This window comes from Vibrio sp. Evd11 (assembly GCF_900382755.1).
GTDB classification, from domain to species: Bacteria; Pseudomonadota; Gammaproteobacteria; order Enterobacterales; family Vibrionaceae; genus Vibrio; species Vibrio lentus.
Window position 1 is genome coordinate 57,672 of record NZ_OSDX01000013.1, and the last position, 44,474, is coordinate 102,145.

Annotated in this window: 38 protein-coding genes and 1 pseudogene (1 of these 39 only partly in view); 19 read left to right on the forward strand and 20 right to left on the reverse strand. The window is 43.2% G+C overall.

Translation table 11 applies throughout. The features are described from left to right. Positions 1-187: the 5' portion of a cytochrome c oxidase subunit II gene (gene coxB / locus ED652_RS08110; protein ID WP_122054254.1), read on the reverse strand. The gene continues 1,016 nt to the left of window position 1, outside the view; only the first 187 of its 1,203 coding nucleotides appear in the window; it begins with the start codon at positions 185-187; its stop codon lies beyond the left edge, outside the window. Between the two features lie 462 nt (positions 188-649). Between coxB and ED652_RS08115 the strand changes: the two genes are divergently transcribed. Continuing rightward, a complete protein-coding gene (locus ED652_RS08115) occupies positions 650-2,374 on the forward strand; it encodes a phospho-sugar mutase (RefSeq protein WP_122054256.1) in 1,725 nt (574 codons plus the stop codon). Between the two features lie 130 nt (positions 2,375-2,504). Here ED652_RS08115 and ED652_RS08120 read toward each other — a convergent pair whose 3' ends face one another. The 4 genes from ED652_RS08120 to yegD form a co-directional block, all read right to left on the reverse strand. Next, a complete protein-coding gene (locus ED652_RS08120) occupies positions 2,505-3,134 on the reverse strand; it encodes a LysE family translocator (RefSeq protein ID WP_017105314.1) in 630 nt (209 codons plus the stop codon). Between the two features lie 150 nt (positions 3,135-3,284). After that, complete coding sequence (locus ED652_RS08125; protein WP_122054258.1) at positions 3,285-3,917, reverse strand: fumarylacetoacetate hydrolase family protein; 633 nt, start codon at positions 3,915-3,917, stop codon at positions 3,285-3,287. A 362-nt stretch (positions 3,918-4,279) separates the two neighbouring features. Beyond that, on the reverse strand, positions 4,280-5,335 hold the full coding sequence (locus ED652_RS08130; RefSeq protein ID WP_122054260.1) for a porin: 1,056 nt from the start codon (positions 5,333-5,335) through the stop codon (positions 4,280-4,282). A gap of 506 nt (positions 5,336-5,841) precedes the next feature. Continuing rightward, positions 5,842-7,194 carry a molecular chaperone gene (gene yegD, locus ED652_RS08135; RefSeq protein ID WP_122054262.1) on the reverse strand — a complete coding sequence of 451 codons (1,353 nt, stop codon included), beginning with the start codon at positions 7,192-7,194 and terminating at the stop codon, positions 5,842-5,844. Between the two features lie 159 nt (positions 7,195-7,353). Between yegD and ED652_RS08140 the strand changes: the two genes are divergently transcribed. Further along, entirely contained in the window at positions 7,354-7,662 is a 309-nt protein-coding gene (locus tag ED652_RS08140) for a cysteine-rich CWC family protein (protein WP_122054263.1), read from the forward strand. Between the two features lie 119 nt (positions 7,663-7,781). On the opposite strand, the gene ED652_RS08145 is transcribed toward ED652_RS08140, so the two are convergent. After that, entirely contained in the window at positions 7,782-8,132 is a 351-nt protein-coding gene (locus ED652_RS08145; RefSeq protein ID WP_122054265.1) for a HopJ type III effector protein, read from the reverse strand. Positions 8,133-8,329: 197 nt separating this feature from the next. Here ED652_RS08145 and ED652_RS08150 point away from each other — a divergent pair. Continuing rightward, positions 8,330-8,989, forward strand: a pseudogene (locus tag ED652_RS08150) (PilZ domain-containing protein). A 16-nt stretch (positions 8,990-9,005) separates the two neighbouring features. Here the strand turns inward: ED652_RS08150 and luxQ are convergent. The 5 genes from luxQ to ED652_RS08175 form a co-directional block, all read right to left on the reverse strand. Then, entirely contained in the window at positions 9,006-11,588 is a 2,583-nt protein-coding gene (gene luxQ, locus ED652_RS08155) for a quorum-sensing autoinducer 2 sensor kinase/phosphatase LuxQ (RefSeq protein ID WP_122054267.1), read from the reverse strand. Next, on the reverse strand, positions 11,588-12,682 hold the full coding sequence (locus ED652_RS08160; protein WP_122054269.1) for a substrate-binding domain-containing protein: 1,095 nt from the start codon (positions 12,680-12,682) through the stop codon (positions 11,588-11,590). The genes luxQ and ED652_RS08160 overlap by 1 nt, the downstream gene beginning before the upstream one ends. 308 nt (positions 12,683-12,990) lie before the next feature. Next, complete coding sequence (locus ED652_RS08165) at positions 12,991-13,305, reverse strand: GIY-YIG nuclease family protein (protein WP_122054271.1); 315 nt, start codon at positions 13,303-13,305, stop codon at positions 12,991-12,993. Continuing rightward, positions 13,306-13,962 (reverse strand): YceH family protein, encoded by a 657-nt coding sequence (locus ED652_RS08170; protein ID WP_065112737.1) that lies wholly within the window; start codon positions 13,960-13,962, stop codon positions 13,306-13,308. A gap of 63 nt (positions 13,963-14,025) precedes the next feature. Further along, positions 14,026-14,226, reverse strand: coding sequence for a hypothetical protein (locus ED652_RS08175; protein ID WP_065105353.1), 201 nt, complete (start codon positions 14,224-14,226; stop codon positions 14,026-14,028). 195 nt (positions 14,227-14,421) lie between these two features. Here ED652_RS08175 and ED652_RS08180 point away from each other — a divergent pair, with 195 nt between their 5' ends. The 3 genes from ED652_RS08180 (at position 14,422) to ED652_RS08195 (ending at position 16,180) form a co-directional block, all read left to right on the forward strand. Then, positions 14,422-14,736, forward strand: a complete 315-nt coding sequence (locus ED652_RS08180) for a DUF496 family protein (protein WP_017105326.1) — start codon at positions 14,422-14,424, stop codon at positions 14,734-14,736. 419 nt (positions 14,737-15,155) lie between these two features. Continuing rightward, a complete protein-coding gene (locus ED652_RS08190) occupies positions 15,156-15,782 on the forward strand; it encodes a hypothetical protein (RefSeq protein WP_122054273.1) in 627 nt (208 codons plus the stop codon). Between the two features lie 161 nt (positions 15,783-15,943). Next, positions 15,944-16,180, forward strand: coding sequence for a hypothetical protein (locus tag ED652_RS08195; protein WP_017110768.1), 237 nt, complete (start codon positions 15,944-15,946; stop codon positions 16,178-16,180). 97 nt (positions 16,181-16,277) lie between these two features. Here the strand turns inward: ED652_RS08195 and ED652_RS08200 are convergent, their stop codons facing one another. Continuing rightward, on the reverse strand, positions 16,278-18,842 hold the full coding sequence (locus ED652_RS08200) for an ATP-binding protein (RefSeq protein WP_122054274.1): 2,565 nt from the start codon (positions 18,840-18,842) through the stop codon (positions 16,278-16,280). Between the two features lie 908 nt (positions 18,843-19,750). Between ED652_RS08200 and ED652_RS08205 the strand changes: the two genes are divergently transcribed. Next, on the forward strand, positions 19,751-21,187 hold the full coding sequence (locus ED652_RS08205) for a glyceraldehyde-3-phosphate dehydrogenase (protein WP_017105329.1): 1,437 nt from the start codon (positions 19,751-19,753) through the stop codon (positions 21,185-21,187). Between the two features lie 245 nt (positions 21,188-21,432). Here ED652_RS08205 and ED652_RS08210 read toward each other — a convergent pair whose 3' ends face one another. Together ED652_RS08210 and hcp are read right to left on the reverse strand one after the other, a co-directional pair. Further along, positions 21,433-22,512 (reverse strand): hybrid-cluster NAD(P)-dependent oxidoreductase, encoded by a 1,080-nt coding sequence (locus ED652_RS08210; RefSeq protein WP_122054276.1) that lies wholly within the window; start codon positions 22,510-22,512, stop codon positions 21,433-21,435. Positions 22,513-22,624: 112 nt separating this feature from the next. Further along, positions 22,625-24,286, reverse strand: a complete 1,662-nt coding sequence (hcp, locus tag ED652_RS08215; protein ID WP_122054278.1) for a hydroxylamine reductase — start codon at positions 24,284-24,286, stop codon at positions 22,625-22,627. 274 nt (positions 24,287-24,560) lie between these two features. On the opposite strand from hcp, the gene ED652_RS08220 reads away from it, so the two are divergent. After that, positions 24,561-24,791: a hypothetical protein gene (locus tag ED652_RS08220; RefSeq protein WP_009845683.1), complete on the forward strand. Its 231-nt coding sequence runs from the start codon at positions 24,561-24,563 to the stop codon at positions 24,789-24,791. A gap of 53 nt (positions 24,792-24,844) precedes the next feature. Further along, on the forward strand, positions 24,845-26,008 hold the full coding sequence (locus ED652_RS08225) for a carboxylesterase (protein ID WP_122054280.1): 1,164 nt from the start codon (positions 24,845-24,847) through the stop codon (positions 26,006-26,008). A gap of 109 nt (positions 26,009-26,117) precedes the next feature. Here the strand turns inward: ED652_RS08225 and ED652_RS08230 are convergent, their stop codons facing one another. The 3 genes from ED652_RS08230 to ED652_RS08240 form a co-directional block, all read right to left on the reverse strand. Further along, a complete protein-coding gene (locus ED652_RS08230) occupies positions 26,118-26,732 on the reverse strand; it encodes a LysE family translocator (protein ID WP_009845685.1) in 615 nt (204 codons plus the stop codon). Between the two features lie 100 nt (positions 26,733-26,832). Then, positions 26,833-27,780, reverse strand: a complete 948-nt coding sequence (locus tag ED652_RS08235; protein WP_122054281.1) for a LysR family transcriptional regulator — start codon at positions 27,778-27,780, stop codon at positions 26,833-26,835. Between the two features lie 93 nt (positions 27,781-27,873). Continuing rightward, positions 27,874-28,335 (reverse strand): Lrp/AsnC family transcriptional regulator, encoded by a 462-nt coding sequence (locus tag ED652_RS08240; RefSeq protein ID WP_065112731.1) that lies wholly within the window; start codon positions 28,333-28,335, stop codon positions 27,874-27,876. Positions 28,336-28,578: 243 nt separating this feature from the next. Between ED652_RS08240 and yjeH the strand changes: the two genes are divergently transcribed. Beyond that, positions 28,579-29,844: an L-methionine/branched-chain amino acid transporter gene (gene yjeH / locus ED652_RS08245; protein ID WP_122054283.1), complete on the forward strand. Its 1,266-nt coding sequence runs from the start codon at positions 28,579-28,581 to the stop codon at positions 29,842-29,844. 15 nt (positions 29,845-29,859) lie between these two features. Here the strand turns inward: yjeH and ED652_RS08250 are convergent, their stop codons facing one another. After that, positions 29,860-31,317, reverse strand: coding sequence for a PLP-dependent aminotransferase family protein (locus ED652_RS08250; protein ID WP_122054285.1), 1,458 nt, complete (start codon positions 31,315-31,317; stop codon positions 29,860-29,862). A 90-nt stretch (positions 31,318-31,407) separates the two neighbouring features. Between ED652_RS08250 and ED652_RS08255 the strand changes: the two genes are divergently transcribed. Further along, a complete protein-coding gene (locus tag ED652_RS08255) occupies positions 31,408-32,067 on the forward strand; it encodes a pyridoxamine 5'-phosphate oxidase family protein (RefSeq protein ID WP_122054287.1) in 660 nt (219 codons plus the stop codon). A gap of 82 nt (positions 32,068-32,149) precedes the next feature. Continuing rightward, positions 32,150-33,076, forward strand: coding sequence for an urea transporter (locus tag ED652_RS08260; protein WP_122054289.1), 927 nt, complete (start codon positions 32,150-32,152; stop codon positions 33,074-33,076). 40 nt (positions 33,077-33,116) lie between these two features. Here ED652_RS08260 and ED652_RS08265 read toward each other — a convergent pair whose 3' ends face one another. Continuing rightward, positions 33,117-34,124 carry an AraC family transcriptional regulator gene (locus ED652_RS08265; protein WP_122054290.1) on the reverse strand — a complete coding sequence of 336 codons (1,008 nt, stop codon included), beginning with the start codon at positions 34,122-34,124 and terminating at the stop codon, positions 33,117-33,119. Between the two features lie 134 nt (positions 34,125-34,258). Between ED652_RS08265 and ED652_RS08270 the strand changes: the two genes are divergently transcribed. The 6 genes from ED652_RS08270 to ED652_RS08295 all read left to right on the forward strand — a co-directional run bounded on the left by ED652_RS08270 (position 34,259) and on the right by ED652_RS08295 (position 41,163). Next, positions 34,259-34,651 carry an MFS transporter gene (locus ED652_RS08270; protein ID WP_122054292.1) on the forward strand — a complete coding sequence of 131 codons (393 nt, stop codon included), beginning with the start codon at positions 34,259-34,261 and terminating at the stop codon, positions 34,649-34,651. Further along, on the forward strand, positions 34,645-35,868 hold the full coding sequence (locus ED652_RS08275; protein WP_122054293.1) for an HlyD family secretion protein: 1,224 nt from the start codon (positions 34,645-34,647) through the stop codon (positions 35,866-35,868). The genes ED652_RS08270 and ED652_RS08275 overlap by 7 nt, the downstream gene beginning before the upstream one ends. A 737-nt stretch (positions 35,869-36,605) precedes the next feature. Next, complete coding sequence (gene codB / locus ED652_RS08280; RefSeq protein ID WP_102291877.1) at positions 36,606-37,844, forward strand: cytosine permease; 1,239 nt, start codon at positions 36,606-36,608, stop codon at positions 37,842-37,844. A 9-nt stretch (positions 37,845-37,853) separates the two neighbouring features. Further along, positions 37,854-39,131: a cytosine deaminase gene (locus ED652_RS08285; RefSeq protein ID WP_102282062.1), complete on the forward strand. Its 1,278-nt coding sequence runs from the start codon at positions 37,854-37,856 to the stop codon at positions 39,129-39,131. 361 nt (positions 39,132-39,492) lie between these two features. Then, positions 39,493-39,705 carry a cold-shock protein gene (locus tag ED652_RS08290; protein WP_004730009.1) on the forward strand — a complete coding sequence of 71 codons (213 nt, stop codon included), beginning with the start codon at positions 39,493-39,495 and terminating at the stop codon, positions 39,703-39,705. Positions 39,706-40,146: 441 nt separating this feature from the next. Continuing rightward, entirely contained in the window at positions 40,147-41,163 is a 1,017-nt protein-coding gene (locus ED652_RS08295) for a GGDEF domain-containing protein (protein WP_029225727.1), read from the forward strand. A 281-nt stretch (positions 41,164-41,444) separates the two neighbouring features. Here the strand turns inward: ED652_RS08295 and ED652_RS08300 are convergent, their stop codons facing one another. Further along, positions 41,445-42,047, reverse strand: coding sequence for a malate synthase (locus tag ED652_RS08300; RefSeq protein ID WP_009845698.1), 603 nt, complete (start codon positions 42,045-42,047; stop codon positions 41,445-41,447). 170 nt (positions 42,048-42,217) lie between these two features. On the opposite strand from ED652_RS08300, the gene ED652_RS08305 reads away from it, so the two are divergent. Continuing rightward, on the forward strand, positions 42,218-43,750 hold the full coding sequence (locus ED652_RS08305; protein ID WP_122054295.1) for a DUF3612 domain-containing protein: 1,533 nt from the start codon (positions 42,218-42,220) through the stop codon (positions 43,748-43,750). Positions 43,751-44,474: the final 724 nt, after the last annotated feature.

Sequence of the window (44,474 nt, forward strand, 5' to 3'; positions counted from 1 at the left end):
CAAATACAATGAACGCTATCGCGCAACAGATGTAGAAGATCAACATATGAAGTTCATACACCTGACCGCTAATATCTGTCACCCCACGCGTCATATTGTATTCGCTACTTGCGCTGACTAGAGGGGAAACAAAAGCTACAACAAAACTATTCAACAGCAACGCTAGCCTGACCAGTAATCTCTTCAAAAGATCTCTCCTCATCCATCCTAATTGGATACTTGCGACCTATGTATCGTTGTTTGCCTAACGACACTCATTGTTAATCCGACTACACATCAAAGGCTGAATCCCAAGCTACACATCACGTAGCGTTTAACCTTAATTCGTCAGTTCGCATCAAAAAACTATACGAACTTATACGGTTCAAAAACGTTCAAGGTTTTAACCAAAGATTCAAATACGACGAAATTGTTAGTTTTTGTTATATTTATGTAAAAGGCTAGTTAGTAATATCCAATTGTTCAAGGTAAGTTTACTTACTAAACAGTCAATTATTTGAAGTCGCTTGACCTATAAGCCCTTCCTCTTCCCTTGCTGTTGGAATTTATTTTAAATTGAGTTTTACGATTGCCTTAATAGAAATAATAATCAATATCATTTAAGTTAAATCAACAGTAAGTCATCCCGACATTAAAAGGTTTAGTGATTATGCAAGATGCTATGAACTGGTTAGCGAGAGACCCAGATCCAAGAACTCGTGAAGAGCTTCAACATCTCATCGATAAGAAAATGCACGCCGAGATCGAAGATCGTTTTACACAACGATTAGAATTCGGTACTGCAGGCCTGCGTGGCAAAGTAGGATGCGGCCCAAATAGAATGAACCGTTTGGTAATACAAGAAACGGCGACAGGGCTTGGCCATTATTTAATTGAACATGTCGCTAATGCGGCGATTCGTGGTGTGGTTGTTGGGTATGATGGACGTCTAGATTCTAAACAATTCGCCATCGATACCGCTTCGGTACTGACGGCTTTAGGAATTAAGGTTTATTTGACCGCGAACGTCGCAGCGACACCCATTGTTGCCTTTGGTATTGAACACTTCAACGCAGCAGCCGCTGTCGTTGTAACAGCCAGCCACAACCCACCTGAATATAATGGGTTTAAAGTCTATTGGGAGAATGGTGCTCAAATCATTCCACCACACGATGCGGGCATCGCCGATGAGATTGACGTCGCGTCAACCAAACCGATCCCACTAATCAGCCTCAGTGATGCTGAAAAGCAAGGGAACTTAGTTTGGTTAACCGAGGGTTACTATCAAACCTATCGCGCTGCGATAAATCAAAGCCCTTATGTACGTAACGACATCGATTCAGCGCATATCACCGTGACCTACACGGCAATGCATGGTGTCGGTGCACAAATGGCAGAAGATCTTCTGCACGACGGTGGATTTCATAAAGTATTCAGTGTGGCGGAACAAAGAGAGCCCGATGGTCACTTCCCGACGGTTAACTTCCCCAACCCAGAAGAAAAAGGGGCGATGGATCTCGTCGTCAATTTAGCGAAAAGTGTCGATGCCGACATCGCTTGCGCCAACGATCCTGATGCAGACCGATTTGCCGTTGCGGTTAGAACCGATGATACAGTTAGAACCGATGAAGCTTCATACAAGATGCTGACCGGTGATCAAGTCGGTGTGTTATTTGCTCATTACTTGCTATCGAAGCCTCATACCAAAAACCAATTAGTTGGCAACAGTATTGTCTCTTCGACCTTACTCGAAAAAGTCGCCAACTCTCATGGTGCTACCTACTTCCAAACACTGACTGGCTTTAAATGGTTAGCGAATATTGGGATGCAACTGGAAGATAAGGATAATGAATTCTTGTTTGCCTATGAAGAAGCGCTGGGCTACACGATTGGTACTCAAGTTCGCGACAAAGACGGACTTTCTGCGCTGGTAGTATTTGCTCAACTGGTTGAAGAATTAAAGTCTCAAGGTCGAACCGTTTGGGATCTTCTGGCTCAAATTTCGTTGGAACATGGTGTCCATACCAATGCTCAACGCAGTATCGCTCTTGATCCGGATTCACCGTCGATAGGTTCAAAACTTAGATCGGCACAACCTAAAACCATTGGTGGCGTAACTATCTCGGTAATTGAAGATCTGCAATCTTCTCTGCGATACATCGTTGGTGGCGATACTGAAACCATTAACTTACCAACAAGTGACGTATTGATTTATCACTTGCAGGATGGTTCTCGAATTATCGTTCGACCTTCTGGTACAGAACCAAAAGTAAAAGTCTATTATGAGACGGTGACAAAGTTTGAGGGTTCAGAAACGTACGATGAAGCTCGTCAACGTGGAGAAGAGTATACAAATAACTTGATTGAACAACACCAGCAAGAACTCAGTGCTTAAGCGTACAGTTCAGTTCAGTTCAGTGTGAAGCTTATATCTGATGAGATAAAGTCGCCGGTGAAACATACCAACCATCAAAACAAAAATGGACGCTCATTAGCGTCCATTTTTCGTTTTATTTACAATGCAACTAGCCGATAAAAGAAGACAGCATCCAAATAGCTAAAACGATGAATACAGCGCCCATCACCTTTTGTTGATACGTACGAAACTTTGCGTTTTCCACAAGAGATTTACCAACCGTACCCACTAAAGCAACCAACAAGAAATTGAATGTCAAACCAAGAACATTCAATAGCAAGCCCAGCATCAACATCTGCTCACCTGAAGTGGCTTCAATATTGGTAGACACAAACTGAGGTAAGAACATCACAAAGAAAATCAGAGCCTTAGGGTTAAGTAAGTTACTAATCAATGCTCTTTGGTAGTAGGTTTTCGCAGCGGAGTTATCACTGAGTTCAGGCGCATTCCCCTGCTCAGTTCGCAGGCAATCCCAACCCATCTTTAACAGATAAGCACCACCCAACAAGTTCAAGGCTTTTAAGGCAATAGGACTCATGGCGATCAACGCTGACACGCCCATAGCTGCCAATACCGTCAGAATAATCCCTGAGGTTGCATTGCCTAGACTTGCAAACACACCGACTTTTCGGCCATAACTCATGCTAGAGCTGGCAATAAGCAGCATATCTGGGCCAGGTAAAAGAAGAAGTGCAACAACGGCAGTAAGGTAGACAGGTAATATTGCTAAATCGATCATGGGTTTCAGTATTGATAAAAACGGAGGCGGATTTTATATCAATTACCGACACCCTTCCAGATGTAATCAGTTGTCATGAGTGATTTATTTCGAATTAAACACCACCAATCAACAATAAAGCCAATTTATTAACTTTGGAAATTAGGCTAATTAGCTCGCTACCCACTCAATTTCAATCAATGTAACTTCACCGCACTTTAGGCGACCAAGGAATATATCACCTCGATGAACTTCACCAACGCCCTTAGGAGTGCCCGTCATCACTACATCACCGTCTAGCAGCGTAGTGTAAGAAGATAACTCTTCGAGGATAGTTTGAGGAGCGTAAAGCATATTTTCAACATGCCCTTTTTGCACACGGACACAGTTGATAAATAGCTCTAGATTTAAATCCGAGAGATCCAAGTTAGTGGTGGGAACAAAACGACTTAGAACAGCCGAACCGTCGAAGGCTTTGGCTCTCTCCCAAGGTAAACCTTTGGCTTTCAAAGCACTTTGCAGTTCACGCTTAGTCAGGTCTAAACCTAACCCTACTGCGGAGTATTCACCGTTTTCAACAATGAAACAGATTTCGGCTTCGTAATGCAGAGCTTCTTGGTGGAAGGAGCTTAGAGAGGAGGTGACGCTCGTACTCGGTTTGTTGAAAACAACCATAGCATCAGGGATAGCATTGTTGAGTTCTTCAATATGATCGACATAGTTACGCCCTACACACAGCACCTTGGTTGGTGTTGCGGTTCGTTTCGAATTCATCAATTGTTCCTGATCTACAACGCTGCTCATAGTTTGTCCCTGAACTATTTTAAGGAGTTCAGAGTTTAACGCATCACAAAGACAGAATCTTTGACAAGATGGTAGCGAAGTTCAAATTTCTGATCTTGAGCTCAATTTGTTGATTTGGCTAATTTTAGACGGTTATCGATGCCAATGAGCATCTAACACTTGAAGGGAAAAACCACTAGTTTCGAACAACTCAATAAATTGAAAGTTCTAATCACAGGATTGTATTGATTGTATTTTACGTAGAACAGAACGAAAAATGCCCTCTCCAATCGAAAGATCAGAGAGGGCTTAGCATGGTGCCTAGGACAGTATCCTAAAAGGTAAGTTTAAGGAGTAAACACTATGCTAAATCAGTCTGCGACTTATAGGTAGTAACGAGCACCCATTAACCATTGGTCGTCAGCATCTTTCTTGTAAAGGCCTGAACCTTGAAGATCGAATTGGTAACCAGCAAAACCTACGAACTGAGACGTGAAGTTATATTCAGCTTGTAGAGCTGTTGTGCTGTATACAGTTTCGCTGTTCTTGTCGTCTTCTACTGCTTCGTAGTTAACACTTAGGTTAAGGCTGTTAGATAGAGCGTAAGACGCTAATAGTTCAACGGCTACAGACTCTTTTAATATACCAGTGAAGCTACCTACAGTCGCAGAGTTCATGTAGTTGTTCATTGCGTATACACCAGCAAGGTAAAGACCTTCAGCACCGTATGAACCGTAAGTTGCACTTAATACGTGAGAATCAGCAGTTTGTGAACCTGCAAGAGCGTAATCTACGTCACCTGTGTTGTACGCGTAGTTTGCAGTGAAATCAGCAATTGCATAGTTCAAAGCGATCTGCCCACGATTTCCATAATCGTTGCCATTGTCTTTATCAGCCTTACGACCTTGCCATGCAACAGCTGCGCTTAGAGAACCAGCGTTGCCGAAGTCGATAGCGTTGCCGTAACTCACCATTTCTTCGCCACGACCAGTACCTAGATTACCGTGATCTTCGTAGATGAAGTCGTTCGCGAATGCGATTGGCATATCTGCTACGCCAGCAACATTGTAGTAAGGTGCCCATTGAGTACCTACTGCAGCACGACCGTAGTCGTCGTGAGTTAGACCAACGTAACCAAGACGTGTTGTAAATGACTCATCACCACCGTCAAGCATGTTTAGCGCCCATTCACCTTTAGCATCAGCGGTAAAGCCGTTGCCTAGTTCATGAGTTGCACCGAAGTTGATACGTGGAGAAACTGACTCTACACCGATATCATCTTCATTAAGACGGTCGCCACTGTTTACATCACCAACTGCAACTGAAACGTGACCGCCAACAGAGAATGTTGTGCCGTCTTCGTTGTAAAGTTCTACTGCAACTGCCTGTGTACCAAATACTGCACCAGAAATTGCTAGCGCTAAAAGTTTCTTATTCATTGTCATATCCATTATGTAACTGGGTGAGTTATTCACTAACAACCTCGTGCTTACGGAGAAGTTGTTACCTGCATTTAACAAGTAGGAAAACACTAATCGATGAATGTCGAAAAAGTTGCATTAAAATATATAAAATAAAAAAACAATACTATAAAAAAACAAAATTACAATATAAAACAATCACTTAAAACAAAGAGGACAGTAAACTCTTGTGTTTTATTTATATCTAACATAATGATTTTTTGTTTTTAAAATCATAATAAGAGCATTAAAAGTCAAATTAAAAATAGACTCATCAGACCATCAAATAAGCCGCAGTGGGAAATGAAACATCCTGTAACATTCAGAATCCACTGGAAATCTTTAAAGGCGTGAAATAACCCCCCTACTTCGAATGTAAAGTAGACCTTTAAGTACCCAGACAAATGCTGGATACAAAAAAGGGTAATTAGCCAAAGACCAATTACCCTAATGAATCACTTAACTTGTTGTTTTATTGAACGGATTTATTTAAAAAAAACCTCTGCCCAACGCGCCAAACCTGCCGTTACCGAACCAAAATAGTTTCCACTTACGATTGGAACATTCGGCACCGCTTGTTGTACGGCTTCGCGCAGTATTGGCGAACGAGCTGAACCACCTGTCATATAGATGACATCAGGCTTTTTCTGGCCTTGTTGGATTGCTTCTTTCACCAACTCAATCATTTTTGATTTCGGAGTTTCGATAGCATCCACCATCTGCTCAACTGAGATGTCGACTTCTACTAACTCAGAAGCGACATTAATCGCAGCTCGATACTGAGCACACTCCGCCAACGCAATCTTAGCTTCTTCCGCTCTGCGCACAATGCTATAGCCTAACGTGTCGTGATAAACCTTCATCAAGCGATCCAACTTTTGTGGCTCTGCCGCTTCTTTACGAAGTAGCTTCAAAGCCGCAAGGTTTTCTCGAGAATAGAAGTTTTTCTGAGCTTCAACGTTATTGATTGCGATCGGATTCCAAAACTGGGTCAACGGCATATCGATACCTGAAGTCCCTTTACTGCCGATACCAAAAGGTGACATCAATTGTTTGAAAGCAAGATAGATATCGAGGTCGTTACCACCGACTCGCTGGCCACTGTGTGCCAACAGACTCTGAGTTCGATCTGATTTACCCGACCAAGTCGGTCCCATTTCAAGTAATGAACAATCCGTCGTACCACCACCAATATCGACAACTAAGACGGTTTGGTCTTGAGTCAGTGTACTTTCATAGTCAAGTCCCGCAGCAACGGGTTCAAACTGAAACGCGATATCTTGAAAGCCCGCACGCTTAGCTGCGCGAGACAAGATATGTTCAGCTTGTTTGTTTGCTTCTTCCCCCCCACGACCGTGGAAGTTGATTGGCCGGCCGATAACGGCTTGTTTGATCTGATCTTGAGTCGTCAGCTCAGCCTGATTTTTAATATTCGCCATCATGGCACACACTAAATCTTCGAAAAAGCTCACCTGAACATCATGTAAGCCGCTAGCACCAAGGAAAGACTTCGGAGACTTAACGTAATAAACGTCACGAGGGTCTTCTAAATAGAGGTTCAACGCTGCCTGACCAAATGCCATGTCTTCCGGCACCAAGTCGATACTCTCTTCACGGTTCAATGCAATCGCGCGACGCAACACCTGTTCACCGATAGCATCACTGGGCTTGATGTTTAAGTGGCGAAATAGATGCTCAGAAACGCTTTCTCTAGTCGGTGCAAACACGGTTGAGGGAATATAATGACTCTTACCTTCTAGCGGTAACAAGCTAGGTTCTCCATTAACCATAGCTGCAACGGAACAGTTAGCTGTTCCATAATCAAATCCAATAAACATAATATCCCCCACTCAACAAAAGGGGCGAGATGCTACATGAAAAGCCTAAAAATTACGAGGTCATTTCTAAATTTAACTGAGTAATTTCTTAGCCTAACGGCTCTTCAAGAAGAAACAAATGTGCTACATTTCAGCACAAATGAATGACGGGTCAGATAGATGAAAACACCTTGCTTAGCGGCTTGTAAAAATAATGGTGGCATATGCAGCGGCTGCCACAGAACAATGGATGAAATTATAGGTTGGAAAGGCTTATCTGAAAGCGAAAGAGATTCAGTAATGGATAGCCTTAGCGGTGCGAGTTCAACTCACCAGTGTCCACAATGTAATGCACCAGCTCAGTGTGATATCAGCGCGGGTAAAGAAACCTGTTGGTGCTTTGAGCTAGAAAAACGCGATACAAGCAGTATCCCTACAGGCGAGGTTTGCATGTGTCGCAAGTGCTTGTCTGCATTACCTATTCAGTAATGAGTAAATCTGTCTAACATCTAAAACATCAAAAGAAGCGAGATGTCACTTTCTCGCTTCAAATAGTAATGATTCCGAGTGCTAGTGCTTCAGAATACGTATGTTAGCCTGGTCAGTGTTTACTTCGCTTTTGCAATCAGCGCCGGCTGAGAAAACTGTACACCACTCCAACCATGAACCATAAAGTTACGAATATTTTGATGGTCGGTATTCTCGGGAAAGCCTAATACATCATTGCGATAAAACTGCCCAAAACAAGCCAGTGTTTGCTCGGGAGAAAGCTCTTGAGCCAAACCAAAAGCAAAAATCTTACACGAACCATTGTTCTGTCCCGCGGCATTCACTACATCACCATTACGAAATTCACTCTCAGAAAAGTCATAGTTCGCCTCAATCACCTGCATTGTATCTTCAAATTGAATGCTTTCTGGGGCTTGAATCAGCGTGTTTAGTAAAGTTTCCAGTTCCATTTAATATTTCTCCATCAGTACATAATTAACGACAGCAGTGTATCGTGTTTTGAGATAAGAGTAAGCTGAGTTTTAATATTGGAAAGCCATTCACTTTTTGACCCAACTTTTACAATTACTTAAATGAAACTAATGACATACATTTATCAGGACGTTATATTATTTGAACAGGTGATTAACATTGTTCATTGAAGAATATGCATAAAGATAAAAACTTAGAACTGTTCAGATACCTAAAACCCGGTACAAGAACAGCAGGTGTGTTGGAATTTGGCCCAGATGACTCAATTCAGATAAGCACACTGTATATCGGACACAAACAAGATCAGTACTTGATTCTGGAGCTTTCACAAAAAGCAACAGAAGCACTGACGCTAAGAAAGCTTAGTAATGTCGACATCATTATTCGAGCGATTACCGATACAGAACTTGGTCACATTGTTGCGTTTAAGACCAATGTACTGTCTCATATCACCTCGCCTGCACATCTCATATTTCTTCGCCCACCCTCTAGCTTTGCGACAAAACCTATTCGCTAGCACGAAAGGTACAAAGTACGTCTCGAGTGTGAAGTCACTTTTGACACCTTGTCATTGGATGCAACCTTGGTGGACTTTTCTGCATCAGGTTGCGGCATCTATATTACCCAGCAATCGGATATCGATATCGGCTGGAAGATTAAGGTCAACTCGATGCTGACTGAGTATTTAGATAGCGAACTTGTCTACAAGGTTGTGAGTAAAAAAAGACAAGGCCAAGGTTGGTTGTTGGGGGTACAGTTCCCTGAACATATAGAGATGAACGACGAATTGAAAACGTTGCTGTTGGAGCAAGCCTTTACAGCTGGTTCTCTATAAAGACAAGAACGCTCTGTTAGCTCGGTTGCTCCATGTCGCCTGAGTATACGTTTTTGAAATGCACAAAAGCTTGGTGCAACGATTCCTCTTTGATCGGCTTAACTATCACATAGTTGGCTCCAGCCGCCATAAAGTTGTCTCGCGTCGACTGTTGTGCATCGGCTGTACAGGCATAGATCGGTGTTGATATTCCAATTTCACTTCTTAATTGCAGAGTCGTTTCTACGCCGCCTAAATTCGGAAGCTGGTTATCCATCAGAATAAGATCAAACGCCTCGGCTTTCGCCAATTCTATCGCTTCTAAGCCATCTTTAGCCCAAACCACAACCATCCCATACTTCTTACAGAAAGCTTGCGCGATAAACGCATTCGTGTGGTTGTCTTCCACCAGCAATACTTTAAGGGAATGACTAAACAGCGCTTGAGGGTCAATCTGAGGTTGCAGAGGCGATCCTAATAATGGTTGTGAAGATAGCTCTACAGGGATCTCGATAACAAACTCAGATCCTTCTCCTTTAGCGCTGCGCACTTGGATATCACCTTCCAGCATATCGACTAGGTTCTTCACGATGGTAAGTCCTAAACCGGTTCCGCCATACTCGCGAGTTGTGGTTTCTTCTTCTTGCACGAAAGGTTCAAACACGGCGTCTATCTTGCTCTCATCAATGCCGATTCCGGTATCTTGAACTCGAATGATCAAACCAGCATTGTCTGAATTAAAGATACTCTCCAATTCGAAACTTACTGAGATGCTGCCTTGATGAGTAAACTTAAGGGCATTACTCAGTAGGTTAAACATTATCTGGTTCAATCGAACTTGGTCGGTATAGAGTTCAATATCATTAACTAGATTGTTCACGATGCTAAAGTCGACCGATTTATCTTTACACAGCGGACGATAGATACTGTCGAGCGTATTGATAAGCTCGACTAAACGAAAATCTTTCTTCTGAATGTTAAACTGTCCCTGCTCAATTTTAGAGAAGTCCAAAATATCGTTAAGTACCGCGAGTAGATGTTCGGCACTGTTGCAAAGTACATCAACCTGCTCTCGGTTATCTTCGCTCTGAATCGAACGTTTAAGCAGCTGAGAAACGCCGAGAATGCCGTTTAGCGGAGTCCGAATCTCATGGCTCATCTTTGCTAAGAAGTCGGCACGAACGTTAGCAAGATGCTCAGCTTCTTCACGAGCGCGATCGGCCTGTCGTTCAGCTTCAATGAGCTTCGTAATATCTTGACCTTGTACCACCACCCCTGTAATTCCGTGTTCTACTCGGATTGCAGACATATTCCATCGAAATACCTTCTCTCCGATCGGCACATTGATACCCGTGAGCTTTGATCCTTGAACCACCATTTGAATGTTAGGCAGCATTCGTTGTTCAAACTCCTGAGCTATCACACCATAGCTATCATCTTCATCATACAGCGCCATACGTGCAGCCGGGTTCATCTGGATCAAGTCGCCTTTGTCAGACCAAACCAATATCGGTGAATGAGCAAAGTTAAACAGGTCTTGGAATTTTTGATTTTGTTCAGACAATCGTTCAAAAGTATCTTCTAACGTGCATCCAATATGATGAAATTCGAAGATATTAGAACCATCAAACTTGTTGTAGTCTTCATTATCGCCACTCGCAGAGCGAGTAAAGTCCATTAACTTATCGAGTTCAGCCGCGACCTTTCTCTGTATCCAAGCTTTAGCAAAGAAGGACATGAGTATGATCACGACAATCACAACAATGATCGCGCGTTCATAGTTTTCTTCTAACGCAATAAAGTTGGTGTTCTTTTGAACCGCGCGGATAATGAGTGGTGTATCGACCGCATTGATCTTAATCGTCGCGATAGTCACAAAATGACTGGGGAGTTGATCATGTTGTTTGTAGTTGAGGATATCCGTTATCGTATAACTTTCATCCCCACTGAATGTAGAAGTCACTGGCGTACCGTGAGCCTCTATAACAATGTTTTCGCAGTTACTGCCCTGTTGAATAGATTCAGCAAGAGAGAAGTTATTATCCAAGACAATGGCGATGTACAACTGGCCAAGCACCTCTCCAGTTTCATTGTCAACAATCGGCGTACGTCGAGCCAATAAATGGCGATCTCCAATCTCCGTCACCAGCTTTAAAAAATGCCAGTTACTGCTGAATGCGACTTCACCAGAAATGTTTTCCAAGTTGGAGTGAGCCAAACCGTAAAATCGACCATTGCCATCATCCCAAACGACACCGTCATGAGTAGAAACGAAACGCAAGTCCGGTGCATGATCTGGTTCTCGCTGGTCAACACCAAAGAAAAAGTAACTCAGTGCTTCTTCATCATCATTGCTATTAAAGTATTCTCTTAATACCGCACTGTGCGAGCTGCTGTCTTGGTGAATTTGTAATACCGACAAGCGGTAATCAAACATGTTCTGTATCAAGCTAGATGTCTGCTGAACCGTCCGATTCGTCTCTTGCTTTACAATGCTACTGCTGGTTTCATAATTATGAATAAGCACGCCAAGTGCCATAACCCCTATCACTAAAATAATGATACGGGTAATCAGTTTGGCTAAGGTGTTCCTAGGTGTACTGGCGTAGCTTTTTTTCATTATTGACCTGAGTACCTAAATGCTCGCTGCTTGAGTTCAGAAATTCGTTCGGGAGAATCTTCTTTGGTGACTAATTCAAAATCGCCAGAATACACGGTCGGTACTGCTAAACCCGTCAGATCCCATTTAATAGCTTCTGCCATGGCAATACCGGTGTCGTCATTCATCCGCATCACAGTCACGTCTAAATCACCTCTTTCGATGGCTTCAAGCTCGGCAGAACCGCCTCCCCAACCATTAAGAAGAATATCTCTACCTGATTCTCGAATGGCATCTGCGGCCCCCAATGCCACATCAGTTGCACATGCATAAATAAAGTCTAGGTCTTTATCTTTCGCTATGCTGATTTTCGCCGCTTGATAACCGCTTTCTTTATCCGATTTAGTGTAAAAAGAGGACTTGAGTGCAAAGTTAGTATCGGTGTTCACGTCATGGATAAAAGTGTCTCCACGAGCATCACTGATATAGCCTTCTGAACGATACAAAACCGAATATTGGCTGTCTGATTTACTGTTACTTTTAAAGTACTCGGCCAGCTTCAAGCTGCCTGTCGCATGGTCGAAACCCACATACATGAATGGCTGTCTGTCAGCCCATGATCGAACTGGGGTAGTAATATTTTGGAGAATCAGCTTAGTATCCGTTGACGTCAAAACGTGTTCAATAAATTTACGGTGACGAGTGGTGTCAAGAGTGAAAATTAAGTAGTCCGTTTTGTTTTCAATGGCTTCTTGTAGCGAAATACTTTGCTGGGTGATATCCGCGTTAACTCGCGTAAATACCTGATTTATCCGATAGTTAATTCTCAGCTTATCGAGCCTTTTTTCGAAAGCTTCGATATTGCGAACCCAATAGTCTGAGATCTGTTGTCCTGGATACACCACTGAGATTGTGATGGGTTCGTATTGAATTTTTCTTAAGGGAACGGGGTGGTTTTGCACAGCCTCTATCATTTTATCGGTCAGTGCTTTTTGCTCTGGAAATTTAGAAAGGTAATCTTGGTATTCCCAATAACCATTGAGGACATGGGTACCATGGGAGAGAGCGGGTGCAGAAAATACGGCAAGTCCCAACAACATCAGTAAACGTTTCATATTTTTCTCGTTTCATATGAGCTACTTTGGCTCACTTTTTAACCTAGCATGACACCATATCTTTGTATGGCTACAAGATATTATGTAGGACAACGATGATAAATGATAGCGTCTAACACTAATTAGAACGACATTCTAAATGTGCTATATGTCAATTTGGAAATGAGACTGTAATGAGTGAGCTCTATGATGAGATCGAGCCGATCAAGCAAGATTAAATTACTCTTTATATTCAGTAATTTAAGTTATTTACATAGAGAGAATTGCATTATTAAGATTCAATTAATAACGAATATTTTAGCTATGAATTATGAGACTTCGATATATTGAATTTGGTCTTCTTGCCACTCAATAATTAGTTTGAGTGATACCAATTTTTCTTTGCGAAGCTTAGGTAATTGTTTGATCGCGTATTCGGTTTTCAATGCCTCACTTTTTGACCCAACATCAAAACTCCAAACTAGCTCAAGTGGGCCTTTGCCTTTAAGGGCTTTTGCACCTTTACCGGTTTGATGTTGTTCAAATCGGCGTTCTAAATTATTCGTTACACCGCAATAAAGAGCGTTGTGACGATTGCGGATCAAGTACACCACCCAACCCGCATTTTTATCTAAGGTAGACATCTAAAGTAGTGATTCAACCATTTCTTTAAGCTCAGCAACTTCTGCCTTTAGGCTCGCGACTTCGGTTTCCAACTCTTCAAGTCTTCCGCTATTCGCAGTTGGTTGAGAAGCACCTACAGACGCAGTTGCAAATGACTCAACATCCACTTCACCACTCAATAAATGTTGGTAACGCGATTCACGTTTACCCGCTTCACGTGGCAGCTTCACCACTAAAGCACCCGCTTCTCTTACGGCTAATTTGTCTAGCGTAGCTTCCACTTCCTTAACATCGCTGAAATTTGCAAGACGACCTGTTCTTGTGCGCAATTCACCAGGCGTTTGTGCGCCACGAAGAAGCATACAGCAGATTATCGCACGCTCTTGCTCAGTAAATTGCAAATCACCAAATTCAGTATTACAGAAACGGTGCTGATACTTATTCACTCGACTATTGAAGCTGCTTTCATCACTGACAAGACGACGCGCTATCAATCCATCAACAGCATCTAATACTTCAGACTCAGAAAGAGAGAGCACAGGCTCACGGTTACTCTTTTGGTTACATGCCGTGGTTAAGCTGTTCAACGTTAACGGGTAATGATCAGGAGTGGTAACTTCTTTCTCGATCAAACAACCGATAATTCTCGCTTCAATTGGGGAAAGTACTGTGTTCATCATTTTTCCTTTTTATTATTTTGATTACTCCGTCTCAACACTGAAGAATGCAGCCAATGATGACTAGTGCTCAGACAAAATAGGTACTCTTTTCTTTCGGCCTTGTTCATCAATCATTATGATTTTAGAACGGTTCAGCTCTATTTCCACGACTTCCAGATAAGTACGCTCTTTGACATACGCCTCTCGAAGCTTGCTTTGTTCTGCTGAAGATTCGGTAACACCCTCTACCAGATCGTCTGTTTCTAATTGTTGTTGATTCATTTCACATTTCGTATCAATGAAGTATCTATACTGGATACTAACTTGAACTCTTAGATAAAAACAATCGCACTTGAGCGAGAGTGTCGAATAATTATACAACCTTACTTTTGCTTTGATCTAAAGACTGTTACAACACCAACTGATGTGCTTTAATCAGAACCAGACAACGTATTTGACGATTAGGAAAAGGAATCTATGAGCAGCGTATTTGAAATTGTTAACCAAGCACGACGTAAGAACAAACTTAAGCGTGAACTTTTAGACAACGAAAAGAAAGTTCGTGACAACCGTAAGCGTGTCGACCTTCTTGATAACCTACTTGACTACGTCAAGCCAGAAATGACTCATGACGAGATCCTAGGCATTATCAAAAACATGAAAGCTGACTACGAAGACCGCGTTGATGATCACATCATCAAAAGCGCTGAGATCTCAAAAGCTCGTCGCGACATCAGCCGCCGTATTCGTGAACTAACAGAAGAAGACAAGCAAATCCAAGGTAAGAAGTAATCTAACCCTAGCGAATTTACTTGCAACAATGTTAGGGCGTATTGACCTTTCGAGGTTAAGTTTTGTTCGAGATAAAAGCGTTTTAATCGCGGCGAGGGGGAAGTAGCCTAGTCATTCTAAGCAAATCTCCCTCAACAAAGAGTAAAGCGCTTTTAGCCGAACCCTTCGGGCAGCGTTTGCTGGTCATTTCTACTACGTTATCGGCTTCTCATGTAGGCTAGCTACACATCGACGCCTCTGCCTTGTATAAATACCCAGCAACTCGCTGCAAAAACTAGCTCGAAAAATCAATACGCCCTAATAACCCACTCTTTGTAGTGGGTTTTTTTATACCCAAATACTACCGTCTATACTTAAGCGAACGTAAATAACTGAGTGAATATAAGTAGCTGAGTGAACCTAAGCAATGGAGTGACCTTATGTACGCGAGTATTCTGATTACCTTAGCGCTATCAACGGCACAACCCTACCCTGAAGAATTTGAGAAGCTTTATACCGAAGAACAAGAAATCACTTATGACGATCTGGTGGTCGATGTTCATGGTTACAAAGTTCCCACGAGATCAGCATTCCGAGGCTGGATGCTTCTTAATCATGCACAGGACCAAGTCAAAGCAGTCAGACAACAATTCAAAGACAACGGCATCACACAAAGCATGCCTCTGCACTTAGTTCTGTTGCAAGGAACCGATTGGGCGATGAGCAACACCACGCTGTTTACCCTTCCCAATAAAAAGCACGTTCCCAACATGATTAACACCCTCAAATACATCCAACAATATATTGAACCAGAAATCGGGGTTGTTATCCCTGTGTCGGGGGAGCGAACCGATATCTATAACCAACAAGCGGGTGGTGCGCTACGAAGTAAACACTTGGAATTTTGTGCCTTAGACTTAGTGCCCGCGAATGATATTACTCGCGAAGATCTCCACGTGAAGCTTAAAAAAATTCATGCTGAATTTGGGCAAAAGAATAACGTTGGACTGGGTTTATATTCTGGAGTTCGATTCCATATTGATACTTGTGGATTCAGACAATGGTAAATACACACATTAGAGTCATAAAGACAACAATAATAGCAATGTCAATTTGACACTAACATAAATATAAAACCATAATCAATTGATTTAAATCAACAAATAAAAATGGAACACTAATTGCTATTGATAAGTATCATCATTATTAATAGCAATTAGGAATTCACATGAAGACGATGACTCAACGCTTTCAAACTCTACTTTCTGTTTCAAACTTCAGTTTAGCAATAACGGCTCTGCTTATGCTTCTTAGCATCATAGTGGCTTATCCTATGGCAGACCATTTCTCACTGCCAATTCAAGTCGTTGCGCACATCAGTACGATATTGGTGGCTGCCTTGCTAAAGATTAGTTATGTCGGTCGCTGCCTTGCTCAATATAATCTAGGGCTAGAAGTAAGATAGGAATAGAACAACCATTAATAACAGCACCATTTTCATTCCACGCACCTCGGATCATTGAAGTATGCTCAACGTCTTCATCAAAGAGGTGTTCGTTGGCTTAAACGATATCTAAGCTGCTAAAAAGGTCATAAAGTTGGTGGGATTTATAAGGTTTAGGTAAGTAAGCATTCATACCGGCTTCAAAGCAATCTTTAATGTCCTCGTCCAACACGCTGGCTGTAAGGGCAATGATCGGTAATAGCGTAACGCCCTGTTCTGTTTCCCAATCTCGGATCGCTCTAGTCGCGGTAATGCCATCCATGACAGGCATCATACAGTCCATTAGAATCGCATCAAACTGAGCGCCTTGAGTAATCACATCAACCGCTTCTTGACCATTGCTGGCAATCAGATATTCATAGCCAGCTTTCTCAAGAAAGAAGCTCGCTATCTTTTGATTCATCAGGTTGTCTTCAACAATCAGAATACGTCGATTCAGAGAACGAACTTCTTCATCTTTTACTTCCACCGTCGGTGATTGTACTTCACCGGCATCAAGCGATCGTAGGCTGTTTAAGAAGCGTCTACCCAAAAATGGTAATGTATGGGTCGAGTGAACCGTTTCTGTGATTAGATTGGTTTTAAATAGGTGATGCTGGCACACAATAACGCGAGTCAGCGGATACAACGCCTTTAACGCCTCAAGATCTTTCCTCGTAGAGTGATGCAGCGTGTGACAATAAAGTACCAAGTCACTTTCTTTCAGGCTCTCACCAAGATCCGAAATGGATGACACAACATTAGGTCGAACATTTAAGCGCTCGCACTCTTTGACCAATTGATCGAGGTAATTGAAAGAATTAGAAATAATTGTCGCACGGCTTAGGTTATCGAACGTTTGAGCGTGAGCCTCGACCGTGTCTACGTACAAACAAAAGGTGAATGTAGAGCCTCCTCCTTTCACTGAGCGCGCGGTAATATACCCTCCCATCAAATCAACAAGCTGTCGACAAATCGCTAGCCCTAATCCTGTGCCTCCAAACTGTCGAGTAATACTTCCATCTTCTTGCGTGAAAGGTTCGAAAATCGACTCTAGTTTCTCTGGCTCGATACCGATACCGGTGTCAGTCACGGTGCAATCAAGCTTTCCTCGACCTAGCGACATGGGCGTATAGGCAATATCTGTGGTGATTGATCCTTTAGACGTAAACTTAATCGCATTCGATAGTAAGTTGGTGAGCACCTGCCTAACACGATACTCATCAAAGAAGAGTTGTGGTGGCGTTTGTGGGTCAATATTAATGTCGAGTTCAATATCTTTACTCATCGCTTTCGACAAAATCACACTCACAGAGTCATAGACGGCCTCTCTCAAGTCGGCGTTATGCGGCGACAACATCAAGTTACCCGACTCAATTTTTGAAAGATCGAGAATGTCATTGAGTAGAACCAGCAAGGAATGGGAAGACGATTCGATATCCCCAAGCACTTCTTGTTGATTAGCGCTCAGTTGGCTCTGAGATAAAATCTCCGCCATACCAATAATTCCATTGAGCGGCGTGCGTATTTCATGAGACATGTTTGCTAGAAAGGCACTTTTGGCTTTGTTTGCTGAAACCGCATCTTCTTTTGCTTCAATCAACTCTTGGTTGTGATGATAATTACGCTCCATCACACGGTTTAGCGTTTCAGTGAATTCAGAAAGCTCGTCGTTCCCTTGAGTGTGAATCATCTTAGGCTTGCCATAGCTATCTGCGCACTCCGACACCCCTTTTAGAATCAGCGATAAGTTACGATTCAAACGCAGAGAAGTAGCGATACCGAGCCAAAGCAAAACACCTGAAGCAACCAAAATCAGCAGCGTCATGACCAAGGTCTGCCGTTTTTGCAATGCGATGTTCTTTGTCAGATCTGATTGCAATTGCTTAGTGTAAGCACCAATCGCTTGTGAAATAGCCCTTTTTTTCAGCTCTAAACCTTTCAAATGGTCATAGATTTCGGGTGACGAGAAGTCCCCTTTGAGGATTCGTGATGTGAAGTTGTCTTGAAGTTTATCTTTGGCGACAGTGTTTAACAGTTGTCTAATATTTGAAGAGCGAGTGCCCGAACGAAAAAACGTGTCTAATAACTGTTGTTGTCTTTCCAAAGCACCAACATAACTCAGTAGATATTGGTTTTTCAATTCTGGAGAGCGATACAAACTGTAGCTTAACCACGCCTCTCTCTGAGTCCAGAACACGTAATTAGTCAGATGGACAAACATCGCCTCTGCTTGGCCGATATCTTGATCTACCAAGATCATTTGATATTCCGACAGCTCCATCAACGCGGCTTTTAGCAAATCGAAGGCGCGTTCTGTGAGCTGTGTGTTGTCGGTGCTTTCTGTCACTTGAGCAAGGCTCATCAAAACTTTTTTAAGTTCGACCAACTGTGGTTCTACACTCCAGTTAGTATCGAACTGTTGAAGTCTTATCTCATACTGAGTGAGTCTATCCAGTTCTGATTGCAACTTTAATAGCAGCTGACCTTTCTCAGGAGAGTCATTAGACAGAACCAACCATCGATAGGCATTACTTGAAATAGTATTGAAAGATTGAAGCGCTTCGACCTTAATACGCGTTGTTTCAAGGTAGTTCATCTTCTTATCGTTCTTTAGCACTTCATTGACTGTAAACCCAAACATAATGAATACAGAAACCGTGGAAAGAAAAATAAGACGCCATCTAATTGACATGTTTATCATTTTTATAACGACTCCCTTCCCGACAGTAATTTTACCTAGCCCACGTTAAGGATAGGACATTAACAGAGGTTATTGATCAAATTGGATATGAACTGACGATACTCTGAGCCCAGAATAGACATTTATATCAACTGGCATCACTTTCGGTGCTTAAAGAGTGGGAGGTATTTATTTGAGTCAGTGAGGTGTAAACCCATGAGGTCTACTCAAGAGAGGTACAAACAAGTTAAGTGAAGCTAGATTTATCTAGTTATTATCATTCGCATAACAAGTGAAAAAGAAAGCCTATCGGTCCCACAAGGCAGAGAGTAACAACTCTAGACATTAACAAAGTCGACAATTAGATGAAAATTGTGAGATCTAATCGTTTGCGCCATGCACTTTTCGCTCTCTACCTAAGCTTATGCCAAGGTCGAACAGGAAAAACGGTCGGTTTGCTTATCTGTTGTTTACCATTTACGTGTAACTTGAGTTAATGATCACATCTTTAATGATCACTATGACCTTTATTACATATCATATTTTGATTTGAGTATTTTTTGGCGAAAATTAAGTGCTACAGATTGTTAAAGTCAATAGCCTTTATGAGTGCTAAAACCTTAATTTATGACTAAGTTAAAGCCAATTTACAGACAATTTATCTGCATTTATTTTTCCTAGCAGAATAACCCGTCGTACCTTACAATCCTGCCACATAAAAATTACAAGTTGCACACAAGGCATATCAAGCGCATTTTAAGTGGCGTTAAAGACCACAAAAGCTTAGATAGCTCAATTCCCCCATGCACTCATGGCTACCCTACATTCGCTATGATTGCAGAAATTAACGTGAAAGGTCCCGAGTAAAGATGAGTCCCGAAAAGCACCTCCTAGACTGGCAAACTAGTCAAACTATTGCTGAATCAATCGCTCCTACTTTAGGTCAGTTGTACCGCCAAAAAGGCGTTGAAGTTATCCTCTTCGGTAAAACATTGGTTAACGCAACAACTATCGACATCATCAAAGCTCACCGCATCGCAAAACGTTACACAGGTTCTCCGCTTACCGCAGAACAGACTCAACCAATCATTCAACACCTTCTCTCTATGGATTTATCTCCATGTCGTATCGATGTTGGCCGCCTTGCTCATACATTCTGGCAAGATCGCGAAGACACACACGGGTTGGATGATTTCCTACAAACTGCACTTTTAGAATCGCTTGAAGGCGATGCGATGACAGAACCTCGCGATGTTGTCTTGTACGGTTTTGGTCGTATTGGCCGCTTGCTCACTCGTCTATTGATCGAGAAAAGTGGCCCAGGTTACCCACTGCGTTTACGTGCAATTGTTGTTCGTGGCGGCAAAGATGGTGACTTAGAAAAACGTGCAAGCTTGCTACGTCGTGACTCTGTTCATGGCCAATTCAACGGCAGCATCGTTGTAGACCAAGAACGTAAAGCGATCATCGTTAACGGTAACTTCATCCAAGTTATCTACGCAAACAAGCCAGCAGAAGTGGATTACACATCTTACGGTATCGAGAATGCACTTGTGGTTGATAACACAGGTGTGTGGCGTGACGCTGAAGGCCTAAGCCAACACGTTGCGTGTAATGGTGCGAAGAAGGTTCTACTGACTGCGCCAGGCAAAGGTGAAATCAAGAACGTTGTATTTGGTGTAAACCAAAATGACATTCAACCAGAAGACACGATCATCTCTGCTGCAAGCTGTACAACCAACGCGATTACGCCAGTATTAAAAGCGGTTCACGACAAGTTTGGTGTCCTATCAGGTCACATCGAAACGGTTCACTCATTTACCAATGACCAAAACCTAATCGATAACTTCCACTCAGGTGATCGTCGTGGTCGTGCTGCTTCATTGAATATGGTACTGACATCGACTGGCGCTGCTAAAGCGGTATCAAAAGCGATGCCAGAAATGGAAGGTAAGCTAACAGGTAATGCGATTCGCGTACCTACGCCAAACGTTTCAATGGCAGTAGCAAACCTAAACCTTGAGAAAGGCACAAACAAAGAAGAGTTGAACGAATACCTGCGTGAAATGGCGCTATCTTCAACTTTATCTGCACAGATTGATTACACCGACTCAACCGAGATTGTATCTACCGATTTGGTTGGTTCTCGCCACCCAGGTGTGGTTGACGGTGTTGCAACTATCGCGCAAGACAACCGCGCTGTTCTTTACATTTGGTACGACAACGAGTTTGGCTACAGCTGCCAAGTTGTTCACTGTATGGAACAGATGATGGGTGTTCGTTACAAGACATACCCTGAAGTTTAAACGACTTCGATCTTGTAACTAACTCAGCGCAAACGGCTCCACAACATAATAATTATATCTGCGAAGTCTATTATGGGCTTCGCAACCCTTCTTGTTTTACTCCCCCGTATAAACAGGAAGGTTGCCACTTAGATCTGCTCTCTCTATCTGATCTAAGTGGCCTTTTTACATCTGTTACTTTAATTTTGGTCTCTATTACGCCAACTTTGTTTTTACCGTTCTAACAAAGCTCGACTTCACATCTGCTACAGCTCAACCTCAACATCTGACTGAATCGTACTCGAACACGCAAGGACATAACCTTGCTCAATCTGTTCTGGCGTCAATGTTTCTTGGCTGCTTGATTCCACTGAACCTTTGGTTACTTTGCACTTGCAAGAACCACAAATCCCACTGCGACAGGCAATAATAATCGGAACACCAGCTTTCTCTAATGAATCAGCCAGTGGTGTACCCGCTTCCGCTTCTACTTCTGCGCCAAATGCAGGAACAAACACCTTAACGGCACCATTTGAATCTACAGACGCTTCCGCTTGTGACTCTTCTGAAGCTGTATTGCTATTGGTTAGTGAATCCGTGTTTGGGTTCGCTGGCGTGAAACTTTCTTGATAGAAATTTTCCATGTTGAATTCTAGTTCTTTCAGGTAACTTTCTATGTTTTGCATAAAGCCAACTGGGCCGCACAGATAAACAGTTCGGTCTAAAATATCTGGGCTTAGTTTTACTAACCAATTCTTATCTAATCGACCTTGAGGAGCTAATGTTCCTTCACTGTCTTTTAGCAGCAATTTAAGATTGAAGTTGCTGTTCGCCTCATCTAATTGATGCAGTTCTTGAAAGTAAATGGTCTCACGCTTATTGCGTGCCATGTGGACGAAGTCGATCTCAATATCACTGCCTTGAGCCAGCCAGTATTTTGCCATTGCCATCACGGGTGTAATACCGCAACCTGCACTCACTAGCGTCACTTTTTTCGTTGCTGTTGGCATGCAATCAATACAGTTAAACGCGCCAGCAGGCTTCAATACTGAAACCTCATCACCTTCATCAAGCTCATCAACAATAAAGTTCGAAACCAAGCCACCTTCCACACGTTTCACCGTGAGCTTCAGGCGATTATCTTCAGGACAAGAAGCCACAGAATAGGCGCGATAATCGGTTTTCGTCGGCATATCTAAACCCAGAGTAATGAATTGCCCTGGCTTAAAATTGAAATGTAAGTCTTGTGGAATACTGCCAAGCTCAAAACTGACCGTATCTGGTGTCTCGTGCCATTTCTTTAAACACACTAAATTGATTGAATCGCTATCCGACCATGCATACATAGTTCACGCACCTTACTGATGATTAAATGACTAAAGATTTAAATCTAAAAAGCCCCGCAGCTGTTTGTTTTATTAAAAACGTCACAACAACGAGGCTTCAGGTTGGCTTAAATTAAGCCGCTAAGATTGTTTTAAGATCTTGTTCTGGCGTTGAAATAGAACGCATATCGAACTCGTCTTGCATAATCTTAAGTAGGTTTTCAGTTAGGAACGCAGGTGCTGTAGGGCCTGTGTAGATACCTTTCACACCTAGAGCGAACAGAGTAAGCAAGATAACGATCGCTTTTTGCTCGAACCAAGATAGAACCAGCGTTAACGGAAGTTCGTTGATACCACAATCAAACTCTTGAGACAGTGCGATAGCAAGCTGAATCGCAGAGTAAGCATCGTTACATTGGCCAACATCTAACAGACGTGGGATACCGTTAATGTCGCCGAATTGGTTTTTGTTGAAACGGAATTTACCACATGCCAATGTCAGGATTACTGAATCTTCTGGCGCTTGAGCTGTGAAGTCTGTGTAGTAGCTACGTTCAGATTTGTCGCCGTCACAACCACCCACTAGGAAGAAGTGCTTGATGTTGCCTTCTTTCACTTGCTCAACAACCGCTGGTGCCGCTTCCATCAGTGCGTTACGACCAAAACCGACAGTGATCATTTGCTCGATCTCGTCGTGTTTGAAACCTTCTTGCGCTAGTGCACAATCAATTACTGCGCTGAAATCGTCGCCTTCAAGGTGATCAACACCCGGCCAGCCCACGATACTACGCGTAAATAGACGGTCTGCGTAAGAACCTACATCAGGGTTAAGCAGGCAGTTAGACGTCATTACAATTGCGCCAGGGAAGTTAGCGAATTCTTTTTGCTGGTTCTGCCAAGCGCTGCCGTAGTTACCCGCAAGGTGTGGGTACTTGTTCAGTTCTGGGTAACCGTGTGCTGGTAGCATCTCACCGTTAGTGTAAACATTGATGCCCTTGCCTTCGGTTTGTTGAAGGATCTTTTCTAGATCATGCAAGTCGTGACCAGAAACAAGAATACAGTGACCTTTTTTAGTCTTCACATTCACGGTTGTTGGTTGCGGGTGACCGAAGATATCTGTCTCGCCTTTGTCTAGCATTTCCATTACTTTGTAGTTCATCAAGCCAATCTGCATTGATGTATCAAGTAACTGTTTTAGATCGGATGGATCTGTACCTAGGAACGCCATGATTTCATGATATTCAGCGAAAATAGCATTGTCAGTCTGACCAAGTACACGAGCGTGCTCCATGTAGGCTGCCGCACCTTTTAAGCCGTATAGGCAAAGAAGACGAAGACCAATCACATCTTCGTGTTGAGAGTCGTGACCACGGTTTACAGCAGCTTGAGGCGCAAGTGCCAATAGCTCTGAAGAATCTGTTGGAAGATCGAACTGTGCTGCTGCAGAAAGCTCTGGAATTTCAAAACCAATCAATGTTGCTGCTACGCGAACTTTTTGCTCTAAACGCTGCTTGAATTCATGAGACTGTTGTGCGAATTCGATAATACGAGCAGGGTCGAAGTTAACGTTAGTCAGTGTTGCGAAGAACGCTTTTGGTGCCCACTCATCAACTTCTGTATCAATAACATCGCAAGCGCGACCTAGGCTTGCCCAAAAAGAAACACCTTGAAGAGAATGCACCAACACGTCTTGAAGGTCGGATACTTCCGAAGTTTTTCCACACATGCCTTGTGCGAAAGAACAGCCTTTTACGGTTGGGGTTTGAATTGTTTGTTCACATTGAATACAGAACATAAAGGGGCTCCAGTAATTTTTCATTAGCTGTAAGTGCTTTGCTTACAGTGACTTATTCCAAACCCTATAGAGCATCAAGCGTGCCAACTTTTAAGTTATTGATTTTTATAAACTTAAGTGAATTCCATATTTTTAGTGCGTGAATATGACTACATATAAACCCGAAAACCATACACACCTGTGTCATAGTGACTCTTGAAGAATATTTTCCGGTGTTCATGTTTCGTTCAGAATAGAAGCGATAAAGTAACAACATAGAAAGAGAGGAATGAATATGAAAAATATATTAGTTACGATTGTTGCATTGTTTACTGGCCTTTTGGCGTTATTCACGAGCTTGATTCTTGCTATTCCTTTAGCTATTGCAGCTTTAATCACTGGCAAGCGCATTCAGAATCAAATGAAAAAACAGGGTTTCGCAGCTCACATGAACACACGTCAATCATCTACCAGTGATGCCGGTGTTATTGAAGGTGAATACGAAGACCTTTCAAGCAGAAAGTAATCTAAACTTCAGTTTCAGACATAGTAAAAGAACAACAGAGACAACATCAAAAAATGCATAGAAATACTATTCTAACGCTGCTCGCCTTAACGACTTTAAGTCTCGTTGGTTGTTCCAACGAGACATCGATACCTGCTTACGAAACATCTCCAAACTTGCCTGAATATCAGCAAGACAGCTTTGATGCCTACGTCAATGAAACTCAAGATTGGTTATTGAAAAACCGTGTATTCATGACCAAAGACAAGCAGCTAGAGATTCGACTCAATTCACCCACCGAATACAAACCTGCGACACCTAACGGTAAGGCAGTTTTATTGGTTCATGGGTTAGGTGATTCCCCCTACTCGTTTAAAGACATCGCAACGCACTTAGCAGAACAAGGCTACCTAGTGAGAACGGTATTGCTACCGGGCCACGGCAGTCGTGTTGGCGACTTAATGCAGCCAAACTTAGAAGATTGGCAAGGCGTGGTGGCTCATCATACTCAGTTACTTGAGCAAGAGTATGATTCTGTGTGGCTTGGCGGTTATTCAACAGGTGCGAACCTCGTGACTTCACAGGCAATGAACGATCCTAAGATCTCTGGGTTACTGTTGTTTTCTCCTGCGTTCCAACCGAGTTCGTCTGCGGTTCAATATGCAGGGCTAGCAAGCTACTTTGTTACGTGGGCGGATCAAGATCCTGAAGACAATGTATTACGTTACAACTCACTGCCAATGAATGGTGCCTCGGTTTACTATGAGACATCAGAAGTGGTTCGTGAAGACTTACAAGATAAACACTTTGATAAGCCAGTGTTTATTATGATGAGTGAAGGCGACAGTGTGATTGATACCCGCTTCGTTCAACAAGTATTTACAGAGTCTATGCCAAACCCAAATAACGTGTTGATTTGGCAAGGGGAAACCACACTTGACGATCCTCGCGCTGTTCAATACAGCATGAAGATCCCAGAGCAACGTATTTCGAACGGTTCTCATATGGGCTTACTGTTCTCGCCAAGCAATCCTTACTACGGGATCAATGGTAGCGAGAAAATCTGCTCCAATGGTCAAGAGGAAGGTTTTGAAGCACAGTGCAACGCGACAAGTGAAGTGTGGTACTCAGCGTGGGGATATCGTGAAGAAGGTAAAAACCATGCGCGCTTGACCTACAATCCGTACTTTTCAGATTCCATGGAAAAACTCGATGCAGTGCTGAATTCGGAAGGCTAACAAGCTCAAGTCTGTCGAAGCCAATCCATAGAGGTCAAAAAGGCTCACTAGATAACGTCTAGTGAGCCTTTTTAATGGATATCGTTTCTTGCCAGTATATGGACTATCGCTATATCGTCCACACCACACGAACGGCAAGGAGGATTAAAACCACGCCAGACAATCGATCGATCAACTGTGCTTTTGCTCGAATGCGCTCTACGATCAACGGGCTAGAGAGCACCAAAGTAATAAAGGTATACCAAAGGCCATCAACAATCAGTGGCGTTGAGACAATAATCACTTGATTGCTCAGTTCGTTACCTAACGCCACAAATTGGCTAAATAGAGCGATAAAAAACAGAGCGATCTTAGGGCTCAAGATTGAGATCAAGAAAGCTTCGCGAGCAGACTGCATGTAGCTCATCTGTTCACCCGCTTCCAATTTCGCGGCGACACCACCTTTCGAACGTAACGCGTTTACACCGAGATAGAGCAGATACGCTGCACCCGCTAAACTGATCCCTTTGAACAACATTGGTGATTGCTCAAGCACAACGGCTAAACCGACAATGGTTGCGAACGCGTAAATACCTATGCCCGCAGCGTGTGACCAAGCTGCGATAAGTCCGTTCATACGGCCACCAGCCAAACTGTGCTTAGCGATCATCGCCAAGCTTGGGCCCGGAGACATTGCACCCAACAAGCAAATCGCTAATAAAGAAAACCAAATTGTTACTGTCATCATTCCATTCCTAGTAAAACAAAGCGTTCCAGCTGAACACTCTACAATTAATACTCAATACTTGGCGCTTACAATAAGCCGCAGTAGGTATTATTTGAAATCAAAGATTATCATCACTGGTATGATTTGAAATCATACTTATATTGTAACTCGACTTTTGGATGGCTTTAAACGCTTTCTCTCGAGCCCATTTATGGGCAGAGTCGTTGTCGTACTTAGGATGCCACATCAGCCAATAGGTATGCATTTCTGTCTCAAACGGCAGCGAAAAGTAAGCGACATCGAGATGTCGACCCAAGTTGTAAGCAATATGCTCCGGCACAATCATCAAGTAGTCGTCTTGCATTAACACGTTTCCCGCCGATGAAAAGAACGGCACCTTCAATACGATTCTGCGTTTGTGTCCCTGTTTCTTTAACGCAATATCCGAATAACTGTCTTTATCTCCCCCACCCGTGACTTTGATATGTGAGTAACTCACGATGTCTTCCGAGCTTATGGCTGATTGCTTAGCCAACGGATGAGAGGCTCTCATCAAACACACGGACTTATCCTCTCCGAGCTTGATACTTGAGACATGATCCGGTTTTTTGGGAAACATACTCGACGCCAAGTGAATACCTGATTCATTGAGCGTTTCAAGGAAGTTAGGTTGCCATAAACGATAAGCCAAGTTGATGTGGGGCGCGTCCTTCGACACCTCAGACACAATAATGGGCAAGATATACTGGGCAACATAATCACTCGAAGCCAACACCAATTCACCTTGCCAATCTTGTGGATCAAATGGCTTATCATCTAATAGGTGGTCAAACTCGCCCAGCAAGTCATCGAGCTTGCCTTTAAGCAACAAAGCACGGTTGGTTGGAACCAGTTTGTTCCCATCACGAACCAGAAGAGGATCACCACATAGCTCTCTAAGCTGAGCCAGTTGACGGCTCACCGCCGACTGCGTGATGTGCAGACGCTGAGCAGCTCGACTGACATGGCACTCTTCAAGAAGCACATGCAGCGACCGCAGTAAATTTAAATTGATATTACCTAACATCAGCAACCTTAGAGTGAATAAGAATAGAGTGAGTAACAATAAGTTGAGTAAGTACGGACAAATGACGACACGGTGAAGGTAAACGGCACTCACTCAAGACATATTAAAAGACGAAGTTTGCTTGTTGAAGAATTCCGTTAAGACAGTATGAGTCATAAGATGTCGAAGTTCAGGATAGCCTTGCAGCTGGTCGCGAATTTGGTTCAAACGCTCCATGCTTTCAACTTCAACATAAAGCATCATGTCGGTCTCACCACTAATAGAGTGGCACCACTGCACACCATCAATGGCGTAGATATTTTTAGCGTAAGACTCACAATTATGATTGCTGCTCGACATGTCAAACTTCAAAGAGATATAAGCGCCAACGTTCTTCGGTAAATCAGGCTCGGTCACCTGTGCACAATATCCTGTAATGATCTTATCGTTTTCCAGCTTCTTGATTCTGGCGTTCACTGCAGAGCGAGACAGGCTGACGTCTCTGGCGATATCGCTCACTGAGCATCGAGCGTTAATTTTTAGAATATCTAAAATTTGGCGATCAAATTTATCCATACTTCTGATTCTTTCCATTTATTGTTCTATTTATAACACCTAATTTGACACAACTTTCTTACTTATAACAGCCATTATGACAGCCGACACTTTCACGCTTAATCAAATTAATACCGTTAAATTGACGGTGTCTTAAGACGTTTCGCTAGCTGTATTATTGATGTCGACAATGTATGCTTTCAATCTCAGCCTCACAAGACTGCACCATAAAACCGATATCAAAGCCAATAGCAAGGACAGCGAATGACGCAACTCAAACAAGAAATCACGCTTATTTCAGGAATTGGACAACTCTCTACGACCTTGCTTGGCACAGGATTGTTTATGATCCCAGCTATCGCGGCAGGCATTGCAGGGCAGTTATCGCTACTAGCATGGTTAATCCTGTTTATCGCTATTTGCCCGATTGCACTAACCTTCGCAGCATTAGGGAAACGCTACCCCAATGCAGGAGGCACGGCCTATTTTGTGCGCCAAGCATTCAGCGAGCGATTAGAAACCAGTGTAGCTTGGTTGTTTGTGAGTGTTATTCCTGTCGGTATTCCGGCGGCGATTGCATTGGCAGGAGGCTTTGCGCAACAACTGTTACCAGCACCACTCGCCACACCATTAGGTGCTCAATCCTTTACCGTCGCTTTGCTTATTGCCGTCAATTTGATGGGCAGTAAATCTTCAGGCCGCTTGCAAACCGTAATTGCCTTATCGATTTTTGCTTTAGTCAGCGCTTTTGTCTGGAAAGCCGACATCACTGCTGCTGACATCGCAGTTCCGACTATGACATCCGATTCAATGTGGTCTATTGGTGCTGCACTGGCGGTTATGTTTTGGTGCTTTGTAGGAATCGAAGCCTTTGCTCACATGGGAGAGGAATTTAAGAATCCACAGCGTGACTTCCCCATCGCCATCATTGCCGGGTGTTTCGTCGCAGGCTTGGTGTACTGGGCTTGTTCAGTGGTTATTATCAAGTTAGGCGCTTATGGTTCACCAGAATTTGATGCTGCCTCTATCCCATGGGTGACAGAGCAATTGTTTGGCAATGGCTTTAAAGCCGTTATCAGTGTACTTGGCTTCTTTGCTTGTTTTGCTAGCCTAAACCTTTACACCCAAAGCTTGTCTCGCATGATTTGGGCTCAAGCTCGCCAACACACTCCGACCAGTAAAATGGCGCAGCTCAACAGCCGTGGCGTACCACTTTATCCAACCTTAGCAATTGGCTTTATTGCGCTTATTTCGTGTGTAATCGGCGAGCTGTCTAATTTGGATCTCGAATTCTTTCTTAAACTCGCCAATGGTATTTTTGTTCTAGTTTATCTGCTTGCGATGTTAGCGGCCTGCCGATTACTGACTGGCGCATCGAAATACACAGCCATGCTCTCGCTGGTGATCTGTACCTTGGTGTTTATCTGTTTAAGCTGGTCGATGCTCTATGCTGTGACTATTTTTGTGACATTGTCACTCCCTTGGCGCAAATGGTTGGGTAAACCCACCGTCTCTATCGACAAGTTGTAAGCCAGCCCATAAATATTATTGATAAAAAAGCCGAGCGATCTGTTTGATCTTCGGCTTTATGTCAGCCAGTCGGATATTTCCAAACCCCAGAACTGCACCACTCCAATCACGAGCATCACTTGAGCCATATTCATAAAAGTCAAAAGGACGAATGATGATATTTTCAAGCTCTGCTCTACGGCTCCACTCATGTTCAGATATCCCTTGATACCACTTCACTGTCACATGTAGCCCTGCAGCCTGACTGATCACTTCAAGATCGCCATGAAACTCACTTTTAATCGCTTCTATCATCACTTCATGCTTGAGTTTGTATGAACGACGCATCTTTCTAATATGGCGCAATAAATCGCCTTCACGTACAAAGTCCGCCAGCGCTGCTTGTGTATGTGAGGCCGTGTCTCCAGTGAGCGCATCTTTAATCTCAAGACACTTCGCCACCAGACTTTCTGGCACCACCAAATAACCTAGTCGAAGGCCATTGAACATCACCTTACTAAGGGAACCGACATAGATGATGCGATCATCGAACCCTAACTTACCCGCTAACCCTTGCATGCTGGTATAAGGGCGATGAGCAAACTGAAACTCACTGTCGTAGTCATCTTCAATAATCCACGACTGATGTTGATTGGCCCAATCGATCAGTTTAAGTCGTTGCTCAGTATTGAGTGTTGTCCCCATTGGGTATTGATTGCTTGGGGTGACGTACAGAGCCTTAGCATTACTGGACAACACTTTTTTGATATCTAATCCAACCTTTTCACGCACACTCACACCGTCTAACTCTAGCCTCAACAGATCGATGATTTTATGCACTTGTCGATAGCCGGGCTCTTCCACAAGGATTTTGTCCCCCATCGCTAACGTCGCCATCAAACCAATTGAGATGGCTTGCTGCGCACCTGCGGTGATGATGATTCTATCGGCACTGCAGTGAACCGAGCGACTACTCGCAAGATACCCGCTCAATGCTTCCCTCAAGCCCAAGCTTCCCTGAACCTCTTGATTGCCCGCAATGTTCTGACGTGTAGAGTGACGTTGCAGCAGTCTCTGCCATTTCGCAAAAGGAAACGCATCTAAGTCAGGAACTCCGGGGGCAAAGCTACGGTTAATGTCGTTAGGTTTCGCTATGTTTGCACTCGGTTTACTGACGGTTTGTTGAATCTTCGCATCCTGAACACACTTCGGTTGAGACAAACTTAGAAAGTGTTCTGGTTGTTCAACCGAGACATAAAAACCTGAGCCTTGCTTACTCTCGATATAACCTTCATTAACCAGTTGTTCGTACGCATAAATCACCGTATTTCGACTTACCGACAGTTCTACGGCCAACTTGCGCGTTGAGGGTAACTTACTGCCCTTACTCCATAAATCTTGAACAATCTTTTCTCTGATCGCATGAAACAAGGCGGTTTGACGTGTGTCATGTTGCTCGTCTAACTGTAGGTCACCGACATCAATAGGCTGCATAACTGGATCCAAATAGTGTTTAAAAGTGGCTCTATTTAAGAGACCAGTTAATCGCTACATTAATCAAAAGGCAATGATTAAGGAGCGATTATGTTATCTAACACGAAAAGAACCACGATTAAAAAAGGGGCTCACAAAGCCGTATTTGAACAAGAGAAACTTCATCAAATCATAGATGAGAGCTTAATCGCACACATTGCATTGCAGGGCGAACAAGGGCCAATGGTTATCCCGATGCTTGCGTGGCGAGTGGATGATATGGTCTACATTCATGGCGCTAAAAACAGCCGCTTGTTGAAAGGCTTAAAAAAAGGAGAGCCAACCTGTTTAACGTTCACTTTGTTCGATGGTTGGGTGTTAGCTCGTTCGGCATTTCATCACAGTGCGCATTATCGTTCTGCTGTTGTGTTGGGGTCATTTTCAGTCATCGATGACAACCAAGAAAAAGATCGCTTGTTGAATATCTTCATTGAACAAATCGCGCCGGGTAGAACCGATGAAGTTAGGCTCAGTAATGAGAAAGAGCTCACCGCAACCGAGCTCTTGGCGATACCTTTAACGGAAGCCTCCGTGAAGATTGGTAAACATGGTGTGAATGATGATAAAACCGATATGGATATCCCAGTATGGGCTGGCGTATTACCTTATCGAACGATCGTAGGGCCATTAGAAACGGTGCCTGAACAAGAAGGCGTTATCGATAAGCCTGATTATCAAGCAGCCTACGGCGAACGTTGGTATCAGAATTAGCACTACAAGGTGGTCAGCAAAGGATAATTGTATACAATCTGGTTTATCAAATTTTTAACATAACTAAATAGTTAATCAGACAATGCAGAAAAATAAGGAAACTCTCCCACTTCAAGGCTTGCTCAATGGTATTGGGCAAGTCTATTTCACGTCATCTGTCATGACGTCCTTTCTGCTATTGCTCGCCATTTCAATTGAGTCACTGTCACTGGCTTTTCTTACCTTATTCGGTGCGAGTTGCAGCTACGGATATGCCTTACTGACCAATAAACCGTCTCATGATATTGAGAATGGCATGTATGCGCTAAATGGCGCACTGATTGGCTTGTTCATCGGGAATTTTTTTGAAGTAAACGGGTGGCTGATTTTAGTGGTAGCCCTCGGCTCGCTCATTACCGTACCCATCGCCAAGATCGTGTTTAGCTTTAAGAAGTATCGCGGTTACACAAGTGCCTTTATTGTCACCTCTTGGTTTATCTACATGCTTCAATCAGGCTTGAACCTCCCTTTTTTCACCCCCTCAAACACTACGCTACAGTCGACAGCGTTTTTAACATTCAACGATTGGTTGAACCTACCAAGCATGGCCATAACGTTGTTAAAAAGCATCAGCCAAGTCAGCTTCATCAACAATGAGTTATCGGGGTTAGTTATCTTGGTTGCGATTGCGTTCAACAATATCAAGCATGCGCTATGGGTAATACTTGCGGTGACCGTCGGCACCTTTTTCAGCCAGTTAATCGGTGTCTCTGACGAACTGATCAAACAAGGCCTGTATGGTTACAATGCTGTGCTTGCGACTTTAGCGCTTGTGCTATATCAACGCGTCCCTTGGCCACTGATTATTCTATCCATGCTTCTAACCTGCTTGGTCACTTTAGGCTTTCACAAATTACAGCTCGTTCCGCTTACCGCACCATTCATTTTAAGCACGTGGGGCATGGTTTGTTTTGCCCGTCTGCTTAGAAAGAAAGGTTCGAACAGTACAAACTCTACTCCAGCTAAATAATCATGGTTATGGTTAACGATGCTTATTACTGATAACGAAGCTAACTATCCAACTGAAAGCGCTCTGTATATTGCTTGGGCGTCAAACCCCGATGCTTTTTGAACATACGATTAAAGCTCGCCACGTTGGTGTAACCTAAACGTTTTGCCACCTCTTCAATGGGCAATGAATATCTCAACAACTCAACCGCGATATTGCTGAGCACGTAACCAGTGATAGTTGAAAAGTTAACGCCGAGATCGTGTAACCGACGCTGAAACTGCTGCTCAGACAACCCCAATAAGCTGGATACCTTACTTAAGGTGGGCAAGCCAAAGTGACGGCTGTAATTGATCATTTCATAGGTGACTTTATGGTCATCGGCGGCATCAGGCATATTTAGATAGTTGTCCAAATCATGAAAATTCATGGCTAGGCTCATTTTACTGACGGACGGAGATTGATTGGTAGAGAGCCTTAATTTACTTGGTAACCACACCTCGGTTCTCGGTTTATCCCACTGGATATTGCAACCAAAGTACTCCTGATATAGCGCAACATTCTCTCGACGCCCCGCAATTGTCACGGCTGCTGGCTTAAAGTCCTCGCCAAGGTAACAACGCAGTATCTTCATCATAAAGATAGCGACTCGAACCGAGTCATGAATCTTCCCCGCCTCGGAGTAAGATGGGTTGTGATAACACCACTTGATAAGGTTCCCCACTTGAGCCCCATACAGGTAAGCCCCAGACTGTAAGCAGTGTAGCCCGGTGTTCACTCGACGGATCGTCGAGGCCAAATCGTGACCAGAGAAAATCCAATTCGATAGTGGACCAAGCTTTTCAATTTCTACACGGTCAGCAAGCTTTAATATGATGTCAGGATCGTTGGTTTGTTGCTCAAGGCCCACAAACCAACGGTCTACATCACGTACAGGAATGAGGTTCATCGGGTTCTTAAATACCGAGTTTGGAATACCCAATTGTTCGGCATCAACGCCATCATAAGCAACCGCGTACTGGTATATTCCCCAAATACCTAATGCTCTCAGGAAGTTAGAATTATTCATATGAGCGTCTTTCCTTACACACCAAATACTAATCACGTCATTTAATGTCGATTATTAACGTAATCTGTGAAATTACAACCTGTAAATTTGCATTCCATCACACTCGGCGTTCAAATTTTACTTAGGGTTGATCAATGAGTTTACTAAGTGTCCCATTCGTTGGAACAGGCGCAGATACTGCATTACACGTTGTAGCAGGCGTTGTGTTGGTCGCAACAATCGCAGCCGCCTGTTACGGTTTTTGGCGTATTCATGAATTACCAATCAATAAAGCTCACAGTAAAGAGCACCACCAGCTCGGTTTAATCACCGCTTTAACGTGGATTGGCTTCATATGGCACTGGGTATGGGTACTCGCAGTAATCGTGTCGTTTGTTGATATGGAAAAAGCCATTATCAACCTTAGAGATACATGGCGTGCACCAAGCAACACCAGCACAGAGAGTACGAGTAATCACAATGCGAATACTGTCGGCAACGTAAACAGCACTCAATCGGTTGATAATAAGGAGAACCCAGCATGTTAGAAGGTTTGGCTGTATGGGCACTCTTTATTTATTTGCTGCGCTTAGTGGGCATGCCGTGGAACAAAGGTACTAAGGCGTTTGCTTACTTAGGTGGCACGTCTTGGTTACTGTTCGTCTGGGTTGGATTGGTCAACTTTACCCCTATGGATCTTTCTGGCGGGTCGGTTGTACAGTCTCCACATATTCAGTTGCGTCCAGACTCAACATCGGTCAGCGGCAAAACCACCAAGGTTCACATCAGTCCAAACCAAGACGTGACGAAAGGTGAGTTGATCTACGAGGTTGATGACACCAAATATGTCATCGCAAGAGACAAAGCGAGCGTTCAACTTGAATCTGCTCACGTAGCTTTAGATACCGCTCGACAAGAAGTCAGCATTGCAAAGGTCAGTCATCAGTCTGCGCTTGAAGACATCAAAGCGTCTATCGCACAAATTGAATCAGCGAAAACAGACTTAGTCCTTCAATCGAAGACACTCTCTCGTTACCAGCGACAAAACAATGTTGTTGAACATACGATTACTGAGACCGACATAGACCAGCAAACGGCCAAGGTAGACTTAGCAACACATAACGTCACCACTTTGGAATCTCAACTGAGTAAAAAAGAAGTCGACGCCGAGAACGCGAAGTTAAACATCCACAAAGCAGAAACGAACGTCAGTAAAAAGCAAACTGAAGTCGACTCTGCAAAGGCAACCTTAGCCCAAGCGCAATGGGACCTTAACAGCACCAAAGTCACCGCCCCGACAGATGGCTTTGTGACTAACTTTATTCTTCGTGAAGGGCAACGAGTCTCAATGATGCCTCGTATCCAGATGTATACAGAAGAGAAGTACGTGCTAATGCGGGTTAACCACCAAGCGATTCGTAACGTAAAAGTGGGCCAGCCTGCTGAATTTGCAACACCGGTTTATCCAGGAAAGGTTTTCTCTGCAACCGTCGAAGGTATTGTTGAAGCGACAGGTGAAGCACAAGCCAGTTTACTTGGTATTGATGAACAGGTTCGAGTCACAACCGGACGGAATCTTCAAAACAAACACCACTTCGTGAGACTGAAGATCGAAGAAACAGAAGGCTATGATATCCCTGTAGGCTCTGTTGGACTGGCATGGGTGAGTGGCGAAAAGCCAATCAGCTTTATGGCATTCTTAGATGTTATCCGTGGAATCATTATCAGAATGAAGTCACAACTGTACTTCTTCTATTCGATATAACACGACTTCAATAGATTAGAACAATAGTAAGCCCACATAGACTCATGTCATGTGGGCTTTTTTAGTACTTGCGTTGGCTTTAGTCTCTGTCTTGGTTTGAGTATCAAACTGGCTTCTTGCCTTTATCGCCTACTTACCACACTTGAAAATACTCAAATTCCCTTACTGATAAAATGTAAAATTGGTTGCAGAGCATCAACAATTCGCAAAATGCATTTTCATAATGCAAAAACACCATTCAAATACGCACCAAATTGCTGTAAAACAGCCCAATTCATAGGTTTAAAAGTTGGCACGCTATCTGCAATGTATATATTGACCCTTCTTAAGCCGAGGGTCACCTAGCCAACTGACGTTGTTAGTGAACCTTTCTTGTTCACGATATATATAGGCCAATTGCGAATATTGCGATTGGCCATTTTTTTGCCTGCAATTTAAGAAACATCGCCCATCCAATATACAGACACCCATTCACGGCTATAATCGCTAGCATTCATAGTGAAGTTCAATCCTGACTCATCATCTACGCCATAGAAAACGTTTTCTAATTATTTTTAAAAAATTAATTTAAAAAGTAACCTTATGTTTTAAATATCTATTTTTAACAAAGCTGCTTTAATAGCTGACTTATTGACAAAACTAGCATTGACTATGTGATTTATATCACCATAATGCGCTCGTTTGCCTGCAATACGGCGACCGTTATTTTTAATTTTGATCAATTGCGGAGGTAAAAAATGGCTGCGGATAATAACTACAGTCTTGGGCCGGTTCCAACATCGGCTAGGAAAGGAGTTGCTTCACTCACCATGGTAATGCTTGGACTCACTTTCTTCTCTGCAAGTATGTGGACAGGTGGTTCACTCGGGACAGGTCTTTCATTCAACGATTTCTTCCTCGCCGTTCTCATCGGTAACCTAATTCTTGGTATTTACACTTCTTTTCTTGGCTACATCGGCTCATCTACTGGCCTCTCTACTCACCTCCTTGCTCGTTTCTCTTTCGGTACTAAAGGCTCATGGCTTCCTTCTGCTCTACTTGGTGGTACACAAGTCGGTTGGTTTGGTGTGGGCGTTGCCATGTTTGCGATTCCGGTACAGAAAGCCACGGGCATTGATACCAACACCTTGATTGTTGTATCAGGCTTATTGATGACAGGTACGGTGTACTTCGGTATTAAAGCGCTAATGGTACTCTCAGCAGTTGCCGTTCCTGCGATTGCCATTCTAGGTGGTTACTCAGTGCTGACCGCGGTAGACAGTGTTGGCGGGCTAGAACAGCTACAACTCATCGAGCCGGATACACCAATGGACTTCTCAATGGCGTTAGCAATGGTTGTCGGTTCATTCGTGAGTGCAGGAACTTTAACTGCCGATTTCGTTCGCTTTGGTAAAAAGCCAGCGAGCGCAGTATTAATTACAATGGTCGCGTTCTTCATCGGTAACTCGCTGATGTTTATCTTTGGCGCAGCCGGTGCAGCAGCAACGGGTCTCTCTGACATTTCAGATGTGATGATTGCGCAAGGACTACTTCTTCCTGCCATCATCGTTCTAGGCTTGAACATCTGGACAACCAATGAAAACGCACTTTATGCGTCAGGTCTTGGTTTATCCAACATCACTGGTCGCTCAAGTACGACAATGTCTATCATTAACGGCATCGTAGGTACGATTTTCGCGCTTTGGTTATACAATAACTTCGTCGGCTGGTTAACCTTCCTTTCGCTGGCAATTCCACCGATTGGCGGCGTAATCATCGCCGACTTCTTTGCGAACCGTAAACGTTACAAAGATTTTGCAAAAGCAGAGTTCCAAACCGTTAACTGGGCTGGCATTATCGCCGTAGCAACAGGCGTAGCCGCTGGTCACTTCCTTCCTGGCATCGTTCCTTTGAACGCCGTGTTTGGTGGTGCGATCAGTTACCTCGTGCTTAACCCTCTATTGAATAAAAACGCTCTGAAATCTCAGGCCGCTTAAGGACACACTATGACAACCTTATTAATCAAGAACGCGAAGCTTCAAGACCAAGATGGCTTGAAACAAATCCTGATTGAAAATGGTCAATTTTCTCGCATTCTCGATAATGACGCGCCAATCAATCATCAAGGTGAGATCCTTGATGCTGAAGGTGGCATTGCAGTTTCTCCTTTCTGTGAACCGCATATTCACCTAGATACTACGCAAACGGCTGGAGAACCTAACTGGAACATCTCAGGTACTTTGTTTGAAGGTATTGAGCGTTGGGCTGAGCGTAAAGAATTGTTATCAATTGAAGACGTAAAGTCTCGTGCGAAACAAACACTGAAATGGCAGATTGCTAACGGTGTTCAACACGTGCGTACTCACGTTGATGTATCTGACCCAACGTTAGTTGCGTTACGAGCAATGGTTGAAGTTCGTGAAGAGATGAAAGAGTGGGTCGACATCCAGATCGTTGCATTCCCTCAAGAAGGCATTCTTTCATACCCTAACGGCAAAGAATTGCTTGAAGAAGCCGTGAAGATCGGTGCTGACGTTATTGGTGCTATCCCTCACTTCGAATTTACTCGTGAGTACGGCATTGAATCTCTGCACTATGCGTTTGAACTTGCACGCAAATACGACTGCCTGATCGACGTTCACTGTGATGAAATCGATGACGAGCAATCTCGCTTCATTGAAACACTAGCGGCTCTTGCTCATAAATTCGACATGGGTGAAAAGGTAACGGCAAGCCATACCACAGCTATGGGTTCTTACAATGGTGCTTACGCATCTCGCCTATTCCGCTTGCTAAAAATGTCGGGCATTAACTTCGTCGCGAACCCGTTAGTAAACATTCACTTACAAGGCCGTTTCGATGACTACCCGAAGCGTCGTGGCGTGACTCGTGTTAAAGAGATGCTAGCGGCTAATATCAACGTGTGTTTCGGCCATGATGATGTGTTTGACCCATGGTACCCACTGGGTACAGCGAATATGCTGCAAGTTCTGCACATGGGGCTGCACGTAACACAAGTTATGGGCTACGACCAAATCAACACCTCGCTTGATTTGATCAGCAAGAACTCAGCTCGTACTCTGAACATTCAAGACAACTACGGTATTGAAGAAGGTAAGCCTGGTAGCCTATTGATCCTGCCTGCAGACAATGGTTTTGACGCAGTACGTCGCCAAGTGCCAGTTCAATACTCGGTACGACACGGCAAGGTGATCGCTGAAACGCAACCTGCGAAAACAAAAATTAACTTAGATCAGACGGAAGATATCAACTTCAAGCGTTAATATCGTCTATACTGATGAAGAAAAGGAAGCTAGAGGCTTCCTTTTTACTTTGTCATGGCGCGTAACTTTATAAAACTATCAGCTATTAAGGGTAGTTTTGTTAACGAGCACAACATGACAAAAAAACTCGCTGATTTCTCAATCAATGAGTGTACAACCGGAAAGACTGTGTTAACATGCACTCGCTCTGTTAGCCGGAGTTATTTAAGTTAGATAAATAGTAAAAAATGACATGTAAAATCGTTACCCGTTTTTGTAAGTAGTTTTTCCTTATTTCTTAGCAATATTAAATAATTCAATTATCAGCGCATTGCAGTAATGCAATCAACAATTTAGAAAATTTATGAATAAGGGACAAATTATGTCTAACACAAATACTGGCACTGTAAAATGGTTTAACGAAGAGAAAGGTTTCGGTTTCATTTCTCAAGACAACGGCGGTGCTGACGTATTCGTACACTTCCGTGCAATCGCTTCAGAAGGTTTCAAAACTCTGAAAGAAGGCCAAAAGGTTTCTTTCGAAGTTGAAAACGGTCAAAAAGGCCTACAAGCAGCAAACGTTGTTGCTCAATAATTAGCTTTTAGCTAAAAAGAATTTTAAAGCGCTGATTTTTATCGGCGCTTTTTTATGCCTGAAACAAAACTTCCAGCTATCCTTTTCCTCCTACTCTCTCAACTTACCTATCAAAGCTCATCTTCTACTGACTCTTAAAGCACCTAGAAGACAGCCAATCAATCTATCAAAAACATAGCGATTCTTCTTATGCAGTTACCAACTTTATGCTAAACCCTCATCAATCGACTAAGTGAAACTCCAAATCTAACCTTCTCCTCTTTGGTCAAAGAACAATCGATTTAATGTTCGATATAGATATGCAATCGATCTCCATAATAAAAATGATTGATTTATCCAACCCTTATCCATTAATTATATAATTTTTAAAGCAAATACATACAAAATCCGCTAACCTAGCGACAAGTGGCTTTAGTTGGTTTGGTATCTGTAGTAAAAATAATGAACAAAGATGAATTTCAGAAATCCACCGCTAATTTGAAAAAAGCGGTGCCTCTTATGATGAAGAATAGAGTGTCGACAACACCTGCAAATTACGCACTTTGGTACACCTATGTCGACAACGCTATCCCGCAGCTCACCAAAGATATGGATGGTGTGTTAGAGCACTACGGTATCTGCCCTCCTGCGGTAGGTGAACAGCTCTACAACAACTACGTTGCAAGCAAATCTGAAACGAATATCAATGACTTACGAGCAAACCTAGAACTGTTAGTTTCTGAGGTTTCTAACTCAATGAACGATACTCTCACCGACACTTCAGCTTTCTCTGAGATGATCGATAAGAGCTTCGAAGACTTATCTCGCGTCGACAATGAAAGTTTGTCTATCGATGAAGTGATGTCGTTGGTTCGTCAGCTGGTTTCAGAATCTCGCAACATTCGACACTCGACTCAGTTCTTAAGCTCTCAACTGAACTCTGCAACGTCAGAAATCAGCAAACTCAAGACACAACTTGTCGAAGTACAGAAAGACGCGCTATTTGATAGCACGACCACGCTTTATAACCGACGCTCTCTGGATCGTGATTTAGAGACGTTGTGCGAAGCTAAGCAGTCGTTATGCCTCATTCTTCTCGATATTGACCATTTTAAAAACTTCAACGATACCTATGGCCACTTGTTTGGCGATATGGTTCTTAAGGGCATTGCTCGTAAGTTAAAGCAAATGTGTCGCGAAGGGATTTCCGCTTACCGATTCGGTGGCGAAGAGTTCGCTCTCATTGTACCGAACAAATCATTACGCATTGCACGTCAACTTGCTGATACTAATAGACGATCTCTGGAAAAACTGTCGATCAAAGATCGCCGCAGTGGAGAACAGGTCGGTAGCATCACCGCATCGTTTGGCGTTGCAGAGCTTGAACCTGGTGAATCCGCGGAATCACTGATCGAGCGTGCTGATAAGCTACTTTACGAAGCAAAATCTCTCGGTCGCAATAGAGTGATGCCGCTGTAGTCTGCAATCACCTAAACAAATTTACAGTTAAACGGCGTACTTACTGAGCCCTGAGCCCTGAGCTCTAGGTTCTAGGTTCTAGGTTCTAGGTTCTAGGTTCTAGGCACAAAAATAGACTCGTAATTAACATCGAAAGCAAAAAGCCCCAATCAATAACCAGTAGGTTAATCATTGGGGCTTTGTCGTTTATGCATAGTCGTCAGTGTTTAATGCTAAATACAATCAGAGTGTTTAACTCTGGCTCTACATTTTTCATAAGTAAAAAAAGTGTAGCTGTGACATTAAAGGGCGTAGCAATAGTTAAGACAGTAATCCTCACCGCTCTTAGCTCGGAACTCTTTATCTTCGCTGCATGCTTTTGGTTTACCTTTCTCATCACCTTGAACTAGGCTGATCCAGTGACGTATTGCTGTCGTGATTCCTTGACGCTCAGTATTCGTTTGTACCGCTTCCATTGGTGACTGGCCAAAAGTAGTGCACGACTCTAACTGAATATCGTCGATATCGACCAATTCAATGCAACCTGTCCCTTTGTGACAGCCGAACATCACTTCTAAATGGCTTCCACTGCTATCTCGGAACAAGATTGAGTCTGGGTCACACTTCTCACCCATGTAAGCTACAAACTGCTTAGGATGCTTTAGACCACTGTGTTGGCCATCTTTGAAATAAGCCATGATATGGCGGTAATCAACTACGTAGCTCGTTACATCTTGATGTGAGCCGTTCTCTAGTGGAAACAATCGGTCTAGCAGTTGCTTCGCTTTGAGTTGCTTCTCAGTTTGCTGTTTGGCACTGATAGTCTCCACGGCAAAGACAGCTTCAGCGATAAATGGTTTTGTTTGTTTTTGGATTTCTGTTTTATCGAATGTAAGCATATTCATAGTCTTTCCCTCTTGACTAACCCGGTGAACATTCACCGATTTTTAAAGCAAAAATGTGTCCTAGAGCAATTATTCCAAACTAACGTTTAACTAATTTGTCATTTTGTGAATTGCTTAGTTTGTAGATTAGCGCTTTTTTACATACAATTTCACAACAAAAATTTTACAATGTGAATTTTACAAATATGGCCTTGTCAAAAAGTTTAGTTCGTCAGTCACATTTCCTAGGTACTAAGATCCGTAACCTTAGGAAGCGTAACCATTTAACCATGGAAGATCTGTCTGCGCGTTGTATTAGAATCAACCCAGAGTACGCACCTTCCGTTTCTTACCTTTCAATGATTGAACGTGGAAAGCGTGTGCCAAGCATCGATATGCTGGAAGTCATTGCGCAGGTCTTTCAGAAGAACCCCACGTGGTTCCTCGACGATGAATCAGAACAACAAGCCATCGCACCCGACAAAGGGAATCGTGGCGGGATAAGTGGCATGGCACTCGAGCCGAGCTTTCTTTTCTCTAACGACATCCTGCAAATTGCGATACCAGAGATGTTGTCGCAAACCGGTATCTCTGGCCGTCAATTTGCCCACCTCTTGATTCGAGCTCACCAAGAGAGCAATCAAAACCACTTCCCTGATCTAGAACGAGCAGCAGAAGAAGTTGGCTTAAAACGCCTCAACCTTGGCATCGAAGACCTTATCGACATCGCGAGAAACTTAGGTATTCAAATTCGCTGGGTAACACGCACGCCTCAAGACGTGGTGGATGAGCTCGGAATCAATGCCAAGCAATTAGTGACTTCGTTCTTCGAACCTCCGGGTACGATTTTTTTGAACGAAATCCTCAAAGAGTACCCGACTCGACTGAAATACGATTTGTCGGTTTATATCGGCCATTGCATTTTGCACAGCAAGGAAGGGCTTAAGAGTGTGTTGTCGGTTGGGAACAACAACACTTGGGACGATAACCAAATATCGGGGTCTTCTCAGCTGAACTCTCAAGACATTCTTCAGGCATGGCGAGACTTCGAATCTAGCTTCTTTGCTGGTGCATTGCTGTGTCCAAAAGTTCCATTTAGACAACTGCTCGATCGTACTGGTTATGAAATCGACGTTCATAAAAGAGCGGGGGTTTCCCCCTCTGTTGCGATGCGCCGAATGACGGTAGTATCGCCCTACCCTCACTGGCACTACTTTGATGCTTATGGGCCGGGGAAACTCAAGGCGGTATACCGCGGGAACGGGATTCCACTGCCTTGGGGGAATATGAGAACGGTCGCCGACCCATGTCAACATTGGGCTGTGTTCCGTCGATTATCTGAACCTAGAGCAGGTAGCTCAGCTCAAATATCTATTTTGAATGTGGGCGATGAGCCAAGAATCTACTGCTGTGAGTCCATCAATATGACGGATCCTGCGGGTAACAATCGTGTGTTGTGTGCTGGTATAGACTTAAACCCGGCGATTGATGCTCAAGGTGGTAATTCAAGAGATATCGCAGAGCAGCTTAAGGCTTCATGTGTCAGCAATGGTGGCTCGGTAGCAATACCGCGTAACATCAAGAAAGATCTCACGACAGTAGCCAAGATTCTAAATATAAATTGGATTGAACGCGGGATCGAAACAGAGGCGAGGCTTATCTGCTCCAGAGGAGGAGAATGCCCACGCCAACCAAGCTGCTATTCAAAGTGTGGTGGGGATTAGCGACCTTTTAGCGAGTCTAATGCAGCAAAGCTGCAATATGCTCTCAAATAAGAACACGCTCTCAAATAAAAACATAGTGAATTCGTTTGCTATGTTCGATTCACGAGCTTAGTAAAAATAACCAATAGAACTCAAAATTCAGGCAAAAAAAAACCAATCACAATAAAGGTGATTGGTCATATATTTTGTGTGAACAATATGGGTTCACTAACAACGTCAGTTGGCTAGGTGACCCTCGGCTTAAGAAGGGTCACCATTACTAATGCAGTATGCGTGCCAACTTTTAATCTACGTATTTACTACGCATCTGGACACGTATTAGACACGAATTGCTGTTTATTTTGCAAAGTGGAATTGCAAATTGCAAAATAAAACAAAAACGCTAGTGATTATGTTGTTATTAAATAATAATTAACGTTCGATTAATCCTCTCAGAGCCTGCCATCTTCCATTCCCTCAACCTATTTTCAAACTAACAACCCATAAAATTCCAATATGACACGCATAAAAAGACGCGAACATTGAATATCAACATTCGCGTTTCATTGGGTTCGATTCAAAGCTTCTAACGTATCGCTTCTAGTTTCTAACTGCTAATTGGCTAATTGCAGAAGGTAGCTTTCTAAAAAAGCGACCTTCACAGTAATCAACTTAAACTGAACTCGTCTTTATTAGTCTCCTAAAAGGTTAAAACCACCGACTTTAGTCGGTCAGCTTTAGCTAT

Excerpts from the sequence above, each read along its gene's own strand:
- ED652_RS08115 (WP_122054256.1), top strand. The coding sequence starts at position 650 with ATGCAAGATGCTATGAACTGGTTAGCGAGAGACCCAGATCCAAGAACT.
- ED652_RS08120 (WP_017105314.1), bottom strand. The coding sequence starts at position 3,134 with ATGATCGATTTAGCAATATTACCTGTCTACCTTACTGCCGTTGTTGCA.
- ED652_RS08125 (WP_122054258.1), bottom strand. The coding sequence starts at position 3,917 with ATGAGCAGCGTTGTAGATCAGGAACAATTGATGAATTCGAAACGAACC.
- ED652_RS08130 (WP_122054260.1), bottom strand. The coding sequence starts at position 5,335 with ATGAATAAGAAACTTTTAGCGCTAGCAATTTCTGGTGCAGTATTTGGT.
- yegD (WP_122054262.1), bottom strand. The coding sequence starts at position 7,194 with ATGTTTATTGGATTTGATTATGGAACAGCTAACTGTTCCGTTGCAGCT.
- ED652_RS08140 (WP_122054263.1), top strand. The coding sequence starts at position 7,354 with ATGAAAACACCTTGCTTAGCGGCTTGTAAAAATAATGGTGGCATATGC.
- ED652_RS08145 (WP_122054265.1), bottom strand. The coding sequence starts at position 8,132 with ATGGAACTGGAAACTTTACTAAACACGCTGATTCAAGCCCCAGAAAGC.
- luxQ (WP_122054267.1), bottom strand. The coding sequence starts at position 11,588 with ATGAAAAAAAGCTACGCCAGTACACCTAGGAACACCTTAGCCAAACTG.
- ED652_RS08160 (WP_122054269.1), bottom strand. The coding sequence starts at position 12,682 with ATGAAACGTTTACTGATGTTGTTGGGACTTGCCGTATTTTCTGCACCC.
- ED652_RS08165 (WP_122054271.1), bottom strand. The coding sequence starts at position 13,305 with ATGTCTACCTTAGATAAAAATGCGGGTTGGGTGGTGTACTTGATCCGC.
- ED652_RS08170 (WP_065112737.1), bottom strand. The coding sequence starts at position 13,962 with ATGAACACAGTACTTTCCCCAATTGAAGCGAGAATTATCGGTTGTTTG.
- ED652_RS08175 (WP_065105353.1), bottom strand. The coding sequence starts at position 14,226 with ATGAATCAACAACAATTAGAAACAGACGATCTGGTAGAGGGTGTTACC.
- ED652_RS08180 (WP_017105326.1), top strand. The coding sequence starts at position 14,422 with ATGAGCAGCGTATTTGAAATTGTTAACCAAGCACGACGTAAGAACAAA.
- ED652_RS08190 (WP_122054273.1), top strand. The coding sequence starts at position 15,156 with ATGTACGCGAGTATTCTGATTACCTTAGCGCTATCAACGGCACAACCC.
- ED652_RS08195 (WP_017110768.1), top strand. The coding sequence starts at position 15,944 with ATGAAGACGATGACTCAACGCTTTCAAACTCTACTTTCTGTTTCAAAC.
- ED652_RS08200 (WP_122054274.1), bottom strand. The coding sequence starts at position 18,842 with ATGTTTGGGTTTACAGTCAATGAAGTGCTAAAGAACGATAAGAAGATG.
- ED652_RS08205 (WP_017105329.1), top strand. The coding sequence starts at position 19,751 with ATGAGTCCCGAAAAGCACCTCCTAGACTGGCAAACTAGTCAAACTATT.
- ED652_RS08210 (WP_122054276.1), bottom strand. The coding sequence starts at position 22,512 with ATGTATGCATGGTCGGATAGCGATTCAATCAATTTAGTGTGTTTAAAG.
- hcp (WP_122054278.1), bottom strand. The coding sequence starts at position 24,286 with ATGTTCTGTATTCAATGTGAACAAACAATTCAAACCCCAACCGTAAAA.
- ED652_RS08220 (WP_009845683.1), top strand. The coding sequence starts at position 24,561 with ATGAAAAATATATTAGTTACGATTGTTGCATTGTTTACTGGCCTTTTG.
- ED652_RS08225 (WP_122054280.1), top strand. The coding sequence starts at position 24,845 with ATGCATAGAAATACTATTCTAACGCTGCTCGCCTTAACGACTTTAAGT.
- ED652_RS08230 (WP_009845685.1), bottom strand. The coding sequence starts at position 26,732 with ATGACAGTAACAATTTGGTTTTCTTTATTAGCGATTTGCTTGTTGGGT.
- ED652_RS08235 (WP_122054281.1), bottom strand. The coding sequence starts at position 27,780 with ATGTTAGGTAATATCAATTTAAATTTACTGCGGTCGCTGCATGTGCTT.
- ED652_RS08240 (WP_065112731.1), bottom strand. The coding sequence starts at position 28,335 with ATGGATAAATTTGATCGCCAAATTTTAGATATTCTAAAAATTAACGCT.
- yjeH (WP_122054283.1), top strand. The coding sequence starts at position 28,579 with ATGACGCAACTCAAACAAGAAATCACGCTTATTTCAGGAATTGGACAA.
- ED652_RS08250 (WP_122054285.1), bottom strand. The coding sequence starts at position 31,317 with ATGCAGCCTATTGATGTCGGTGACCTACAGTTAGACGAGCAACATGAC.
- ED652_RS08255 (WP_122054287.1), top strand. The coding sequence starts at position 31,408 with ATGTTATCTAACACGAAAAGAACCACGATTAAAAAAGGGGCTCACAAA.
- ED652_RS08260 (WP_122054289.1), top strand. The coding sequence starts at position 32,150 with ATGCAGAAAAATAAGGAAACTCTCCCACTTCAAGGCTTGCTCAATGGT.
- ED652_RS08265 (WP_122054290.1), bottom strand. The coding sequence starts at position 34,124 with ATGAATAATTCTAACTTCCTGAGAGCATTAGGTATTTGGGGAATATAC.
- ED652_RS08270 (WP_122054292.1), top strand. The coding sequence starts at position 34,259 with ATGAGTTTACTAAGTGTCCCATTCGTTGGAACAGGCGCAGATACTGCA.
- ED652_RS08275 (WP_122054293.1), top strand. The coding sequence starts at position 34,645 with ATGTTAGAAGGTTTGGCTGTATGGGCACTCTTTATTTATTTGCTGCGC.
- codB (WP_102291877.1), top strand. The coding sequence starts at position 36,606 with ATGGCTGCGGATAATAACTACAGTCTTGGGCCGGTTCCAACATCGGCT.
- ED652_RS08285 (WP_102282062.1), top strand. The coding sequence starts at position 37,854 with ATGACAACCTTATTAATCAAGAACGCGAAGCTTCAAGACCAAGATGGC.
- ED652_RS08290 (WP_004730009.1), top strand. The coding sequence starts at position 39,493 with ATGTCTAACACAAATACTGGCACTGTAAAATGGTTTAACGAAGAGAAA.
- ED652_RS08295 (WP_029225727.1), top strand. The coding sequence starts at position 40,147 with ATGAACAAAGATGAATTTCAGAAATCCACCGCTAATTTGAAAAAAGCG.
- ED652_RS08300 (WP_009845698.1), bottom strand. The coding sequence starts at position 42,047 with ATGAATATGCTTACATTCGATAAAACAGAAATCCAAAAACAAACAAAA.